We start from the raw sequence: 57,671 nt of genomic DNA, 5'->3' as shown, positions 1-57,671 counted from the left end.
CAAGACTGGGATCCACGTGATAACGATAAAAACAGCGGTAGCGCACAGTAGTCATTTGCCATACAGATAGCCACTACACAATAACAATCCGTCGATACAAAAAAGCCCTGACAACGCATCGCAGGGCTTATCGCGTATTACAAAGCATCGTGCTCTGGTTTCATCCACACCGATTTGAAGTCAAACCACCCCATCGAGTTAGATTGCATTCCCTGCACCACACCAGAATCATCCACCCCCAGCCAGTTATGAAACAAGGGTAAGATTTGACCAAACTCTACCAGTTTGGCGCCCAATTGCTGGCACGGTGATGGCACGTTTTTATTCCGTCGCCAATGTGCCACTTCGGCTTCCAAAGCGGCAAACTCTTCCTCTGGCATGGCACGAACGATATGGTCAAAATTGAAAAACCATGCCAACAACGCATCATCGCGATAATTCATCAGGCTCATTCCCCCCAACCAGAGGTCAATTTTACCTGCGTGTTTACCCAATGCGATTTCCGTGGTCGACAATTCAAGGATTTTTAGCTTAATGCCATCATCCGCTAAAATATCTTCTATCGCTTTTGCTACATGGGGATAAACCGGATGCTGACACGCAAAGGCAATCGTCAAGGTGCGTTTTGCCGGCGGCGCAACCACCGCGCGACTCACCAATGGCACATGCGCCCAACCGGGTAAAATACCGTAGGCATTGGTTAAACGAAAATCACCAATTTGCTCTTTATTTAACCGCTGCAAGATATTCAGCGCGGTTAATCGCCCCTGCAAATACGTCAACCACAGCGGATCAACCGGCAGTCCCGATACGCGATTAAACAAAAGGTAGTTACAGCCTTCATCGAGCTTCAATCGCGTCGATGCGCTCACGCCCCCCAACTGAGTCGCATCGGATGCTGGCTGCAAGTAGCACGAGGCCACTTCAGACAGCATCCAAATATCCACGACGTCAATCAATGCACGAAAACCAAAATACTGTTCAAACGCCTCAAGCTTAAAGCGTTTATTGTCATTTTGAATCACCTTATACGGGCCGGTTCCGATTGGAAACAGCACGGTACGATCTGTGCTATCCACATCGGCGGGCTGTATCACCGCCACCAAATTGGTCAATAAGTCAGGAAAACGGTGATCATCCATTGAAAGGTGGATATCAATGGTATTCGCAAATGGCGCAGTCACACCGTCAATGTGACTGAACAAACGATGCGTTTTCACTTTATCAAACGTCGCAATGATATCGCGGCTTTCAAGCAATCGGCCATCATGAAAACGTACGGAAGGGCGCAAATAGAAACGCCAATGCCGTGGGGTGATCTCTTCCCAATGGTGGGCTAAGTCCCCTTCTACTTCCTCTTTTTCATCATTAATGCGCGTAAGACCATTAAATATCTGTCGAACAAGGTGTTGTTCCGACCGCCGCAAAGGCTGGAGAGGGTTCAAATTACTGAAAGCGCGGTAGTACGGCAGGCGGACAATTTGTTTACCGTGCGCAGTCGTGTGACCAAGCTGTTCTTGAATGATTTGCGCGAGCTTATCGGCATTATTGCCTAATGCCTCCAAGGCTGGCTCTAACTTGCCTTCTGCGACTAAATTACGCGCATGATTGAGTTGTAACTCACTGTCCGTGCTGTGAAATATCAAACGGGACTGTTTACCCCGCCCGACGGCTGGCTCCCACGCAATCCAGCCTGTATCGACCATTTTATTGATCACCATACGCACATTACGTCGCGTACAAAAAAGCACTTCCGCAATATCTTGCAGATTTGTATCGCTGTCTTGACCAGAAAAATGATGATAGAGGCGTTGAAACTGAGACTTGAGCCGTTGACCACTCATAAAAGAGGAACCTACATGAATTAGACATACCTAAGTAGACTTCCTATTTTAACGTAAATCCTTGAATGTACCAGTGCAGATCCAATTTCGTTCACTCACGGTTAAGGTCTTATGCCTTAATGGAGCGCGATTAAAGCATGCCAATGGCTCAACAACAGTTAATTAAACATGGAAGCATCCGTATCTGCCACCATCAGTTTATGGCTGTCTTTCAAGCGCACATGCTTGTAACCCCCATTGCCGTAATAATCTCGGCAAGAATTCAACACCCAATCACGGTAATCATGTAACTGCTCTCCATTGAATTGGTGGGTAGAAACCACCCCTTCCGCCCAAGACAGGGCCATGAATGACACTAATTCCCACTGATTACCTGCCAGTGATTTCGCTTGATGCTTAAAGTGTTTTTCTAGGCCAATCAAACTTTGGTACTCTCGATCACTGTAGTCATCTTGATTGAACACAATAGGCGGGACAACAATTTTATAGCAACGCGCCAATTCTTTTGCCCTGCTGAGATCCGCAGCCGCAACGGTATGGCTAAATAAGACCAGCAAAATCAAAACAATTGTGGTTTTCATTCGAATTTCCACCCCTCATCAACATGCCTATATTGCAACACAGCAATCGAGCCTCACTGTTCTAAAACTAATGCAATTACCACGCCCAAATTTACCGACAAATAGGTGGAATTAGTTAAACACTTGTCTCTACGATAACTTCTGCGTTTTCTCTTCTACTCTACTGTATATCTTTCATTCTATTGCAATTTGGTATATCGATTCGGTAATTGCAAATTGCGATCATTTTTCGCATTGATGAAATCGTGTTTTCGGTAGACATGTATCAAATTGCGGCAACAAAAAACGGGCTAAACGCCCGTTTCTTCTTTTTTCTGTGACAAACGTAGACATCAGTCAATCAGATTGTCTTAGCCGCTAAAGAGGCTTCTGTTTGCTGTTTAGCCAACTGTCTTTTCATCGTGAATTCACGCCACACCGAATACAGGTAGGTCACAACAATCGAGAAGAACAGGTAAGAGAGCGAGAACACAAACGGGGAATTAATCACATCGGCTTTCAGCCCCCACATCACCCCTGTAATCGTCACCCCAATTTTGGCCATCAACCCCATGAGTAACATCAAGAATGCGAGTTGCGGATAACGGGTCGAACAACGAAAAGCCAACCAATAAGCCGATCCCACGGCAATAGCGGCAATACCCAGCCCCGCCATAAACGAATGAAAATGCTCACCGGAAAATACGCCTGCTGATGCCGATAAAAGTAAAATTAATGCTAATTTCATACACACCCCCTTAGGAAAAGTAGAAAATGCGTCCTTTCTTCACTCACTCATTAGATGCGACTATTTTCTCACTTTTAATCAAAAATGCACACTGCATATATTTTGACCTATCGCGGTATAGCCTACACAAAATCATCAGTTTACATTTTGTAACACGTTAAGCAACTGACCTATCAGAGTATACACCAGAAATGTAACGCCTGTGTTAAGCGACCTGTTTTATGTAAGAAATTGTATGCTTGCTCTCAGAATCCAGCTTTCCAGCCTTATTGTGTATGAATATCATTCATGGAGCAGCATTAAACACCAAGTAAGGTCAATATGGCGAAATGAAATTACTTTTTATGACCAACTATCAACAAGACAAATTACGTCTAGCCCATATGACAAAATCGTCTACTACTGATCATTTCTATGAGATATTGAAAGACGTTCTGTATGTAATGAATGTCGACATAGAACACCATCATTTCTATCCGATAAACTGAATCTTTTCTGGCTTAGCTGACGACCATGCTATAACTAATTTTTTTTGAGACTTAATTTGTAGTAATACAGAACGATAACCTTCATGTGTTAATTTATCCATCGTCACTATTAATTTATAGCGACCATTTTTAGAAACTTGCTTGCGCATTGCATAAGTGATGGGATCGTTATTTCTTACATAAGCTAACGGTAGAATATAAGGTAAAGGACAATTCACATTCATATAGGCTTGCATAAACTCCCAGAACTCTTCTTCATCTTGATAATGTAACGTTTCAGGCAATCTGATGTATTCACGAGACTTACCCGTTGGATAACGTTGAACGAACGATAATTCATAACATCTAGTGCTGCCAGAACCACCGCCAATACTATTAAGCGTGAGAGTCCGATAGGCATTCAATTGCGTAAAGTGACCACTCCACTTATCCCCTCCCTCGCCTACATAAGTGACATTACCCGTTAGGCGATTAAACCATAAATAAGGAACACACCTCTTACTGCGTTCTTTTTCCAACATCCATAAAACAAACAGGACAACACTCATACAAATTGCAACTATTTGCCCCTTCATACTAATGTCTTCATACAGTGGTGGCGTAAAAAACATGAATGCTATACTCAAAAATGTTACTGGTATATTGATATAGTTAACCCACTTTAAATATTTATTCAACTTTGAGTGTTCTATTCGATAAAACATCAACTCTTTTTCTGACAAAGCATATAATAGTTTATTTTTAGTCTGCTTCATCATTGCCTCTTGTGAAGCTCTCACCGTCAATGATGATAGACCAAGAATATTTTCATATATTAATGAATAGCTGCCTCTGTAATTCATTTGCTTGTCATATACCATCCCATCATTGGTAAATGGCACGGCAGAAGTAAAGTATTCCGAGTGGTATATTTTTACATATTGATTAATTAAAACCCATGGTAATATCACAACAACCAATGAGAATAAGGAAACATACCTCAGTTCATGTATTTCTAACTGCTGAAAGCCAGACGAATACAATAAGAGTAGCGAAAATGAAAAATCCACAGCAATAACTATGGCAGAAATCACTGATAAAAATCCAAGCGCACATTGCAGAAGAAACAGCTTTTTGGGAATCAATGTTTTACTAGGATCTATATCATCCACTAATTCAAGACATTTTGGCGATTCACCACGCCAAGCAGTTTCAAAATAATTATAATTCCTTGTCTCACTCACCACGATAACATTCCATTTTATTGAATCAACTTATATGATGATATGATCATATAAGACGAGAAAATAGTATTAGAATGACTACAAATGCACAATTGCGGCATAGTCTGCATAGTCTGCATAGTCTGCATAGTCATGAAATTGAATTGATTACGCGTACGAACAAAAAAGTACCAACTTCAACCTCTGAGACCACCTAATGGAAGCAGCTTACTGCATACACTAAATAAAGAAATAGGAAGGCGAATACCTTCCTGTTTATTTATCTTGTCGCGCTAAGAAATATCGATATGCAAAACTTCAGAAAGGACGATTTAGCTGTTCGCCTTATTCTTTATCGACGGCCGTTATTCCGGCATATTTCACGCCAGAAAGCAGTGCCATCTCACGATGCCATGTCGCCAAATCGTTCGCATTGAACTGGCTTAAATCATTGTGTCCACACGCTCTCGCCATCACTTTCATTAACTCGGTAGAGGCTTCAAAAAAGTTATGCAGTTGCTTCGAGGCTTTTTCCACATTCAATCGCTAACGTAAATCTGCTTTTTGTGTCGCAATCCCCGCAGGGCAATTGTTGGTATTACACATGCGAGCCGCAACACACCCGATAGACTGCATGGCACTATTGGCAATCGCCACACCATCCGCCCCTAACGCCAGTGCTTTCACAAAATCAATCGGTACCCGTATGCCACCAGTGATAATCAAGGTGACGCGGCCACTGGCTCCCACCTTATCAAGATATGCTCTGGCGCGAGCTAACGCAGGAATAGTCGGGACGCTGATATGATCACGAAACATCTCTGGCGCTGCCCCTGTGCCACCACCGCGTCCATCCAGAATGATGTAATCAGCACTGGCATCCAACGCAAATTGGATATCCTCTTCAATATGATTGGCGCTGAGCTTAAAGCCAATGGGGATCCCGCCCGTTACATCACGTACGTGATCGGCAAAACGCTTAAAATCTTCTGTTGTGTGTAAGTCTGTAAATGTTGGCGGCGAAATCGCGGGTGTGCCGGCTTCAATACCCCGCACTTGCGCAATTTTACCGATATTTTTCGCTCCCGGCAGATGGCCACCCGTGCCGGTTTTTGCGCCTTGCCCGCCCTTAAAATGAAACGCTTGTACCTGTTTGAGTTTTTCCTCGTCATAACCAAATTGCGCACTGGCTAATTCGTAAAAATAGCGACTATTGGCGGCCTGCTCTTCCGGCAGCATGCCACCTTCTCCGGAACAAATACCCGTGCCTGCCAGCTCTGCCCCTTTGGCTAAGGCCACTTTCGCTTCTTCCGACAAGGCACCGAAACTCATGTCTGACACCAACAATGGGATCGCTAATTTCAACGGTTTTTTCGCCTGCGGGCCAATCACTAACTCTGTCGCCACTGGCACATCTTCCTGCAACGGTTGTGTCGCCATTTGTGCCACCATGATTTGCAAGTCATCCCAGTGTGGTAATAAATGACGCGGCACACCCATGGAGGTCATTGGCCCATGGTGACCCATGTTTGCCAATCCCTCTCGCGCTAACTGGTGAATAAAGGCCACGGTTGGCTCGTCAGTCGTGGCTTTGGCGACGGGCATGTCATTCCCACCAGAGTGTTTTTCTTCTGTTTCGGGTTCAGACTCCTGATCTGGCGTTTCTTTACCCACAAGTTCAGCAGAAAACTGTTGATGGGTTCCATCGCAAAAAGGCGTGTCTTTTGTGTATTTACAGCGACAAAGAAAGGCATCACCACTGTCTTTGGCGGTAAAAGCATGAGGGGTAAAATCGGTGCCTGCGTGGGAGCCATCACAATAGGGTTGGTTGTTAGAGCGGCCACAGGTACAGAAGTAATATTCCTGCCCTGCCTGAAGCGCCACTTTGATCGGTTTATTGTCTGCAATAATGGGCTTGCTCATACGCTACGTTTCCTATGATTTTTTATTTTGATAAATCACTTTATAGCGTAGAAGAAAGCTGCGATTTACTGGCTTATGCTAAGCAAAGAAAGCCGGCTCACTGTGCATTCGCACAGCAGATGGCAAACGACATGTCGCTCGGGGAGCAAATAAAAACGGCGCCCGCTCAATGAGCACGCGCCGCATAAGTTCATATGAAGAAACGGAATTAATCCGCTAATGCCCATTGCACACCTTGATTGGCATGAATGGCGGTTGTGTCATACAACGGTACCGCAGTGTCAGTCTGCTGCACTAACAACGCAATTTCCGTACAACCAAGAATCACGGCCTGTGCCCCTTGTTCGTGCAAGCTCTGAATGATTTCCAAATAGGCCGCTTTAGAATCGGGATTGATCGTGCCTTTGCACAACTCGTTATAAATCACATCATGCACTACGGTTCTGCCAGCATCATCCGGCACAATCACCTCAATACCGAAGTTATCGCTCAATCGGCCTTTATAGAAATCCTGCTCCATGGTGAATCGTGTGCCTAACAAACCCACTTTGGTCACTTGATTGTCGACCAAGACCTGTGCCGTCGCGTCAGCGATGTGCAAAATAGGGATAGAAATTTTCGCTTGAATTTGAGGTACTACTTTATGCATGGTGTTGGTACAAATCATCAGGAAATCTGCACCGCCCTTCTCGACCGATTTTGCCGCCTCAGCCAGAATGTCTGCGGTATCATCCCATCGACCTTCATGCTGTAATTTTTCAATTTCACTGAAATCGACACTATACAAACAGATTTTCGCTGAATGCAGTCCACCCAACTGGGCTTTCACGCCTTCGTTCAGCGCTTTGTAATAACTGGCGGTGGATTCCCAACTCATTCCGCCTAACATTCCGATCGTTTTCACTGTAAATCCCTATTTTTCATTATCTTTAATGACTATTCAGTATCCACATCAGTGATTAATAGGCAATCGCTTTTGCACAAAAAAAGCCCACACTGGCGAACCAAGTGTGGGCTTATGTCATTTAACGCATTAAAGCGATATTAAACAGGATTAAGCAGGCAGTATTTCTACTTCGGCTTCCGTCTCAGCAACGTGTGCTTTTTCGATCTTCACCGCAGCCACCTTGAACTCAGGGATCTTGGCGTGCGGGTCTGTCGCGGTCACTGTCAATTTGTTCGCCGCTGACTCCACAAAGTGGAACGGCACAAAGACCACACCTTCTTGCATACGCTTGGTCACAAACGCTGGCGTTTCGATGCTGCCACGGCGCGTTGACACTTTCAGCATCTCACCGTTGCTGATACCCAAACGCTCGGCATCTTGCACCGAAATCATCGCACGTGGGCCAGCCAGGTTATCCAACCCTTTGGTCTTACGTGTCATGGTGCCGGTGTGGAATTGTTCCAACAAACGGCCTGTGGTCAGTACCATTGGGAATTCCGGATCCGGCAGTTCAGCCGCGTAACGGAACGGTACCGCTGCCATCTCACCCTTACCACGCATCATACTGTCTTTGTGCATGATGCGTGTACCCGCATGATCCGTGCTTGGACATGGCCACTGAATGCCTTCTGCCCCAACACGATCCCATGTGATACCCGCATACTGCGGCGTCAGCACGTTGATCTCGTCAGTAATGTCACGTACCGATTCATACGCCCAGTCACTGCCCATTGCGTTAGCAATAGTCTGGATAATGCGCCAGTCTTCCATCGCTTCGCCTGGTGCGCGCAATGCTGGCGACACACGCTGAACACGACGTTCGGTGTTAGTAAAGTGACCAGATTTTTCAGCAAACGAGAACGATGGCAATACCACGTCCGCCAGCTGTGCAGTTTCGGTCAGGAAGATATCCTGCACCACCAAGAAATCCAATGCCGCGAGCGCTTCCAATACGTGCTTCTGATCAGGATCACTCAGCACAGGGTTTTCACCCATGACATACAGACCACGTACCTGCTGATGACACGCCGCATCGACGATTTCAGTCAGTGTCAGGCCATCTTCTGCTGGTAGTTCCGGACAATCCCACGCTTTGGCAAACTTCTGGTGTGCCTCTGGGTTACGGATTTTCTGGTAACCCGGGAAGTCTTTCGGCAACGCACCCATGTCACACGCACCCTGTACGTTTGACTGACCACGTAGCGGGTTAATACCGCCGCCTTCAATACCGATGTTGCCACACAGCATTTGCAGGTTGGCAATCGAACGGACGTTGTCGTGACCCGTGGTGTGCTGGGTGATACCCATCGAGTAGTACACGGCTGTACGCTCTGCGGTACCGATCAACTCTGCCATGTGCAGCAGATCCGCCTGCTTCACGCCGGTGATCAGTTCTACATTCGCTGGCGAGTAATCGTCGCGCATCACTTCGTCTTTCAGCACATCAAAGCCAGCGACACGTTCAGCGATGTACACTTCATCTTGCCAGCCGTTTTTGATGATTTGCTGCATGATACCGTTCAACAGCATCACGTCAGTACCCGGGCGATGCGCCACGTACAGTGACGCATGATCCGCGATTTCAACGTGTTTTGGATCCGCGACCACCAAACGCGCTTTGCCTGAACGCAACGCTTGTTTGATGTGTGACGCAATGATTGGATGCGCCGCTGTCGTATCCGAACCAATGATGAAAATCAGATCAGAATGCTGAATACTCGGAATATCGTTAGTCATCGCCCCGCTGCCCAGTGACGCTTCCAAACCTGTTACGGTGGTGGAGTGACACAGACGCGCACAGTGGTCGATGTTGTTGGTTAACAATTCACGGCGGAAGAACTTCTGGAATGCAAAGTTATCTTCATTGGTGGTTTTTGCTGATGAAAAGCCCGCTAGCGCATTACCGCCATGAGTGGCTTTGATCTCACCCAGTTTGTCAGCCACCAAAGCAATGGCTTCAGACCATGTCGCTTTTTCCAGCTTACCGTTGCGGCCACCGCGACGAATAAGCGGGTGCGTCAGACGTTCTTCACTTTGAATAAAGTCAAAGCCAAAGCGGCCTTTCACACACAGCATCCCTTGGTTAACCGGTGACGATTTCGCACCCTGTACGTAGCGGATTTTGTTTGTCGCTTCATCCACAAACATGGTGACCTTACAGCCCACGCCACAGTAGGTACAAATGGTGTCAACCGGTGTCAGCATTTCAATGCGGCCTTGTGAACGGTCACGACCATCCACCAGCGCACCGGTTGGACATGCTTGCACACACGCACCACACTGCACACAGTTTGAATCACCCATTGACTGACGATTATCAAAGCCCGGACGACACTCTGGACGGTTAGCACTGGTGCCGTCTTCATTTTTCATGAAACTCAACACGCCGTGTACGGTTTTCTCGTTACACGTCTGCACACACTGGCCACAGCTGATACAGCGGTTCGCATCAAACACGATGAATTCGGCGCTGTTATCCACGGCAAACTTCTGGCAATCTGCCATCGCTTCTGCGGTTTGCTCGGCTTGGTATTCGGTAGAGTAATCACGCAGTTTACAATCAGTATTGGCCTGACAACCACATTCCAGACAACGTGCGGCTTCGCGCATCGCATCTGCGTTATCAAAGCCCGTTTCCACTTCCGCAAAGCTCAATTCACGCTCAGCCGCCGTCAGCTCAGGCATAATCACACGCATCGCTTTTTGCAAACCCGCAAATTGTGCTGGGTCAACCTGCTTCACACTCGGTGCTTTTTGCGCATTAAACGGCTTCACCGGTACGGCTTCCATATCGCCGTGTAGGAAACGGTCAATCGCATGGGCAGCCACTCGACCATCCGCCACCGCTTCAATCGCAGTTGCTGGGCCACGGCGTAAGTCACCAATACTGAAGATGTTTTCTATACCCACGTGCATGGTGTGTTCACAAGATTCCACAGTCTGCCAACGGGTGATCGGCAATTCCAACGCATCATCATTCAGGAACGACAGATCCGGCTTTTGCGATACCGCAGAAATCACCGTATCAAAATGCTCAAGGACATATTCGCCCGTCGGCACAGGACTACGACGACCAGACGCATCCGGCTCGCCCAACGCCATTTTTTCCAGCTTCACTTCTGTCACACGGCCGTTTTCATCCGCCATGTTTTCAACAGGATTGGTCAGGAAGTGGAATTTCACCCCTTCGTGCTCCGCTTCGGCGATTTCGTAATCTTCCGCAGGCATTTCATCACGGGTACGACGGTAGATCAGTGTCGTGTCTGCACCATCACGCACGGCAGTACGGGCACAGTCGATAGCGGTATTCCCCCCACCGATCACGGCGACTTTCTTGCCCGTGGTGTACTGCTTGTCAGTGACGTAATCTTTCAGGTAATCCACACCCAAATAGCAACCGTCAAGATCGCTACCTGTGTAGTGCATTTCAACCGCTTGTGAGGCACCCACGGCCAAACAGACAGCGTCATAATCCGCCATTAGCTCAGACAGTTTCATGTCTTTACCCAAGGATTGGTTCGTTTTCACTTCCATCCCGTTACGGCAAATCAGTTCAATTTCTTTATCCAAAATCGCTTTTGGCAAACGGTACTCAGGAATACCGTAGCGTAGCCAACCGCCCGCTTTCGGCATCGACTCAAATACCGTGACAGCGTAACCTTCATTGCTCAGGTAATAACCACAGCTCAAACCGCCCGGGCCACTACCAATAATGGCCACACGCTTACCTTTGTCGGCTTTACGTGGTGGCACGTATTGTTCTTGGGCTTCTAAATCGATATCGGCCGCGTGGCGTTTTAGCTGACGGATCGCCAACGGTTCATCCACGATGCCACGACGACATTCCGCTTCACAGAATGCCGGACATACACGACCAATAGATAGGGGCATTGGCAATGTACGCTTGATCACTTCTACCGCTTTTTGATGATCATTCTGGGCGATGTGATACAGGTAAGATTGAATGTCTACGCCAGCAGGACACGCGGTTTGGCACGGTGCTTCACAATCTGCGTAATGATCCGCCATGATACGGTTCAACGCCTGACGGCGGTGTGCGCTCAACGCGTCACTTTGTGTAGTGACTGACATGCCGGCTTGTGCGTTAACGTCACAGGCGCGCTGCATGCCTTGCCCGTCAATCTCTACCACACAGAGATCACACGGCACTTTCTCACCGCTTTTATTCAGGCCACACAGCGAAGGAATTTCAATCTGATGTGCTGTTGCGACATCAAGGAGTGACTGTTGACCGTCGACAGTAATCGACTGCCCGTCAATGATGACATTGTTCATAGTTGTCTCTTCTGTTGCTGGCACTGGATGATATAGATCATTGTTAAAATTGACCTTTTTATTATTTATTGACGTATCGAGAGCAACGATACACCGCACAGTGCGCAGAATGCTAACCAGCGAAAACGTTAGATTTACGCTGATAAAGCGGAACCATTTACATTATTTTGTGAACAGGGTAACACTTGGTGGATAAAAATCCTTGATTTGGGACAGTGCGGGAGTTTATTTCAATACAGCCTTATTTCGCAATGAGACTTGCTTTTTAAGTGTGTATTTTCAGATTTATATACGCATTGGGCGTGACTTTACCGTGCGAATCCCAGTATAATTTACTGATAACCCGAACAATTACCAAGCTCGAAACATCGTATGGCGACAATATTAGATTCAGTGGATCAACGCACGAAACTGGTCGGTGAAAACCGATTAGAATTGTTGATCTTCCAAATGCACACCGCGCAAATGTTCGCAATCAATGTATTTAAAGTCAAAGAGGTAGTAAAACTGCCTAAACTGAATCGTCTGCCAGGTTCACACCCGCACATCACGGGTGTTGCCAATATTCGTGGTGTTTCGATCCCTGTTATCGATTTGCGCCGTGCGATTGGTATGCGCTGCGACACACATGAGGGTGAATACAATATCATCATCACAGAATACAACCGTTCTGTGCAGGCCTTTATGGTCGGCCAAGTGATGAATATTGTGAACCTGACGTGGCGTGATATTCAGCCGCCACCCAAGCAAGTGGGTAAACACAATTACCTGACTGCCATTACCAAAATACCGCGTGATGGGTTTGATCGCTTAGTCAGCATTATTGATGTGGAAAAAGTGCTGGCAGAGATTGTCGATTACGACATTCAAATCTCCAATGGCGTGCTGGATAACACCATCGTTAATCATTTTGCGGGCAAGAAAGTGTTGATCGTGGATGATTCATCGACAGCACGTGCGCAGATCCGCGATACCCTGTCACAACTTGGTGTCGAGGTGATTGAAGCCAGCGATGGCCTGAAAGCCCTTACCCTACTGAAAAGTTGGTGTGACAGTGGCAAGTCGGTGCACGATGAAATCATGATGATGTTTACCGATGCTGAAATGCCAGAGATGGACGGTTATAAGCTAACCCATGAAATCCGTAACGACCCTCGCATGAGCGATCTGTTTATCGCCCTGAACACCTCACTGAGTGGCAGCTTCAATGAAGCCATGGTGGAAAAAGTGGGCTGTGACCGCTTCATTTCCAAATTCCAGCCGGATTTGCTGGTCGAAGTGGTACAAGATCGTTTGCGCGATATGCTCACGGCTACTGTGTCGTAGCCCTATGCATTGCGAAATGCAAAGCACGAGAAAACTCGCCCTATTGGCGAGTTTTTCATTAGGTCCTTACCTGCAGTCTGAATTAGGCTTTCACTAATTCCGCTTGTGCTTTACGACGACGGGTATAACCCAAGCCCATCAAACCCAAACCGAACAGCGCCATTGATGTTGGCTCTGGCACTTTGAAGGCATCAATCGTAAAGTCAATTGACGTTTGGCCGGCAAGCCCTTCTGTATTGATAACAAATTCAATCGCACTGACATCGGTGAAATCAACACCTGTGAAATCACTGAACGCAAATGAACGTGTTACCGGTACATTCGTTCCCGCTGCGACATATTCATTTTTAAACGATGAACCACCAGCACCTGACCATACTTCGATAGAAAAGGTAAAGCCAAAATCAGCATCCAAGACATCTAGTAAGAAAGCATTACCATTTGCAGCTAAATCTTCTGAACCCAAACCATCTGCGTCAAGAACATCTGCATCATTATCATCACCATCATACTGAATCTTACCTGTGGCAATTGCACCAGAACCCGCTTCATAGGTTAATGAACCGCCAGACACCGCTAGCACCGCCCCCGATAATGGGTTAAAGCCCGGAGATAACAGCTCAATAAAGATGTCACGTTCACCACCCAGTACAGTACCCGAATCAAACGTACTGCCGACACCACCACCACCTGCCGTTGTATCATTTACTGAGTTACCCAGTAGGACCGGATCTGAAAAGTCATCAATCACCATAGTGGCTTGCGCCTGTGATGCAAATGCCATTGAAGCTGCTACCGCTGTGTACAGTCCGTATTTAGTCATTTTCATGGTGTATCTCCCTGCCATTAAGTTGTGTTTGTTACGTTATGTAAATATCTCCGTGATACACATATAACAAAGCAGCATTTGTGCCACTTTTTGCACATCAATAAAATCAATAGGTTATGATGATTTGATTTTCATTGACTTGACGACATGTAAAATATCCTGACATTTTAACGGTCATTTCGCCCCTTCAACGATGAGGCACTAACAATAAATAAGACTTAAATGCAGCACTGACAGTTTCAATAGCATTTCAAACCACAATGATTCATCCATGACTGTGACTCCCTACCTTTATTTTGCTCGGACCTCTGGGATGTGTTGTTCAAAATACATATCATCCAACACCCCCTCTGAAGACCACGTTGATTGATCCTCCCACACATACAAGGTTTGCCCATCAGGCGTATCAATGCGTAATGCCGTCACATCATCGCCTTTTACGCCAATTTGCAAGGTTAAGATAAGCGTGAGAAGGAAAGAGAGCATCCAGCATGATGCTCCTGTCATATTGTCTGTTTCTGTATTCAATGCGATACCTGCTCTCTCAGCTTAATTCAGACTCTTGGCAGTGCTGACGGTGCCATTACCACTGCGCAACGTCACTCGACGGTCAAAGAAGTCCCCTTCAAAGTTTTGTTCGGCTTTTAAGGGTTCTTGATCACCGTATGCCGATGCAAAAATCTGGCTACCATCGACACCGTGACGCTCTAAGTAAGTACGCACAGCCTCGACACGCTGTTCTGATAAAACAAGATTCTTCTCTCCATCACCACGACGGTCTGCATAGCCAGACAGTTCCCACTTAATGTCTGGCGCTTGCTTCATGACTTCCGCAATTTCATCGAGTTGGGTTTTGAAATGCGGCTCAATGTCGGCAGACCCCGTGCGAAAGTGCACATTCATTTCAAGGGCTAAATCAATGTCTCGATCCTGAACATTCATTAAGTCATAACGTTCTTGCTCTAGGCGGGCTATGTCAATTTGCGCTTGATTATAACGTTGACTGATTTCTTCAAGCGCCCCATTCCGTGCAGCCAGTTCGTCCATTTCTTCTGTTTGCGCCTGAATGTAACCGTCTTGTCCGACTGCCGTCCCCACAATGCCGCCTACAATGCCACCGATTGCTGCACCGACAGGGCCACCAATCACCGCACCCAATGCGGCGCCGCTGCCAAAGCCGATTAACGTTTCTTGCTCGCCGACTTGATACTGATCATTGGCATCGTTAGAAGCCGGTGTCGCCATCGCTGACGGTGCCGCTAGGCTGGTAACGAATAGCGTGGCGATTACGGTAGAAATTAGCTGCTTTTTCATGATGTCATCCTTATTGATTGTCTGGTGCCAGTTGACGTTGTTGTTTGATTTTTTAGTGTTGCTTCAGTGCGTCTGCACCGTTTCGATGAGGTTATTAAAGCAAGCAGATGTGGCATCAGAAGGGACAAAAAAAGGCAATGTCGTGATCAATTGTGGCAAAAAAATGGCAATCGCCTTATTTCGCTGAATCGCCCTTTTCAGGCGAACAATTTATTGTATAGTCACTGCATTACGAGACAGCGAGCGGCAGTATTCAGGCCCGCCAAGGTAGAAAAGATGAAGAAAATTGTCATTGTGGAAGATGAACAAGCGATCCGCGAAAACTATATCGATGTGCTGAGAAAGCACGGCTACGATGTACAAGGTTTTGACAACCGTCCCGATGCCCAGCAAGCGTTCACTGAGCAACTGCCCGATTTGGCCATTATCGATATTGGCTTACAAAATGAAATCGACGGCGGCTTTGCCCTGTGCCAATCCCTGCGTGCGCTCTCACCGACAGTGCCGATTATTTTCCTGACCGCGCGTGACAGTGATTTTGATACCGTGTGCGGCCTGCGCATGGGCGCCGATGATTACCTGACCAAAGACATTAGCCTGCCCCATTTAATTGCCCGTATTGCCGCTCTGTTTCGTCGCAGTGACTTAATGGCCACCCCGACAGAACAAGACACCCTGATGGAACGCGGTGCGCTGACCATTGATAAGAATAAAATGCAGGTCTTCTGGAATCAGCAACTCATTGAGCTGACCGTCACAGAGTTTTGGATGGTGTACGCGCTGGCCAAACGCCCTGGCCATGTCAAAAGCCGTCACGATTTGATGGACGAAGCGCAGGTCGTGGTGGATGACAGCACCATCACGTCGCACATTAAACGCATCCGTAAAAAATTCATGCAATTTGACAGTGCGTTTGATCGCATCAATACCGTGTATGGCATGGGCTACCGTTGGGGTTCATGATGATGCTGGAACACTTACAACGCCTTGAGCATCGCCTGAAAGACTGGCTGCAATCAAAACGTGAAAAACCGTCTCATCTGCGTGCGCCTGTACGGTTTGGCTTCGGCTTACGTACCAAAGTGATTTTGATTGCCAGCTTGTTGTTAGCCCTGCCGTGGGTCGGCTACAACTACGTGCTGGAAATGGAAAAAATCCTGCGCCAAGGCCAAGAGCAAACCTTGATCGGCACCACCCGCGCCTTGGCAACCGCGCTGAATGAGCGCCCAAACCTGTTCAATGATCAAGCCAGTTTCTTGCAATCAGTAGAAAAAGGCCGGGACTTGTATGCGTATGATCTGAATGCCCCGGTCACGCTAAATGGTGAGATGGACGATTGGGCGGATCTGGACGACAAATTGGTCGATTACGGCCGCGATTACGTGCAATTCAGTCGCCAACCCTATCGCGCATCCAGCCTGCATTTTCGCCATGTGGTCGGCAAACATGATGGCAACCTATACGCCGCGTTTGAGGTCAACGACACTAAGCCGGTGATGCGCCGACAAGGGGCTGCGCGGGTCGATCGCAATGATCACCTGATCATCGCCATGACGTCACCCACCGGTGAATTTCACCGCTATGTGATTGCCGCGTATCAAGATGGCAAGGTTGACGCGTGGCAAGTGAATGGCGACATCAGCGATCCTAACAACTTGCAATCTGTTGAGACGATTCAAGGCTATTGGCGCACCACCGACACCGGTTACAACATTGAACTGCGTATGCCACTCACCTTGCTTGGCAGCAAGTTAGGGTTTGCCTTATACGATGTGAACAGCACCCGTAGCCGCGATATCGACACCATTCTGGGCACCTCGAATACCAACCACCAGCACAAACTGGGCACGGTGTTAGTGCCTTCGCCAGAAATTGAACAAATTCTGAAAGGGATGGGACACACCAGTTCACGCATTTGGGTGGTTGACCGTCATCAGCGTGTATTGGCGCAGACCGGTGATATTCAACAATCCAATGGGCTGTGGTCGTCTTCCATCGATAAAAGTGAAGAGAAAACGTGGTGGTCACGGTTAACAAAAACCTACTTGCATCCGTTGTACTATCGCTATCTGCTAACGGAACCCACGTCGTTCACCGATTCATTGCCAGACGCGGCGGCGGTACAAGGCGTACCGTTATTCCAAGCATTACAAGGACGAGGCTATTCCCAATGGCGTCAGTCAGAAGATGGCAACACAATGCTCCTCTCTGCCGCCTACCCGATTTGGCTGGATAACAATGTCATGGGGGCCGTCATCGCCGAAGAGTCCACCATTGGTATTCAAACGCTCACCAACCGCGCATTGGAAGAGTTGCTGAATGCGCTGGTGGCCATCATTACCATCGGCACCCTCACGCTGTTCTTGTTCGCGTCGAAAATTTCCAACCGGATCCGCCGCCTGCGTGATGAAGCCGAACACGCTATCGACAGCCAAGGCCGCATTCAGCAACCCATTACGGCCATGAAAGAAAGCGACGAAATTGGCGATTTGAGCCGTAGCTTGGCCGCTATGGTGTCCCGTTTAGGGCAATACAACCATTATCTGGAAAACCTGTCTTCTCGCTTGTCGCATGAGCTGCGTACCCCCGTGGCCGTGGTACGATCTTCCATTGAAAACTTAGCGATGCAGCAACCAGATGAAGAATCACAACGTTACATCGACCGTGCACAAGAAGGGGTACAACGTTTAAGCACCATTTTATCCAGCATGACAGAAGCCACACGCATTGAGCAGAGCTTACAGGGGGCTGAAAAAGAACACTTCCCCTTCAATGAGCTGGTATCCGGCTGTTTGCAGGGGCATGAAATGGCCTACGCCAGCCATCGCTTTGCCGTGCAGGTTGAAGACAAGGTGTGGATAGAGGGGGCGCCGGATTATTTAGCGCAGCTTCTGGATAAGTTAATCGCGAACGCGGTGGATTTTAGTCCATCGGACGAACCCATTTCAGTCACCCTAACCTCACACCAAAGCCATACACAACAGGGTTATGCACAATTGGTCGTGAGTAATAAAGGCCCACTGCTGCCGGCTAATATGGAAAACCAATTACTGAATTCCATGGTTTCGGTACGTAGCCAAGATAAACAAGGCAAACCGCACTTGGGGCTGGGGCTGTTTATTGCGCGGCTAATTACGGAATATCACAACGGTAACATCTCACTGCGGAATCGACAGGACTTACAAGGGGTCGACGTTATCGTGCAGTTACCGTTACACCCCTGACATGACGCTTAAAAGCACCGCAAGGTGCTTTTAAGCGAATAATGAGGCAGAAAATAACCCTATCGCTACGGCAATCGCCACCACCACCAATAGCACGTCAAACAACATATTGCGCATAATGGCTTACTCATCAAAACGGATAAGAATTAAGTCAACGTGGTTGGCCTAATTGAAATACACCCCCTGTCAACAACAGGGAGCCATAGATTAAGCACATCAACCAGTGAAGGCGTTACATCGTGCACTCGTTGATGACTATTATGATATTACGCCCTTTGTCTAAATAAGAGCTGAACAGTCATCACAGAGAAAATGAATTTTTCGCCTAGTGTGGCGGAACACAAAACACCACTGTAAGCGCATGTAATTATTTGACTTTATTTGGGCTTAACTCGACTATTTTTACTTTACTCATTGCCATGAGAGGTGTTTTAGCAGGATAAAGACCCCTTTGTAGGGTGTCGAATCAGGAGGAGAGACCAGAATGAAAGCCGTTACCTTTTTATTTGTCACGTCCTCCCTGCTTTTGTCCGCGCACGCTTTAAGCAACCCCGTCCCGATCAACCAATTTCACGCCTTACAAGTGTTAGCCAATTTCAAAATCAGCTCCAGCCAACTGCCTATCGGCATCGACAACAACCACCGCAGTCTGTTGGGTGAAGATGCTAACGAAAACGATATACGGGATGATTTTGAAGCCTCACTGTTGGCGAACTACCAACAACCGGAATATGTCGCCATGGGCGCATTAGCCGCTCACCACTGGCAAACCATGCTACAAGTGATGAGTAAGAATGACTGGCGCCCGAATGAACGTGACGCACACCTTATGTTGAACACCCATAAAGCGATTGATCGGTGTTATGCGTCGTTACTTAAAGAAAATCCAGACATGTTTCAGCCTTCAGCGGTGTATTTCAATACGCCTCAACGCCTGGCGGCACAAATCAGCGTGAAAAAAATCCTTCGCTTTTCCATCGACAGCACGCCGCACGAACACATCATCAGCGTTAACTATGACAAGCCTTGTGATGTCTTCATGTATCTCGCCGATAAGCAAACCCCCGTAGAAAACGCCTACTGATCGGTATTGTTACTATTTCCTTCAGGCCGACCCTCTGCTGACAATGGCGCCTCGGATTGCCACAAGGATTCCGTCAACGCATCCGTTTGTGCGGTTAACGCCTGCTCTTTTTCTTCAATCGCGCGGTATTGGGATTCACACACTTTTTCCGTCACGGAATCATCCCCGTATGTCTGCATACAGCGTTGCATATACTCGTCAAAAACCATCAATAATGGCTCTGCGGATAACGGCGTAGATAGTCCTAAGCTGCTTATGGCAATAGCGCAGAGTAACGGTAAGGTAGGTGGTATTGGCCGCATAGTGTTGCCTCTTTCATCTGGTCGGCGAAAACAGCGTTCATCGCCCGTCAACATCCTGATCTGCCTACATCCCTCTACCTAAAGAAAGATGACATCATGCATTTACGCCAACCTGATTATGAGACAGCATGATTAACCGCAAGGATAACCGCCCAGATATCTCTTCTTGGAAAAAACCTCACGGAAAAGCCAGCACAATAAAAAACACCCAGCGACACAGGCGTGTCACTGGGTGTTGACCATTCACGGTATTATTTACCGAAAGCTATTTTGCACAGCTACGCGCCACGGAAATAACGTTGCGGCACAAACGGCATTTTCTCTACGACCATAGGTAGCTTCTTACCGCGTACTTCAGCAAAAATCTCGGTGCCTAACACCGCGAAATCCGTTTGGACATACGCCATCGCAACCGGTACGCCTTTGGTTGGGCCAAACGTACCACTGGTGACAATACCGATTTCATTATCTGCCGCATCAAACAGTTTGCTGCCTTCACGCACCGGCGCTTTTGACTGCCCCACTAATCCGACTCGCTTGCGTGCGACATCTTTGGTTTCAATTTGTGACAGGATCACATCGGCCCCAGGGAAGCCTCCTCCACGCACGCCATTGGCACGACGCGCGGGGCTGATCCCCCATAGCAAACTGGCCTCGACTGGCGTGGTAGTGGTATCAATGTCATGGCCATATAAACACAAGCCACACTCTAGACGTAATGAATCACGTGCGCCTAAGCCAATCCATTCCACCTCGCTCTCTGCCAGTAACGCTTTAGCGAGTTCCGTGGCATCTGCTGCGGGTACGGAAATCTCAAAGCCGTCTTCACCGGTGTAACCGGAACGGCTGACCAAACATTCCACGCCGTTTAATACTAGGGCTTGGGCATCCATGAACACCATGTCATTCACGGCAGGGTTCACACGCGCTAACACCTCGGCGGCTTTCGGGCCCTGCAGCGCCAGCAATGCACGATCTTCAATCACTTCCAACGTCACATCGGCAGGCAGGTGTGCTTGAATATGCGCGATGTCTTCCGTTTTACAGGCCGCATTCACCACCACAAACAGATGATCACCGAAGTTAGTCACCATCAGATCATCCAAAATCCCACCTTGCGCGTTGGTGAAAAACGCGTAACGCTGTTTACCTTCCGGTAAATCGATAATGTCGACGGGCACCAAAGCTTCCAGTGCGCTTGCCGCATTGTCGCCGTGTAAACGCAGCTGCCCCATGTGCGATACATCAAATAATCCCGCCGCGTCACGGCAGTGTAGATGTTCTTTACGTACACCCAGCGCATACTGAACAGGCATATCATACCCAGCAAAAGGCACCATCTTTGCGCCCATCTCGATATGCAATGCGTGTAATGGTGTGACCTGTAGTTCTTGAGACATACGTTTCTTCTCCATCCACCGCGCTATGCGGCACTCTTCCATAAAACCGTTACACCGATGTTAATCCGTGTTTTGTATATTGTTTCGTATAATAAACAAGGTTGACGACAACACCAACCGCCTGCCGTCACAGAATGCCATGATCATCACGTTGAATGCGTGCTGCGACGTGACAGTGTGACCACGCGCTATCCGCTATGATGCGGTGACCCATAAAATCAAGGCATCCGCCTCGCTAACAGAGGTCAGCATGTGCCCCATGTTCGCATCGTAATACACCGAATCCCCCTCGCAGAGCGACACGGGCTCGTAGAATTCGGTATAAAACATCACCTCGCCGGCTAACACCAATAAGAACTCTTCGCCGTCGTGACGGATCCAGTCGGGATAATCCGAAAAATGGCGCGCTCGTACCCGCGACTTAAACGGCATCATCTTTTTATTGGTCAGTTGCGTGGCTAATAGTTCGTGTTCATAGGTCGTTGTTGGGTGTGGTTTACCGGCCTCGTGACGGGTGATATCACGCCGACCTGTCGCACGGATCTGTTTTGGCGGAGAAAAAAGCTGTGGGATATCAACATCTAAACCAGATGCCAGCTTTTGCATGGCTTGAAACGTCGGAGATATTTGCTCATTTTCGATTTTTGATAATGTCGAGCGCGCCAAGCCTGTCCGCTTACTCGCCTCTTCCAGTGTCAGCCCCAGCGTGACGCGAATTTCTTTTAAACGTTTCCCTAACTGCAGCGGTTCAATCTTGTCCGACCGTTCACCATCCTGCGCATTCACCACCGTCATAGACGGATAAACATCAACCGGTTGCTCATCGTTCATACACCCATCCTTGGTTTCGCGTCGTGGCTTTAGGTCATGGTTCTACACGCCATAGGGTGTATCAGGCTAACACCCTGTGCCACACCGTAAACGTACCGTTAAATTTACATCTTTCCCGATCGATTCTAGGAATTGGGATGACAAAAAGCAAACGATTGCGTAGGATTGATGGCATTAAAGTGTGCAATGTTCCACTATTGGAAACTTTTGTTTGATCGCTTATCCGTCGACAGGTATGTTATTGAGTTGTTAGTCGCTTGTTTTTCTACGACCTTTTGCCTCTTGTCTCAGAACGCGATAAGCCAAAGGCCAAATACCGACTTTTTACGTACAAAGAAAGCGTTGGTCACAGACAGAAGACAGCGCGCCACGTATAAATAAAACAAAAATCAATCATTGCATACGCACTGAATACGCCGAAAACGGCACACCTAGAAGGTATACATTCATGATGGGTTGAGCACCTGCATCAGCCCGACATAACCAACATCATCTGCAGAATGATTGCGCAAGGAGTTTTACATGGAAAACACACTGAAGTTCACGGAAAGCCACGAGTGGGTACGCGATAACGGCGATGGCACCATCACAATGGGGATCTCGAATCACGCTCAGGGCTTACTCGGTGATGTGGTATTTGTTGACCTTCCCGATGTCGGCGATAAAACCGAAGCGGGCGAATCGTTCTCGCTGGTGGAGTCGGTGAAAGCGGCCTCTGACATTTATGCCCCAGTGACCGGTGAAATCATTGAAATCAACGAAGAGCTGGAAGACAGCCCTGAACTGGTCAATGAACAACCGTATGACGGCGGTTGGATCGCCAAAATTAAAATCACTGACGTTGAAGAACTCAGTAACTTGATCGACAGCGTCTCGTACCTCGATAGCATCGACGAATAACCGTGCAAAGGCTTTCAGGCGATCCCTGAAAGCCTTTCTTCTTTTACCTCAATCGCTTCACCGCGTTTGACGGTAGCCTCGATTATTCTCCTTCGCCCTGCATCATGCTCACGTGCAGCGGCAGTAACTGTTCAGGACAGAAACCATTCAGGATAAGACCATGACCGAGATGACGCTTCTACACGCACTCAGTGACGACACAGAATTCGCAGGTCGTCACAACGGCCCGGATGCCGCACAACAACACACCATGCTCGATACAATTGGTGTCGCCAGTGTGGACCAACTGATTGAAGAAACCGTGCCCGCAGCGATTCGCCTGCCCGCCCCAATGGCGTTAGCGCAACCACAAAGCGAAGCCGACATGCTCGCGGCACTCAAAGCCATTGCGCAGAAAAACACCATCAATCGCAGCTTTATCGGTCAGGGTTACTACAACACCCACACCCCGAACGTCATCCTTCGTAACGTATTAGAAAATCCCGGCTGGTACACGGCGTATACCCCGTATCAACCTGAAATTTCTCAAGGCCGCCTTGAGTCCCTGTTGAACTATCAACAGATGATCATGGACTTAACCGGCATGGAACTGGCGAACGCCTCCCTATTAGATGAAGCGACCGCAGCAGCTGAAGCCATGACGCTGTGCCAACGCGCCAGCAAGAACAAAAGCAAAGCGTTTTTCCTTTCTAACGATTTGCACCCACAAACCATCGACGTCGTACGCACTCGCGCCCAATACATCGGCATTGAAGTTATCGCTGGTACGGTTGACGAACTCGACAAGCACGATGTGTTCGGCGCCCTGCTGCAATACCCGGGTACCACGGGCAACATCACGGATTTAACCGACATCATCACACAAGCCCACAGCAAGAAAACCTTGGTCGCTGTCGCGTCTGATCTGCTGGCATTAACCGTATTGAACGCCCCCGGTGAAATGGGTGCAGACGTTGTCGTGGGCTCGGCCCAACGCTTTGGTGTGCCGATGGGCTTTGGTGGCCCACACGCAGGCTTCATGGCAACCAAAGACAAACACAAGCGCACCATGCCAGGCCGTGTGATTGGTGTATCGAAAGATGCCCGCGGCAACCAAGCCCTGCGCATGGCAATGCAGACCCGCGAACAACACATTCGTCGTGAAAAAGCGACCTCGAACATTTGTACCGCACAGGCACTGCTGGCGAACATGGCCGCTTTCTATGCCCTGTACCACGGTCCGGAAGGCTTGCGTAAAATCGGCCGTCGCGTTCATCACCTCACTGCGATTTTGGCCGCAGGGTTACGCAATGCCGGTATTGAGCTGGCGAACGACACTTTCTTCGATACCTTGACCCTGAATACAGGCAAGAAAACCGGCGAGTTTTATCAAAAAGCGCTGGATGCAGGCATGAACCTGCGCCGTTTCCCGTGTGGCACCGCGCTGGGTATCAGCATTGATGAAACCACCACGGTCGATGACATTGAAGCCCTGCTCGCTGTATTTGCCGGTAACGCACTGAAAGCCTCCATGTTCAGTGATGACATTGCCAGCGACGAGTTTGCAGCCATTCCGGCAACTTGCCGCCGTACCAGCGCATACTTAACCCATCCGGTATTTAGCCAGCATCACAGCGAAACGCAGATGATGCGTTACATGAAAAAGCTGGAAAACAAAGACTACTCACTCACCCACGGCATGATCCCACTGGGCAGCTGCACCATGAAGCTCAATGCCGCCGCAGAGATGATCCCGGTGACATGGCCAGAATTTGGTGCCCTGCACCCATTCGCCCCTGCCGATCAAGCCAAAGGCTATGCAGAACTGGCAGACAAACTCTCTGCCATGCTGTGTGAAATCACCGGTTACGATGCTTTCTCGCTCCAGCCGAACTCCGGCGCACAAGGGGAATACGCAGGCTTGGTGGCGATTCAGCGTTACCACGAAGCCAACGGCGATGCGCACCGCAATGTATGTTTGATCCCAAGCTCTGCCCACGGCACGAATCCAGCCTCTGCGGCCATGGTGTCGATGAAAGTCGTGGTTGTGGGTTGTGATGAGCTCGGTAATATCGATGTAGAAGACTTGAAAGCCAAGATCGCCCTGCACCGCGATAACCTCTCTTGCATCATGATCACCTACCCGTCGACCCACGGCGTATATGAAGAAGCAGTACAGGAAGTGTGTGAACTGGTGCATGAAGCCGGCGGCCAAGTGTACTTAGACGGCGCCAATATGAACGCACAAGTTGGCCTGACCAATCCGGGCTTTATTGGCTCTGACGTGTCGCACCTTAACTTGCACAAAACCTTCTGCATTCCGCACGGCGGCGGCGGCCCGGGCATGGGCCCAATTGGTGTGAAAGCGCACCTTGCCCCGTTCTTGCCTGGGCATGTGGAAAAAGAGGCCACTCAACCGCAGCATGAGCAATTGCAATACGCTGTCTCTGCAGCCGATTTAGGCTCTGCGTCTATCTTGCCTATCTCATATGCTTACATTGCCATGATGGGTGAAGCGGGCTTGACCGAAGCCACGAAGCTGGCGATTTTGAATGCCAACTACGTGATGGAGCGTCTGCGCCCGCACTACTCGGTGCTTTACCGTGGCACGCATGGCCGCATTGCGCATGAATGTATCATCGACATTCGTCCGCTGAAAGAAGCATCCGGCATTACGGAAGAAGATGTGGCGAAACGCCTGATGGACTACGGTTTCCACGCGCCCACCATGTCGTTCCCGGTCGCAGGTACGCTGATGATTGAGCCGACAGAATCGGAAGATTTGGCTGAGTTGGATCGCTTCTGTGAGGCGATGATCGCCATCCGCCATGAAATCACCCGTGTACAAGACGGCGAATGGGATGTGAAAGACAACCCATTGGTGAATGCCCCACACACCCAAGCTGACCTGATGGATGCCGAGTGGAACCGCAGCTACAGCCGCGAAATCGCCTGTTACCCGTCTGTGCATGCGAAAGCCGCCAAATACTGGCCAACCGTCAACCGCGTCGACAACGTGTTCGGTGACCGTAACTTGGTGTGCTCATGCCCGGGTATTGAGAACTATATGGAAGAGTAAGGGGCAAATCAAAATATTATTATCACATCTATCATAAGGGCGCATTTTATGCGCCCCTCTTTCATTAAAACAATAATTCACATGTCGCTTTATCATTCTGTTACAAAAGACATTGAAATATATCCAATAATAATAATTATTTGCTCTCCTTTGTTGAATAGCGATCATATCTAGTAAAGAATCAGATAATTGCCTCATATTTAAATCATGTGCTTCGGAGGAACAATTGAAATTTACAGAATATGCGATGGARAAACTTCTTGACCTATACAATAATCATGATCATGAAGTTGGGATTGAATTGAAAAGAAGTAATCCTGAAAAATACAAAGACTATACCACTACCGATTGCATAACATACGCCTTAAACGTATTGAGTTACGCGTTTGAAAAATCAAATAATCAAGTTGCAGCTAAGCACGTATGGTCTTTGGGAGAAAAAGGTACTGAATTAGCAAAATACCTTGTTCGACAACATGGTTGGAAAGGTGTTTATGTAAACCCAGATGAAAATCACCCTTTAGATGAAAGTAATGAACATCCCTATACTAGTCATATCGCTATAACAGAATGTCAATATTATAATATCCCCGTTCATTTTGCAGTACAAAACTATTCTCCTACACATCCATTATTCCCTGGATTTCAAAAAGTAAAAAAACACGCACCCAAAACTAAAGTCAACAACATTGATATAAAATCACTCTCAAGAGTAAAATTCGGAGTTGGGATATCACGAGGTGGAAAACATGTCTGGCTTTTTTCTAAAGGTAAAGTTTATGAAGTACACTGGGATACCATTGGCAAAGATCTATATGAAGCAACGAATCTAAAAGATTACCACTGGTTAAGTAGCATTATTGTTATTCCACATGATCAAGGGATATATCTTTCCGCAACATCAAAAGTGAAATGCTGAGTTAAATATGAGAATCCTATTTATTACTTTTATTCTACTTTTCTCTTCTGGGTGTATCACAGCACCTGCTGAGAAAAAATCAGATTATCTCGTGTTAAAATATGAGGAATTTGGTCCTCAAGCAATGGTGCACGAAATTATTGGAATGGAATGGTGGCAATGGGATGACTACGCCCCAGACCAAAACAAAAAATACGATATTAATGTCGTAGTCTATAGAAACATGAGCGAATCAAATATCGCATCATTATTCCCTATAGATCAAACCAAGAATATAGACTACAGATATCTAACATACCATAGTGCAAAACAGTTCTTGGATAAACACATAGACAAAAATATCATTCCTTCACTAACAGAAAAACTTATTCAAACAAATAATAAAATCGAGAGACATTTTGAAGGATAAATATCCATTTAAATTAAAGTACATCCTCATCACAAGCGTGATGGGGTGTACTTATATTGACCGATTATTTTCTTCCTGCTCTAGATCCCCCTAACAAATTCATGCTTTCTTCCTTGCTCGTCGGAACCGTACATGGATACTAGCTTCAATACGCATTCACAAGGAAGTCTTATGCAATATCGACGTGCCACCACAGACGACATAGACTGCTTGATTGCACTGCTGCAAGAAACGGCAACGTGACGATATAGCACTCACCGTGAAACGTATGACGGTGTAATATCATTGCTTAACAATAGGTTGCCAGCTATGCTCTCCCCCATTCTGGCTAACAAGCCATATTTTTCAAGCCGTACTTTTAGAAATAGCACCTTCAGTTGAGCAAAAATGGATTCTCATAATAAAACGCTACTCATCAGATTTATCTTCTTAATTGGGCTAACCAGTTTTCTGGCGTTCGTAGGTTATAACTTCGCGACAGAAGGGATACATGATGCGGTCATTTTTACCCCAGTGATTGATGATTTTATGTGGGGAATCATCTGTTCATTGGTGGGTGCTGTGAGCTTCTTGATTGCGAAAAATGCCACCTCACTGTTCACGAAATCTCGGTATGTTCTGCAAGGCGCGCTTTTCTTACTGGGCGGACTCAGCATACTGTTTGATGGCATAAACGCTGTTTTCTAATTGAAACGCTCGAATAAATAGAACGCTAATCGATTGCACCATATTGATTCTTAGCCCCGTCATTGGCGGGGCTATTTGATTACCTGTAACCGAACTTAGCAACTCACTACACGTACACTTTCTCTCCGTATTTTACGATGTGAACGGGTTTATCGAGCTGTTCTTGAATGACGTCTTTGAACACTGCCTGTTTCTCCGCCTCGCCGTGTATCAAATACACCTTCCCTAACTGTTCAAACTCACCCATCCATGCGAGCAGATCGGTTTGATCTGCATGGGCTGAGAATCCGTTAAGTGTGTGTATTTGGGCATTCACATTAATGGTTTCATTAAAAATCCGAATGGACTCTGCCCCCTCTATCAGCTGTCGCCCCAACGAGCCTTGCACCTGAAAGCCAACAAAGATGACACTGTTGCGCTCATCCCATAAACGGTGTTTGAAGTGATGCAAAATACGGCCACCGGTACACATACCGCTGCCTGCAATAATAATGCAGCCCTCTTCCTGTTTATTAATGCGCATGGAGTCTTTGCTTTTGAGTGAATAGTGCAGATAAGGGAACTCAAAAATCGCACCATCACGTAACAGTATCTGTTGCGCAGAGTCATTCAGTTCTGCGTGGTAGTGGTTATAGATCTGTGTGGCGCGTATCGCCATGGGCGAATCTAAGTAGACTTTACAGGGGGGCAACGCTTTGTCGTAATACATCTCTTTTAGGAGTAGCAATACCTCCTGCGTCCGCTCAACCGCAAAGGATGGGATCAACACATTACCCCGGTTATTCAAGGTATTGATGATGATGTCTTTAAACTCGGTGATGGTTTCATCTAAAGGACTATGATCACGGTCGCCATAGGTCGATTCAATATACAGCGTATCCGCTGTTTTAACGGCATCCGGCGGCGTCATGATCAGATCCCGACGGCTACCAAGATCCCCACTGAAGGCCAGCGTTTTTTTATGGCCATCTTCGTTGATGTCGATCTGAAGGGTGGCCGAGCCAAGAATATGCCCGGCATTTCTGAAGGTCACGGTAACGTCAGGCGTTAACTTAATGGCTCTATTGTAATTGGCGTATTGAATGATTAAATCAAACACCGCCTTCACATCATCACTGGTATAGATAGGGAGAGGGATCTGTTTTTCACCCCCGACTCTTCGCGCCTTTTTCATTGCCGTTTTATAATCCTCTTCGGCAATTTTGGCGCTGTCCTTTAAAATGACCTCAGCCAAATCCATGGTCGCGCGCAAGGCGATGAGTCGCCCATCAAACCCTTCTTTCACCAATTTCGGCACACGTCCGACATGATCTAAGTGCCCGTGGGTGAGTAAAACGATGTCGACATCGTTAGGATCAAAATCAAAGGGCGCATACGTCTGTTCTTCATTTTCACCTTGAAAATAACCACAGTCGATCAGAATGTTAGGCCCGTTGTCGAGTTGTAGAAAGTGGCAGGAACCGGTAACCGTCTCTGCGGCACCAAATGACTGGATAAAAGACATAAACCCCTCCCTAGCGACGATGCGTTAACAATAGTTGCGTTAACAATAGTATTGCTCGCATTGCTAAGTCTTTGACAGATTAAAGATGTGTTCAGGCTTTCATAAAGATAATTATCACTATTCATTGAAACGTTCCGTGACAACGCACTGATATTCAGGGTTTGAATCGAACATTGCCATTACACGCAGCTTTCGATCCCCCTATCAATTCCCGCCCCTACTACTTGCCGCATCCGTCCTTACATGGATACTGACTAAACGTGCATTCACAAGGAAAGCTGAATGTATCTCCATCACATTGCGTTCACAGTGCCAAGTAAAGGATAAGCAAGAAAAGGAAGTCACATGCATATTCGACGCGCCACCACCGATGATATCGACAGTTTGATTGCCTTACAGACAAGCTGCCACATTGCCCATGTCAGTTGCAGTGAGAAGTCCGATGGCTTCCTCAATACGGTATTGCCCGTTGAGCTATTACGCACGGTGATTGACACGGAAGACGCCATCTTTGTGGTTGAAGAAACCCAAGATCCGCAACACCCACCCACCATCGTGGCAATGGCGATCTGCGCATCTTGGGGATTTTGGTCCTTCTCTGACAACCTCGTTCGCATTGCTGAGCAACTGGTGAATGTGCCATACCGCAAAGGGCCGCTGACGCAATCAAACAGCTATTTCTGGGGGCCAGTGTGCGTCAGTAAAACCTATCGTGGACAAGGGGTGTTTGAAGCCCTCTTTGCCTATAGCCTGAATGCGATGCAAAGCCGCTACCCGTTTGTTTACACCTACGTGCATACCGACAATGTGCGCTCTTATGTGGCGCACACAACAAAAGCTGGCTTTATTTTCACGCAACACATTGCCATTAATGGACAGATGTTCTGTGAAATGGTGCGTGAAACTTGCACCGTAAAAGAAAGCCATATAGAAAAAGAAAGCTATACCGAAATAGAAAAAGCAGAAGAAAACGAAATACAAAACCCACCCGTTATTTAGGAACAAGGCATGCAACCAGCAGCTTCGTGCTTTATTGATTATTGAGGATGCGTTCAGGCTTCGACAACAATAAATCTCACTATTCATCGAATCGTTCCGTGACAGAACACTTGTATTTACTGTTTGTATCGAGTTGTTCTATTAAAATTTTTCGAGTCTATTGTCAGTTCATCTCTCTGCATATTGAATCCAGCACGATTCTCAAGATACTGACGCCTCAAATCATACACAAGGAAGTGATACTTTGAATTGGGGTAGTTCAACAACAGAAATGGTATCTTTATCAAAATATTTTCAATTATTTTGCAAATACTACGGTGCTATATTTTTCACATCTGTTCTGGTTATCGATCTATTAGACTGGAATGTGTGGCACATCGTTTACATGAGTCTGTTAATCCCGCCTGGCATCTTAACCGTAAAACATTTTTACTCCGATCAAAGACGCCCGCCCAACCATGCTGAAACCATTCAACTTGTCGGCGTTACGACAGTTCTATCAATGGTCATTGCGTTACTTACTGAGGCCTGTATTTTAGCGATAATGTCTGACGGAGAGTTCAGCTTTGTTTTCTCCTACATCATTAGAAATTGCATTGTTCACTTAATGATACTTGCGGTCATTTTTGGTTGGACTCGGCACGCCTATGTTCAGCAGTATAAGAAAAATGTTGTTCATCGCTCATAATCAAGCTTCATTTATCCTCCCGGCAATACGACATTTTGTCAGGGAGGTATTTCTGCTCATTGCCCACTTTTCAAGAACGTGAATGTCAACCATTGATATATTAAGCACGTTATAAATATTGCTGAGTTTAGAACGTCTTAATATTTTTACCTTAGAGCGATTGCCACCGTGTTTATTCCATAGATAATGATAGCAACGTGAAAACAAGGAAGTCATATTATGGATAGCAATACACATTCTGCTGGTACGGTACCGGTCAAAAAGTACGTCATCATGTTCACCGTACTATATACCGCGTTAATGATCGTCTTTGACGTTATTGTCACCTTTTTTGAACTCGATTTAGGCACCAGCGCGTCCATCGGTATTCTTGTCGGTGCCAGTATGGGGATCGCGTTCAAGTTTGTTTCTGACCAAAATAGGCCCCCGAATAAAACGGAAAAGCGCCGCTTAGTCGGTTACTGTTTATTGTACTCTATCGTGATTTCCTTGGTCGCAACGCTGCTTATGACATGGTTCTATGCAGGCGACCAATTCAGTGATGAACTCTCTACGCTGTGGAACGCTATTCCTGTATGGGGATGGGTCATCGCGCTTTCCATTGCCGTCCTCATGCAATATGTCGTGCTTACGATCAGTTTTGGCTGGAGTGCCAATTTATACATGAAGCAATTGGAAAAACAGWAGCAAAAGGCGCAATAGTTTTAATCCCTTTCTCGCGCACAAGCACAAACCAGCCCCTTATAAACATCACAATCTTTAGGTGTTTTCAGGGGCTTCATTCGCCCTCTTTGCGAGTGAGTTTGCAGATCCAAGACTGAATCCACGTGCCACTTCGACATTCATCTAAGGTGAGATCACAATATCGGCTTGGTGACTTTAAAGGGGAATGTATCCATGAGCGCAACAAAGGTACGCACGCCAACACAAGATGCCGACCGTTCCCCGTCACACACCTCATCCCATCCTGCTATTACCGCAACACAATATCGAGGCTGTTTTCTCGGTTTAGCCATTGGCGATACTTTCTGCGCCCCCTATGAAGGCGGCACGATGGAACGGTTACTTTGGCGTTTACTGGGCAGAAATCGTTATGGTTTATTGCGCTATACCGACGACACACAAATGGCGATGGACATTGCCCATTCTATTTTAACTGCCAAGCAACTTGATCAATCTCATTTGGCTCATACCCTTGCCAACAGTTATCGCTGGTCACGAGGTTATGGACCCAGCGCCGCAAAACTTCTCAAAAGCATTCGAGCAGGTAAAAACTGGCGGTCGGTCAATTGTGCACAGTTTAAAGAAGGTTCCTTCGGTAATGGGGCTGCCATGCGAGCCCCCATTGTGGCACTGTGCTTCCCCTATGATATTGAACAAATCAAAACAACCGTCGCACAGAGCGCAGAAATCACACACGCCCACACTCTCGGTATTGAAGGCGCGACATTGATTGCGATTGCAACCGCTTTGTCGTTAACGCACACGCCGCCCTTGGCGTTGCTTGACCGCTTAATCACAGAAACGCAGCATGCCGAATTCAAGAAAAAACTCACTGTTTGTCGAAGCTTAATTGCTATCGATTTTCCGGTGCCTGTCACCATGCTCAAACAACGCTTGGGCAATGGCATGACTGCCACGGATTCTTGCATCACAGCCATTTATTTTGCGCTGCAATATCGCGCACAATCCTTTGATGCCATGTTAACGCACATTATTCAATTAGGTGGGGATACCGACACCATCGCCGCCATGGCTGGGGCGATTTGGGGTGCATCGCACGGTGACAGTCCGTTGTCAGACAAGCGAGATCAAATTGAAGATGCCAGCTACATTTTACAACTGGCAGATGCTTTGTACGCGTTTGCGCACCATGATTAAGCTCTGCGCTTAATCCGTGCTCATAGCTGAGCGAGCGAGTATACTACTGTCACAACAAACATTGATGAGCGATGGCTCGCCACTGTTTACCGTGTCTTTTGTTTGCAGCATATTGTACCGTTATGAGCTATACCGATATCCAAGAAAAAATTGCCCGCTTTACCTGTATCGAAGAGGCACTGACCTATTTCGATATTGGCTTTGACAGCACCTTCATCAATGAATACCGCACACCCTTAATGAAAGCCTGCTATGGCTATGTGCTGCTCGCCAAACCAGACGATTGGTTTTCTGCCCGCCGTGCATTTAAAAATGGTTACTGCAAGATTCAACGCGGCCGTTTAGATCGCCATACCCGTTCTGCCTGCCGAGGCTGTACCACCTGCCAACGACGGTGAGCCCCTGTCACCTCAGTCTTACTGTAAACCCTGCCCCTTTCTTGCAGTGATCTTCGCGCGTTGCCTCGCTATTTTCGTCCTCCGTCCCAACGTGTGGTTTATCCAACGTTTCTGTCCGTTATGATTATTCAAATGACAGGGATAAATGCCCTGCCTATCCCTAAACGTCCCAATGCTTATTGGGCCGTCAACGTAAAAACCATCACTACCTCTGCGGGAACCACTCCCTACGTGCGCAGTGTCAGCACCGATGTAGGAACAGATCACTGCCCGTATCATCCGCAGTGAATATCCCACCAAATTCATCATTCATATGCACACAAAGGACAATATTTCTTTATGGATAAAAACGCAGAAAACTGGCGACAATTTTACAATAAAGCATTGCGTCGTCCTCATACGCCACGCACTGAACGTGCGATTACATTAAACCAATCAGGATCGCGCATTGCCGTTGACTGTGGTTGTGGCACCGGCAGCGATATTCAATTTTTAGCCTCGCAAGACTACACCGTGCATGCTTTTGATATTAATTCTGATGCCATCACCATTTGCCGTGAGCGGTTCGAAGCTCATGCCCCCATTTTTCTGACACAAGCAAGTTTCGAGACATTTACCTACCCCCAATGCGGTGTGCTTATCGCCAATTCCAGCCTCTTCTTTGCCGATCCCGACACGTTCACATCAACATGGCAACGGCTTGTCGCCAGTTTAGCCTCTGGCGGTGTGTTTGCTGGCGATTTCATGGGAGTGAAAGACAGTTGGGCCGAAAATTACCGATCACCCACCGCCCCAGTGACACGTACGCAATTGGCGTCCCTCTTGGCGGATTTTGACATCATTGAATGGAATGAACGCGATGCACAAGGTACGACCATGCTAGGATTTGAGAAGCATTGGCATACCTACTCTGTGCTCGCGATAAAGCGGTGATAGTCGTTATGCCTTATTCGCAGGCATCAGCGAATCAGTTCAACATTACGCAAATTTGCCGTCCAATGTTTCAATCACTTGCTGATAACGCGCTGGCAAATCACGATTACGTTTAGTGACCAGATACAAGGTTTCGACCACTGGGGAGCCTGGGGTATGCAACACTAGATCAGCTTTACGGGGAAAGGCTTGAATCGCACTTTGCGGTAAAACGGTAAAGCCAATCCCTTCGGCCACAGGTAGCAAGATCTGACTCAGTTGATTGATATAACTGACGGCTGGTACAGCATCCACATTCAAGCTGGCAAATTCCGCATTCCCGCATTGCTCAAAATACAGTGACAGATAATGTGCGGCATCTGGGTGCATGACGGCACCGCATTGCTGCAACGCTTCGGGCGTGATGGCGGTATCAGCATAAGCCGATGGCAGCACCAAACACAGTGGCTCCTGTCCTAATACACGGCTGTGATACAAACTGGGGTTAGGAATATGGGTAACAATGCCCAAATCAACCGTTCCCGCTTGTAAACCATCGAGAATTTTATAATTCGGCGCCACTTCTAAGGAAATCGTTAATTTGGGATGGGCTTTTTGCAGCGTCAGCAGTTGTGGATACAACCACAATGCCAACGAGCCGGAACAGGATATCCGACACGCGCCTTCAAACGGATCATCAAAGCTTAAGCTATCCAGCAACTGCTGCTCTTCTGCGGCAACCCGTAAGGCATAGTCATACACCAAGCGCCCCTGCTCGGTCAGTTCAAACTGCTTGTTAATACGCTTGATCAAATCATGTCCGCAGGCCACTTCCAGCTTTTTGATGTGCTGGCTAACGCCCGGTTGCGTCATGAAGAGTTTTTCGGCGGTTTGGGTGAAGTGACCGATCTCAATCAGGGTTTTGAACGTATTAAGCCAGACGGGATTCAGCATGCTGTCGTACTCAAGCAGTTAATAAATTTCCATTATTATAATGACTGCTCGCCATAACAGCTATTTCTGATTAGTGCTGCCGTCCCTTCCTCATCGTCAATCTACCATCAGCAAGTAAGAGGTGAAGTATGTCATCGCACACACCCGAAAGACCCTATCCGCGCACCTTCTCTCATATTGGTATTTCAGTGCCCGATCTCGACGCTGCCGTAAAATTCTACACAGAGGTGCTGGGATGGTATCTGATCATGCCACCGACTGACGTCGTCGAAGATGACTCCGCCATTGGCGAAATGTGTACCGATGTGTTTGGTGCAGGCTGGGATCGATTCCGGATCGCACATATGTCAACCGGTGATCGCATTGGGGTGGAGTTGTTCCAATTTAAAAACCAGACCAACCCTGAAGATAACTTTGAATACTGGAAAACCGGCATCTTCCATTTCTGTGTACAAGATCCAGATGTGGAAGGATTAGCGAAAAAAATTGTGGCCGCAGGCGGGAAACGACGGATGAAAGCGCCACGCTATTATTACCCAGGCGAAAAACCTTATCACATGATTTATATGGAAGACCCATTTGGCAACATTCTGGAAATTTACTCTCACAGTTATGAGCTGCACTACTCGGCAGGCGCCTATAAATAAATCGAGCTAACACTCTCAAATGAAAAAGCCCCAGCACACAGGCTGAGGCTTTCATTTATCGGTATGAATCAAGAGCGATTACTGTTGGCGACCTGTACTGGTGGCCATAGCGCCTTTGCCGACACCTTCGTAGGCCACCACCTCAATGGTTTTACCCATCGCAACGTCGTCACGCACTTGCTCAGCAATAAACTGTGCCAGCAATTCAACCGTGGTGTCAGTTTCTAGTATGTCCGTTTCAGCATGGGCAATCGCCAGCTCAAACTCGCCTTGTGGCGCGGTGTAACGGAAACCGTAATGAGTGTCATTCGATACGCTCGCCCACTGACTCAGATTCAATGCGCTCACCGAACATGCGTCTTCTTGACTGCCGAGGTAGATATCTTGCCAGCGGTTTGCCCACTGCTGTTCTAACGCGGCATCTCGCAAACCCTCAATGTACAACTCAACCGGCGAGCGATGACCGTGCGCAATACGCTGACAGTTGCCATCATGCTTTTTAAGGCCGTGCGTGTAATGATAAAAGGCACCGTCAATGTGTTCATGGCGAAGCGTTAACGCTAGCCCTTGTACATTGTCGGGAAGCTTACCTGCCAACACCTGATATAAGTGACGGGTTACAGACTCAACCGTTACTGTGGTTTCATCGATGAAACAGTAGGCTTCGTCTGGGCAGTGAAGGTGCATGCTGTTATCACCGCGCAACAAATCAACCGTTGAATAACCCGGCTTCGTCGACGCAATGCGAATGGCTTCGCTTTGGCTCGGCACGATCAAACGGTGATCAACATATTCATCGACAATCTGTTTGATTTGCTTTTTCACGCGACTGAAATCGAGCACCATGCTCATTTCATTCAGCTCACCCGACATCACGACATCGAGAATCCAACTTTCTCCTACCATGCCACGCGCTTCGCATAAGTACGATGCATCGATAACCGTAAGATCTCTTACAAATAGCTTCAAATTGAAGTCCTTATTGATTCAGGTTGCGGCATCGCATTATACGCAGCTAAATTTCTGAGTAAACAGGTAGGTTAATACCGATCAGAAGCGATAATTCGCCCCCAAATACGCCGAACTGACGCCCTTCAATTGCGATTCCACCGTCACGGCATCTCCGGTATCGGTTTCTGCTTGCCAGGCTTGGCGTTTAGAGGGCAACACAGTATGGCGAATGCCTATCTCAAGCGCCAGACGTTGCGTGACTTCCCAACCCAACCCAGCCTGAACCCCAAAAACGATACCACTGTCTTCATAGTTGTCAGGAAAGTCCGAATCGGTTTCCGCAAACGCGTAACCCACATGCAACCCCACAAACGGGCGTATATTCAAATCCGGCTGGAAAAAGTGATCCGCGCTGATCAGGTGAAGCATCGCCTGTGTGTCGTAAGCGTCTTTCCCTTCAAACTGGGTGGTTGCCGTGTGGTATTCAAAACTGTAATACACCCGTCCACGCTCATCGGGCATGTAAGTACCAATATCAAACGCACCGAAGTGACCAATACCACTGTTTTCCGAGTCCACGGTGCCACCTTGGGCAAAAATGGCGCTGTCATCGTTACCGATCAAACTGGCGCCACCGCGCACACCGGCAAAATAGCGTAAACGTTTCTTCACCGATTCCGGCGTGACGAAAGATTCAGACGCACTTTGCGCTTCTTTCTCTGCTTTTTTTTCTACCGCGTCAGCCCAGCAAGATACGGGAAAGAGAGCCAGTACAAGTGCGCTACTTAATACTGTGTGTTTCAAAATTAATCGACTCATTGTGCAGTTATACCCAATACCGAGGTATACACAGTCTCGATTCGGCTGTGTACATCATCCCTAAAATACAAAAGCCATCATAGGCAGCGATGATAAGCAGCCCGTTGCCTAAGGCTGCTTTTATAGTAATTCAAGTGATACTTCAAAGCCATGTAGCGGGTCGCAGATAATGCATCGCATGCGTATGTCATACACTCTTGTACCGTGACCATCGAAGCCCGCTACACGCGCAACCAGTTGATCGCATCCATCGAGTCATCAAAATACCGCACTTCCCCACTGATGAACCAAGCACCGACTTTGCTCATGATTTCTTGCCAGCGTTGATTACCGTATATCGCGACTTTGTGGAATTTTCGGCCATGTTTCAGCCCCAGTTTTAAATCATCCCACGCAGCCTGCAACTGCCAGCCTTCAAATTCCGTGCCGTCGATATAGACGTTAATGATGGGATCCTCGATCCCTTCCATCGCATCTTCAATCAATGGCGTGATTTTTTCATAGTCACTGTGCGTCAGTGTACCAATCGCTTTAAACTCCATGAAAATTTGATTGCCCACTTGTTCAACATCAATATGAATACCGTGAATATTGCTCATACCGAGTCCTCTTATCGTTAGTGCCGCAAATGGCAAAAATTGCGACTGCCTCAAGTGTATACCGTTTCTCAAAAGGTAGACCAACCACAGGGCGCTATTCACGCAGAGATCAAAAAGAGCGCCAAAAATTGGCGCTCTCTAGCAGAAAATAATTCATTAACAAAAAAGCTCTCTGTTCACTGTAAGGCGGTGATCAACACGCTCTGCGAGATTCAACATAAAAGCAAGCTATCACTCACACGATTACCTTAATAAATTCACCTTACTTCAATGAATCAGCATCGCCTCTATGGCAATCAATTGTGTGCTGGCTAACGGCACATCACTGGCAAACAGACCTTTTTCTTCATAATGCACCTCCACTTCACCCGGTAAGGTATCCAGTAATTCGCATAATTCTCCCAATTGAAATTCATCAACATCTGACGACAATGTAACTTCCGCACGGACAATTTCACTCACGTGATAGCCGGCTTGTTTAATCGCCAATTTCAATGCCACGATTTCTTGTTGTGCTTGGGTCAGTAAATGAAGGTGTTTATTGGCACCACAAGGTTGGTCATGCCGATAAGCCGGACGAATAAAGGTAACATCATCACCTTTGGCAAATAAACATGCCAAAGGTAAACGCAGAATAGGCAGCACATTTTGTTGCCATGTACATTTCAATCCCATACCTGACTCCTTGTGGTGATAATGTAATGGTAAAGGTGATATACCTCGCATCTTTATTAATCATAGTCAGGATTTTTCTACTGCGGTGGTATGTAAAATACATTAACTTGCGTTATTCGTCTTTTCCCCTCATTTTTATTGCGAATTAACAGTCATTAAAACCAACGTCTTACTTCTTGGCAGTATTTCGTGTATCTCTCACCAAACATCGCCTCTAAAACCGCCTCTTCCGCTGCGATCTGGAAATGATTCATATAAAGCACAAAAAATAACAACATGATCACATTCGATAGCGCAGAAAAATACACGAATGCGGCTATCAGGAAGCACAGCAGGGCGAGATACATCGGGTTGCGCGTGTACTGATAAATGCCAGTTGTGACTAACTTAGACGTTTTATTCGGGTATCGGGGATCAATGGTCGTTTGTGCCACGGCAAAAGCGCGTACACCGGCTAACCCGAGTATGACCCCCATCAGGCACAGCCCGCCGCTCACCCACCACTGGCCATGGAAGCCGAAGGTGAATAACGGCCAGTACTGCGTTAACGCGTACATACCTACGAGGGTAAGTAATAAAATCAGTGGTGGCGGTAAGCGTAATTCCATCTTACTTTCTTCTCTCTTCTCATAAAAAACGGTATAACGCGCGTTTAGCGAAGTGGCGCTTTTGCCTGACGCGACAACGTGAAAATCGCTTGCTTGCGCCGCTGTCGCAAGGCCGTTAAAATTCAACCTTTCTGTGTTTCTTAAAAGCGAACAAACATGCAAGAACTCAAATATCTTCAAGGTTATCCGGCTACACTGACAGATCAAGTCCAGACCTTGATCAAAGAAGATAAACTCAAGCGGTTCTTGCTAAAAAAATACCCGCAGTCTCACGATATTCAATCCGAAAAAGCCTTGTATGATTTCGTGATGGAGATTAAGAACCAGTACCTGCGAAAGTCCGCGCCGATCAGTAAAGTCGCGTACGACAGCAAAATTCACGTGGTGAATCATGCGCTCGGGTTGCATACTTTCATTTCTCGCGTGCATGGCAATAAGCTTAAAGCAAAAAATGAAATCCGCGTGGCTACTGTGTTTAAACACGCACCGCTGCCTTTACTACGCATGATTGTGGTACATGAACTGGCCCACGTCCGCGAAAAAGAACACAATAAGGCGTTTTACCAATTGTGTTCGCACATGGAGCCGGACTACCACCAGCTAGAATTTGATATGCGCCTGCTGCTGACTCAGATGGATCGAGACGGTTCAATCTATAACGCGGAATAACGCAACACACCCGAACGCAGCTGTGATGAATTATATTTGAGCTTGTGTCATGAAAAATCTGACATTTGCCACACTTTTGCCTACAATACCCCGCTAACAATATATTTAGGTGTTTACATGAAAATTTGTGCTGTTGAGCTACGTAGCAACGAAGCAGTGATCTGTCTTCTGACAAAAAGTAACGGTATGTTTGATATTCCTGAGTGCCGTTCACAAAAGTTCATCATGCAGGATTCTCTGGATAATGAGCAAATGCGCAAATTCCAGCAGACATTCCACAAGCTACTTGAAGACTACCAGATCGATCGCGTTGTGATCCGTGAGCGTGAAACGCGCGGCAAATTCGCAGGTAGCTCTGTAGGCTTCAAAATGGAAGCCGCTATCCAGCTAATTGAAGGCGTTGAAGTTGATTTCATGTCAAACAACGACATCAAGCAAAGCATGAAGCGTAACCCTCTGGGCATCGACTTCCGCGCAACAGGTCTTCGTCAGTTCCAAGAAGCGGCGTTCACGACCGGTTATGCATACCTAAGCACAAAGTAATCGACCATGTGCTAACGTCTTCAACGGCGTAAACCGCTTAAAAAGCCAGCCTTCGCGCTGGCTTTTTTGTTTCTGAATCTGGCCTAAATCGCACCTCGCTCACGCTGAGTTCGCATCCAGATCCGCCCCCTGTTTTTCGGCCACTTTGTCACAAATGTAATTCCCGATAGGAATAGCTGACGTCGCCGCTGGTGACGGCGCATTACACACGTGCAAACTGTGCGCGCTTTCTGCAAATAAGAAATCATGGACTAACGTGCCATCTTGCATCACCGCTTGAGCGCGAATGCCCGCAGGATAAGGTAATAAATCCTGCACGGTAATTTGCGGACAATATTTATTGACCAACGCCAAATAGCCCGGTTTCCACCACGCGTTCTTCAGCTCTTTCAAGCCGACTTTCAGATTTTTCGCCGTCACTCTCCAGAAGCCTTGAAAACATACCATGTCGCGAATATCACGCCAGTCGACGTTCCAACGGCCGTACCCTTCTCGCTTCCAGCCTTGCACTGCATTGGGCCCAACTGTGACGGAACCATCAATCATACGGGTTAAATGCACGCCCAAAAACGGCAAATCTGGATCGGGGATCGGGTAAATCAGGTGATTGACGATCTGGTTGTGTTTTTCAGGCAGGCGGTAATATTCACCGCGATAGGGAATGATTTGAAAGTCGGTAGGCAGCCCCATCATCTGGGTCATGCGATCTGCCATCAGACCTGCACACACCACCAAGAAACCGCCGTGATAAACCTGTGGCGATGCTTGTTCTAAACGCACCGTCTCTGAACACACGGTCACGCGCACACCGCGCTGCGTGTCTTCCAGCCCTGTCACCGCCGTATTGAGCATCACGCGCCCACCCAACGCTTCAAACGCCGCCGCCATTTTCTCGGTGACTTCACAGTAATTCACAATACTGGTCGTGGAGACTTTGATTGCGCCTAATCCCACGATATTGGGTTCGGCCTCTTTCAACTGCGCGGCATCCAGCAACCGTACATCAATACCGTTTTCTAAACAGCGATCGTACAGTGCCAACATGCGGGTATATTCAACAGCATTGGTCGCCACCAGCAATTTGCCACAGTTCTCGACGGCAATATCATGCGCCGCGCAAAACTGTTTCGTAGCTTCCACGCCCGCTTTACAAAACGCGGCTTTCAAACTGCCCGGCGCGTAATACACACCGGCATGGATCACGCCGCTGTTATGACCCGTTTGATGGCGGGATAACGCGGCCTCTTTTTCAATCAACAACACCGATTTAGCCGGATACCGCTGCTGCAATTGCCAAGCGGTAGACACACCGACAATCCCACCGCCAATGACAATGTAGTCACAATCGGTCGCCTGGACCTTATCCATAGTTCAGCTCCGTACGCAGTAATGCAGCGAATAACTTCTCCATCGATACTTGAACGGCTTCGCCTTGCGTGTCAATACGAACGACATCACCGCTTGCAACCGAGTTCGCATCCCACGGCTCATAATGCCGCTGCTGAACTGCTTCCCACGTAGGTAAAACCAAATTGGCCACCGTGTTCATACGGTGTTCAACGCGAAAGCGGTGCTCGCTTTCATCGCTGCAATAGACTTCGATGTTGATATAACGCGCCCCCACACTCAAGGCGACTTGTTGCCATTCTTCACGGGTTAAGGCGATAGGATTACAACAGTCTGCAATCACACTGTTCCCTTGCAGCAGGTTATCCTTTGCCACACGGTAACTCAGGCGGTACCCCTCGCCTTCCACCTTAAACTGGCACAAGTCTCGCAATGCTTGTTCGATGGTATCAATACGAAGAAACACCGCGCCGGTTTCTCTGGCGAGTCCTTGTGCCAAGGTGGTTTTCCCGGCTCCGGGTAGCCCTGAGAATATAAACAAAATAGGTGTGTTCATTCACGCTCCTTGTGTCATGTCGCTGACGTGTTTAAGCAGGCTTCTGACACGCGATAAAGATGAAATTCGGCTTGGTCGACAAGAACGCGTAGTGATCGGCCGACATGGCTTTCACCGCTTCACTCACCATGCCTTCATTCATGCCGGTCACGACCATACCGCTGCCAGAAATAGCTTGCATGATCTCGGTCAGTGAACGACGGAAGAATTGCACATCCACCGGTACCCCCACGGTATCCCACACATCGTGCACGATTTCACGCTTGAAATAGTTACCCGAGGTAGAACATTCAATATCTGCAAACGGGTGATGGGTGGAGAACACAAAGCGGCCGCTTTTTCTCAGCACACGCGCAATATCAGAAAATAACGGCGTGAGGTCTTCCAAGTAATGGATCATCAAGGGTGAAATCACCAAATCCATGCTTTCATCGGCTTCGTCAGGCAGACCCGTTGACAAATCTTGCGCGTAACACGTGACCCTGTCACCAAAGCTACCACCGAATTTACGATTCACTATCTCGACCATCTCAGGTGAATAGTCGATACAAGTCAGTGTCTCTGCCCCATTGTCCAGCATGTATTGTGCATACACGCCGGTGCCACAGCCCAAGTCCAGCACATCACATCCAGCAACTTCACCAATTAAAGCTTGGAGTGACGGACGCTCAAAATGGGCGTTGTAGATATTATCTTGTACTGCCGCATCGTATTCTTCTGCGTATTGGGTATAAAGCGTAGACATCATCCATCTCTCAGTTCATCAACATCGGCGCTATGATAAATCGCTTTAAGCTTTCGTCATAACCTTTGGCTGCGCCTCACATAAAAAGGTGACCATGCTCTCATTCGGGGCGTCGCTTACCCGTTCCTTTATACGCTGCCACCGCGTACATTCCCCCTACAGCCAGCGTCGTACTTGCTGACAATATTCCACGTAAACAACACCGAATCTTTCCTGCAAGAACGCTTCTTCCGGTTTAATTTGAAACTGGGTGATATAAATAATAAAGCCTGCCACATAAAACAGTGATAGCGATGCACCCTGCAACACGGCAATGCCCAGTAAGCTCATTGCCATGGCGACATACATCGGGTTGCGGGAATAGCGAAAAATGCCGGAATCCACCAGCGTAGAAACCCCCTCCAAAGCATAGGGGTTGACTGTGGTTTGATGGCGTTTAAAGCTGATAACGGCCAGTAAAATAACCGTCACCGCCGCAGCCCATATCCAGCAGGCTAACCAGAGTTGGGTGCCTGCATCTAGTGCATGACTATTGGGGCTCTCAACGGATGCCCCGCTTCCTGTCACAATCATCAAACCGGCGACTATCGCAGTCACTAAGAGTGGCGGTACTTTTAAAGCTAACGTCATGTTATTTTCTCCCTGTCATCACGTCTGTCTTTCCCGCTTCAAACGGGTGACAGGGACAGGTTACAAGGCGTCGCACATGAAAAATTGAATAAACAAGCTACGTGATAGGATTATTGGCGGTGATGATAAGCAAAAAAATCGCAGCATGCTGAAAACAACACACTACGATCTTTATGGTTTTGTCACTGTAAAACTGGCGCTGTGAGACTGTCGCAGGGTCTTACCAGATTACGCTGGCGTGTAAGCCGGGTAATCCGTCAAACCTTGCTCTGCACCACCAAACAATGTGTTTGGATCGTGCATCGCCAATGGGTAGCCATGCTGAATGCGGCTTGGTAAATCTGGATTCGCAATGAACGGACGACCAAAACCAATCATGTCAGCCCAGCCTTCCAGCAATGCCGACTCTGCTTTTTCTGCATCGTAACGGCCCGCATAAATCAGCACACCGTTGTAGGCTTCACACACAGCGTGTTTAAATGCCATCGGTGTATCCGGTGCATCATCCCAATCCACTTCGGCAATGTGTACATATACCACATTCAGTGAATCAAGCAGTGCCGCTGCGGCAGTGTAGGTTTCAACAGGTGTGGCATCCACTGTGCCGTTCAGTGACGTAAACGGTGCCAAGCGTACGCCCACACGATCTGCGCCAATGGCATCTGTCATCGCAGCCACCACTTCACCCAAGAAACGCAGACGGTTTTCAATCGAGCCGCCGTATTCATCGGTACGATTGTTGGCTTCTGAATCAATAAACTGATTGATCAAATAACCGTTTGCAGCATGTAACTCAATGCCATCAAAGCCCGCTTCCATCGCATTCACTGCCGCTTGGCGGTACTGTTCAATCACGATTTGGATATCCGCTTTGGTCATGGCACGTGGTTCAACCACATCCACAAAGCCCGGCGCATCGGTACCGTTGTCGATGAACACTTTCACGTTTTCCGCTTTCAGTGCAGAAGATGAAATAGGCTGCTCACCGCCAATGTTGTCTGGATGAGTCACTCGGCCTACATGCCAAAGCTGCGCAAAAATTGCCCCGCCTTGTTCATGCACGGCGTCAGTCACTTTTTTCCAGCCCATGATTTGCTCTGGCGTATAAAGGCCCGGCGTCCAGGCATAGCCCTGACCCATTGGCGAAATCTGTGTACCTTCTGCAACAATCAAACCGGCAGAAGCGCGTTGTGCGTAGTACGCCGCCATCATGTCATTGGCGACATTACCCGGCTGACTGGCACGAGAACGCGTCATTGGCGGCATCACAATACGGTTATTCAGCGTAAGTTGACCCAGTTGAACGGGTTGAAACAAGGCTTCAGTATTCATAACGGTCATGATTCACTCTCTCAATTAGGCGTCAGTTTGGATCAGTTCGATTGGGTAACCATCTGGGTCTTTCACAAAGGCAATATGCGTTGTACCGCCTTTCACCGGCCCCGGCTCACGGGTCACGTTACCACCCAGTGTTTTGATCTTGTCGCACGCCGCATAGATATCATCCACACCCAGTGCGATATGACCGAATGCTGTCCCCATGTCGTACTGGTCGGTGTCCCAGTTGTAAGTCAGTTCAATGGCGGTGCCGCTTGGATCGTTTTCATAACCGACAAATACCAAGGTGTAACGGTATTCCGGATTTTCTACACGCTCTAACAGGCTCATGCCAAAAACATCAGTGTAAAACGCGATAGAGGCGTCCAGATCCGTCACGCGGATCATCGTATGTAAAAACTTCATGCTGCATCCTATTAAGACATGGGAATGTATGTGCAATGTGTCATCGCTTTCTTGATGAGCATCCTAATGCGTCAACACACTCAAATGAAATTATCATTATTTCTTATCTTGATAATCTTTTGTTATGAACCGAGTGTTTGTCGCTTATTTCTCGAGCGTTTGTCGCATAGAGAAATACCTGATGTCAGAAAGGTTACTCGCGGTCTTTCATCATCCTCACTATTATCGCTGCACTGATTTTGTGAGGTTGTCATGTTTCGATATTTGCTTTGTAGCTTTGCCTTTGTCTTGCTTTACCCAACGGCGATTGATTTGTATTTAGTGGGATTACCGCAAATCGCCCAAGATCTTGGCGCGAGTGAATCCCAGCTCCATATTGCATTTTCTGTCTATTTAGCCGGAATGGCCGCCACCATGCTGTTTGCCGGCAAACTGGCCGACCGTATTGGCCGTAAACCCGTCGCGATGGTGGGTGCCGCCATTTTTGCTGTCGCGTCGTTGTTAGGCGGCCAAGCAGACAGCAGCACGCTTTTTTTAAAAGCTCAACGTTACCCCCTCGACGGTCAGCAAATCCCTCAATAAATTGCGTGACTGGTTTGATGACCCTTTGTTTGTCAAAACCCCACAAGGATTAAGGCCGACACCGCTGGCGATGAGCATGGCGCAAGATCTGTCTGACTGGATGCAGATGGGTAGCCAACTGTTAACCAAGCGGGGTGATGAAATTCCCGATGGGGTGCAGTTCCACTTAGCGATGGAATCGCCCATGCTACTTATCCACCTGCATGCCCTGTCGCAGCAAATCTACCAACGCTACCCGAATGCGAAGGTCAAAGTCAGCAGTTGGGATTACGATTCGTTAGAAGCGATCATTCAGGGCGATGCGGATATCGGTTTTACCGGGCGAGAGAGCCACCCGCGCTCGCGCGAGTCGTTAGATCTGCTGCCTTATTTCGTGAACTTTGAAGTGCTGTTTTACGATTCACCCATGGTGTATCTGCACAAAGATCACCCCGCCTTACAGGCCCAGTGGGATCTGGATGCTTTCTTGCAATACGGGCAAATCAATACACTGTGGGAAAAGAGTGAAAGCTGGGCGCTGGATGAAATTTTGAAGGAAACGGGACAGTCGCGTACTATCGCACTCACGCTGGAAACCTTTGAGCAATCGCTGTTTATGGCGGCGCAGCCGGGGCAAACCTTGGTCACCACTGCACCGCAATATTATCAACACTACTGCCGTCAAATGCATCCGGATCTGGTGTGTCTGCCGATCCCGTTAGATGCGGTCGCACAAGAGAAGTTGAAAATCCCATTTACGTTAATCTGGCACAAGCGCAATAACCAGAACCCGAAAATCCAATGGTTGCGGGACGCGATTAAAGCGCTTTATCAACCCATAAATACATAAGCCATTTTAAATAGAAACACTCAAACGGGATTCAGAGCAGTATGAATCTGAATACCCGTTAGTGATCATCCCCGGCATAAATCCACATAGATGCGGTTTGCCCGGCTCGCTCAAACCCAAGGGATTCATAAAAGGCGATGGCTTTACCGTCAGCGGTCAGCATTTGTTGATGAAAGCCGGCATATCGGGTTTGCATGAGTTGCATCATCTGGCGACCAATGCCCTGCCCCTGTACATCCGGATGCACCAACATGTGCGGGTAATACACCACCAAGTGTCCATCTGAAATGGCATTACCGATCCCCACTAACCGCCCGTTCAGGCGAGCGGTCACCAAACTGTCGGAATTAAGTAAAGCGGGAATAAGCTTTTCAGGAACCTGCGCTGATGACCATTCATTGGCTTGATAAAGTGCAATTACTTCAACCTGCTCTATGTCACGACTGAACGTCACTTCCAGCGTTTGATTCTGAGTATGGTTTTGAACCGTATTTGGGTTGTCTGTCTGTTGCATGGCATTCCTTGCCCTGTTGAAAAATTTAACTCACCATGATGCCAAATACCCTGATAAATTCAATGGCAGTTTGGGTACAGGCATTAATCCCGTCGCAGTGGACGAATCACCGATTCCAGCCCTTCAATTTTGAACTCCAAGGCCAATGCCATCAGCATGCCTAGTTCACCTTCCGGGAAGCCTTTCTTCTGGAACCATAGCAAGTACTCATCCGGTAAATCAATGATCACGCGACCGGCATATTTGCCGTACGGCATTTTTACATTGGCCAATTTAATCAGATGTTCTTTATCAAACACGTCGTTCTCTTCTTCTTGTTTGCTTGTTTGCATTAGCGCAGTAATGGTATGGCGGGCATGTTAGCGTTATTAAGGGACTTCGGGTAGCAATATGGACTAACTACAATCGCGATGGCCTAAAACAAACACAGCCGACAATCGCCGGCTGTGTTTTTCATATTCGTACTACAACATCGCTTATGACGCAGGCTTAAACACCAGGTTGGCGTTAACAGGCACCGTCAGCAAGATAGATTTGAGTTTGGCGATCTCTTTCAGCTTGCCAATCCCACCATCCAGATCAAACTGACTGGCTGTTACCATCACTGGCGCCAAAGTGTTGACCAGCAATCCGCCGCCCTCTAGCCCGGTGATCTGCACTTTGGCCGGAATATCTTGCGTTTTACCATGCAGATTGAGCGAGAACGTAATGTCGTCCACGCGAGTCTTACCCGGTGCAAGGCTGGTTAAAATCGCACTATCAACCTTGGCCTTGATTGTCGCTTGTGGGTATTCCTTGGTTTGGAACAACAACTCTTTCATGCGGGTATCACGGATTTCAATCTTGGTGTTGACACTGGCAAGATCAATCGCCACCGTCACCGCGCCTTTATCGTCTATCGTGCCGCTGAGTTGCTTAAAACCATGGTTTTCGACCACGGCATCGTTTTTCACGGATGAAAAATCAATCACCGATTGTGTGTTATCTAACGCCCATCCCGCATACGCAGAGGCCGACAATGCCCAAATGCCTAAGCCCATCCCTAGTACACTGCCTGCTTTTTTCATTGTTAACGCCATGACCCACTCCTTTCTCTTTGGCTAATTGTTATCGTTTCTTATTCGCTTTCAATTGTAACCGAAGATGAGCGATTGAAAAAATCTTGTGATCACCAAGGGTAAATAACGGCGAATGACAAACAGCAACCTAAAGAGACGCGATAACGTAAAACCCAACAAACATCGTCGGTTAATCCCGATCCTCAATCGGCGGGAACGCAATACGCTCGCCTTCTGCCGTCAGGATGGCAATATCAATCGGTTTACCTTGCCCATCCAAGCGCACTTCACCGATGGCACTGCGGTTAATCAAGCGACGGTTACCCGGTAAGTCAGGATCACGCTTAAACACTTTTAAGCGCTTACGCTTGGTCAGCCAGTTCAACGGAGAACGTGGGCTATACAAAATGCGGTCCATAAAGTCACACACCCGCAACAAGCCATTCGGAAACTCATTTTTGATCCCGCTGCTGGTGATTTGATAGATATTCGGGCTGCATTTACGAAAACGCAGCTTCACGTCATACGCAAAGGAATAATGCACATCCCCCGACAAAATGACGAAGTTGGTTGGCGTTTTAGTATGGGTAAAAATACTGATCAAGGTATTGGCAGAACCTGGGTGCGTCATCCAGTTTTCCGCATCCACCAGCAGCGGTTGCCCTAACCAAGTCATGCCTCGTTGCAGCATTTCAATGAACTTCACCCCGAACATAGGCGCGGCAGACACGATGATCACCGCAGGTTCATGGATCAATGATTGGTGCATTTCAATTAAGGCTTCCCAATCCATTAAGCCCGATGGTTTGTTCATTTTCGATTCTGAACGCCAACGGCGGGTACGGGTGTCCAACACCAACATTTTCGGCGACGTTTCCACCGTGTAGTGCCACTGTTCAAATCGATAGAGGTAATCAATGACACTGTCTTGGCGATCCCGATTCGGCTGGCTGAAAAAGTCCTGCATACGCGCCATAAAGGTCGTATCGAAGTTTTCAGGCGCATTCCCCCACCCTTGGAACAGCCAGTAACTGAGCAAACCATTACCGATAATACGGCGCGAAAACGGGTTATTGTATGCCGCTTGCTCCCAGCCAACGGTCAAATTCCAATCATCGGTTACGTCATGATCGTCGAAAATCATATACGTGGGCAAATGTGCCAATAAGCGTTGAACTTGCGTTAAGCCCGCCTCAAAATCGTCAATAATCGGCTTTTCGTTTTGCCATACTTGTTGCCACTGTGGCGCCAATGTATGACCGTGCCAAGTAAACTTATCTTTTTGCAATTTACCGCTATCGACAAACCGCCACAGCACCGGCGACCACACCAATAAGTACATGGCGACAAACTCGCTCAATGTAATGAGGTGATTATTAGACTCCCGGGAACTGAATACCGGCACTTTACGGCGCAACCAATTGGCCACACTCGGAATGCGTTCAAACACTTCCTCCCCGCCTTCGAGATAATGCGGCAAAATTTTATCGCGACGGTAAAAATTGTCGGGGTGTGCAAACAACGCTGCGCTGTTATCGATCTGCGATTTTTCGAAGCTTTCACCGTGCAACCCTAACAGCGCAATCACTTGTTGGATCGCATCCAACATGGGGCCTGCGACGTGATCCGCGTAAATTTGATCGCCGCTCATCATCAATAGACTCGGGCGCTCATTCACCGCTTGCGTGGCGACTTTATTGTCTGCGGCAACCAAGCTGTCTTTGCTTGGGTAATGCGGGTTACGGCACGAGCCATGCATCACGTAATCTGCCTGCGTTTTAATGGTAAAACGGATGCGTGATTCGCCGTCATACAACAGGTGCGGTAATTCTGCGGTCAGATCGCCCTGCTGGGTAATGATCTGATAACTCAGTGGGGTATTAACCGGAAAATCGCTGGCAAACGTCACTTGATAGATCCACGCACGCTGGCCAATCTGAATGTGTTGGCCTGTCGCTAAATCGCCAGTGAAAAAAGGGGATGCAGCATCGGATGACACCGTGTGTTCCTGATCTGCAGGCTCTTTATAAACACGCACAGCACCTTCCAACGGCTGTGACACTGCCAGCCACAGCGTGATCTGTTTCGCGGTGACTTGGCGCAAAATCGGCCCCGCCAAAATCAGTGGCAATGGCTGAACAAAGTTAGGGGTAATGCAAGACTCTGGCATAGCACAAAAGATCTCTTCGTTGTTCTTGTTATAGGACAAATTTGTTCGACGTTTATAGGACAGTAACAGGCTGATTTGGTTTTATCACTATTCTCAAAAAGAATACCTTTTCGTGTGATCTAGAATATTTTTTCCAGCTCGCTGTACATCCATTCCATCACGGGCCCAATGCCTTTATCTCGGCGTTTGACGATGCCGATTTCAACCATCAATGGATCAGGGATCGCCTCGCTGGACAATTCGACTAAATCATTCGCGTACCATTGTTCTTTCGCCACGTGCTCGGGCACCAATGCCCAGCCTAAACCACGGATCACCAAAGCGGAAATCATGTAGTAACTGTCGATATGCCAATAGTTAGCCGCTAACGGCTTGGCCTGCCCGATGCCCAAGCGATCACGGATCACCAATTGGCGATATTGGGTGAGATCCTTAATCTGCGGTACGGCAATGGCCGAGAGCGGATGGTCACGCGAGACAATCAATGAATGTTTAAACTGACCCACCGAGGTGAATTCAAGGTTCTCTGGCAAACTGTGCTGATGAAACAACACACCAATATCTGCTTTACCACTGGCCGCATACTGCGCAATGTCCTGCTGTGAGCCATTAATGATGGTCAGTTTCAACAACGGAAATTCCTGTGCGACCGCTTCAAACATGATCTCAAAGGCAGTGACGGGCACAGCTTCATCAATGGCAACGGTGAACATCGTTTCTTCACCGGTCGAGACCGTCATCGCCCGCGAACACATGCGTTGGCACTGCGCCAATACCGCCTGTGCCTCAATGTACATGTCTTCCCCAGCAGGGGTTAGCACCGGTAATCGCGCGCTGCGATCAAACAAGTCGAAACCTAAATCCACTTCTAAATTGGTGATTGCCGTACTGACACGTGACTGTGCCTTGCCTAATTTTCTAGCGGCAGCAGAAAACGACCCTTGTTGCACGGCGGTGACAAAAGCGTCTAATTGATCAATGGTCCAATTCATTGTGATTTCACTTTTCCTGCTGTGGCAGTAGACACTGGCAATACATCCATCCGAAAAGCGGATGGATACTAACTTCAATCAATCTTGATTATAGCGATAATACCCACATATCTCACAAAGTAGAATAATAACAATGCAAGAAATTTCATCCAGCAGCATAGATACCAGCAGCACCAGCAAAACGTTCTGGCGCTTTGCGATCCCATCTATCGCGGCCATGCTCGTGAACGGCCTCTACCAAGTTATTGATGGTATTTTCGTGGGTCACTACATCGGCTACGAAGGCCTAGCGGGGATCAACCTTGCCTGGCCAGTGATTGGTGTTTTAGCTGGCTTGGGTCTGTTGGTTGGCATGGGTGCCGGTAGCTTAATCTCCATTTTCCGTGGCGAARACAACACCAGTAAAGCACAACAAACGCTGTACACCGCATTGGGTTTAATCGGCCTTGCCGGCTTACTGATGATGGCGTTGCTCAACATGCTTGCCCCTACCCTATTGATTGCGCAAGGAGCCACTGGTGATGCCTTGGCAATGGGTAGCGCGTATATCGAAGTATTCAGTTGGGGCGCTATTTTCACCATTGCATCCGGTGCCCTGCCGATGCTTATCCGTAATGATGAAAGCCCAAACTTTTCAACGGGGTTAATGATGGGCGGTGCGGTGATCAACATTGTGCTGGATTACCTGTTCATCGGACATTTCGGGTGGGCACTACAAGGTGCAGCCATTGCCACCATTATTGCGCAAATCAGTATTACGGTGGTCGCTATCCTGTATTTCTTTTCGCGCTACTCCCAACTACGATTAACACTGCGTAACCTGTGTTTTAATATGGACATGGCCATCAAAACCGTAGGATTGGGCGCATCAAGTTTATTTATGTATGCCTACTTCAGTTTTATGGTTGCCCTGCATAATAAACTGTTCATGAGCTACGGTAGTTCAGTCCATGTCGGGGCATATGCCATTGTCGGTTATTTGGTCACCATGTATTACCTACTGGCTGAAGGCTTAGCAAGCGGTATGCAACCGCCAGTCAGTTATTATTACGGGGCAAAACAAGGTGAGAAAATTCGAGCCACATTAGTGATTGCTGCCAAAGCGGTACTTCTAACGGGTATGGGTGCGATTGCGCTGCTGAATATTTTCCCGAACACCCTTGTGGGCATGTTCAGCCAGAATGAGCCGGTACTGGCATTAGAAACGATAAACGGTATTCGCTTGCACCTGTTTGCCATGTTCCTAGATGGTTTCTTTGCGCTGGCTTCCGTGTACTTTATGGCCATTGATAAAGGTGGCAAAGCACTGATGATATCGCTAGGTAACATGCTGATCCAACTACCGTTCTTGTACATCATGCCAAAACTGATGGGGATTGATGGTATCTGGCTTGCCGTTCCGCTGTCTAACCTCGCATTAGCGGTTATCGTTATTCCTATGGTGTGGGCAGACGTGAACCGCCGCGCCAACATGAAGCCTGACAACGACATGGTGCTGGCTAGCTAATTAGCGTGCGGTATCACCCCGTTCTATACACAAAAGCGCCTATAGGGCGCTTTTTATTTATTGGCCGCGTCTATTTATATGACCTACACGCTTATGCGTTAAATTACGTGAAGCAATATCACAAATATATATTTACGTATTCGCTAAGCGCAGCATAATCTACATTTTAAATTGCACAAAATAAGCATTCTGCTATTTATATCCTCAATACTTGTGACAACGGCAAACTGCATGAAAATGCAGGACGCAAAGTTTCCGGTCTAAGGGGAATGCTTGGTAATGACCGCATTCCCGATGACAGCGGGACTGCCTCAAGTGGAGCACGCCTCCTCCTTCGTTGACCTCGTATTATACAAACCGCGTCTCACCTTGGTCTGTTTTTTGACTGAAACCCTGTTACACGCCAACGGGTGAGCATGCCTTTTTCTTCTGTATAAACGGAGCCTAATTTGAAAAAGTCTCACATTGCTATGCTTGTCGGCAGCCTGTTGGCCACCGCTGGCGCACACGCTGCCGCCCCCGGTACACCTAACCTTGATTGGGGCACACACACTTACGCACTGGTTGAATTAAACCGTGATGCACAAAGCTATAAAGACATCGTCGTTGCGCGCCACAAAGACATCCCTGTGACTGTTTCATGGCAGACATGGAGCGGCGACGCTGCACAAACGGCAAACGTATTGCTTGACGGCGAAACCGTCTGGACGGGCAAAGGCAGCAGCAAAAGCGCGACATTCAATGTCAGCAAAGGCGGCGTGTATGACATGACGGTTGAGTTATGTAATGCCGATGGCTGCAGCGAAAGCAAATCTGTCACATTGACGATTGCCGATACAGACGGTAGCCACTTGGCACCGCTGGCTCCTGCTCTACAAGAAAATAACAAGCCTTACACCAATACCTCTGGAAAAGTGGTCGGCACTTACTTTGTTGAATGGAGTGTTTACGGCCGTGAATTCCCATTAAATAAAGTCCCAGCACAAAACCTGACTCACATGCTGTACGGCTTCACCCCTATCTGTGGGGGAGATGGCATTAACGATAGCCTAAAACAAATTCCTGGCAGCTTTGCGGCTCTGCAAAAAGCCTGTGCGGGCACACCTGATTTTGCGGTCGCCATCCATGACCCATGGGCCGCGATTCAGATGGGCCAAGAAGGCGTGAACAACTGGCAAGACCCCTACCGTGGTAACTTTGGTCAGATGATGGCGCTGAAACAAGCCTACCCTGATCTGAAAATCCTGCCGTCTATCGGTGGCTGGACGCTGTCTGATCCGTTTTACTTCATGCACGACGAAAGCAAACGCCGCGTCTTCGTGAACTCGGTAAAAGAATTCCTTCAGACATGGAAGTTCTTCGACGGTGTGGATATTGACTGGGAATACCCAGGCGGTGGCGCAGCTAACCCTGAGCTGGGCGATAAAGACAAAGATGGCGAATTGTACGTGACACTGATGAAAGAGTTGCGTGCCATGTTAGATGAGCTATCGGCAGAAACCGGCCGTACTTACGAGCTCACCTCTGCAATCGGCGTCGATGTAAAGAAAATTGACGTAGTAGATTACAACCGCGCGCAAGCATACATGGATTACATCTTCCTGATGAACTATGACATGTTCGGCGCGTTTGATTTGAACACCTTAGGCCACCAATCTGGCATTTACGATGCAAGCCATAACCCAATGGTAAAACACACGGTAGAACGCGGTGTTAACGACCTGCTGGCACAAGGCTTAGATCCGAAGAAATTGGTTGTCGGTGTGCCTAAATACGGCCGTGGCTGGAAAGGCGTACACAACATTACGGGTGATAACCCAATGACGGGCCAGGCAACCGGTGCGATTAAAGGCACATGGGAAGACGGTGTTCTAGACTACCGTGACATTGCCGATAACCATTCTGGCAATGGCTGGGAAAGCCGTTACGATGAGCAAGCAGAAGCATCGTATAAGTGGAATCCTACCACCAAAGAACTGATCACCTACGATGACGAACGTGCCGTTAAAGCAAAAGGCCAGTTCGTGCAAGAGCGTGGCTTAGCCGGTCTGTTCTCGTGGGAAATTGATGCGGACAATGGCGACCTGTTGAACGCGATGCATGAAGGTTTAGGCCATGGTGACGGTGGTATCACCCCACCGCCAGCACAAAACAAACCACCGGTCGCGAATGCAGGGGCTGACCATGCAGTGATGGGCCCTATTGATGTCACACTGGATGGATCTAAATCTTACGATCCAGAACAAGAAGTCATGACTTACCAGTGGACGCAAACAACGGGTGAAGCCGTGGTCATTACCGGTGCCGATCAAGCGAAAGCCACCATTCGCGTACCCGTAACAGCGGAAGACACACAGTACACGTTTGCACTCGTTGTCACGGATACTGAAGGCCAGACGGCACGTGACGCGGTAACGGTCAACAACAATGCGGAACAAGCCAACCAAGCGCCAGTGGTTACCCTACCGGCCTCGCTGACGGTTGAAGCAGAAGCAACGTTCTCGATCAACGCGAAAGCCAGCGATCCAGACGGCGAACCTCTGACGTACACCTGGATGGTGTCACCACTGTTCGACATTTTGTCTGGTCAAGGTACAGCAACACTGCGCCTGAAAGCGCCTGCAGTATCGGAAATCACGCAAGAAAACGTTTCGGTATTGGTGTCTGACGGTGCATTAGATGCCACCGCAGCGATGCGCATCACGGTTGAACCTAAAGAAGAAACGGGCGGTGGCGACTGTGACATTACCGATCCAAACGCGGGTAACTACCCAGCATGGACTGGCGGTGCGGTATACAACACGGGCGATCAAGTCAGTCACGATAACTTGGTTTGGCAAGCAAAATACTGGACACAGAACAATGTACCCAGTGCGACAGCCGACCAATGGACATTAATCAGTGATGCTGAGTTTGGCTGGAACAAGGGTATCGCTTACCAAGGTGGCGAGCAAGTCAATCATGATAACCAGCGTTGGGAAGCCAAATGGTGGACCAAAGGCGAAGAACCGGGTAAGGCTTCTGTCTGGGAAAGTGTTGGCGAGTCATCTTGCCAGTAAGCTAAACCGTTAAAACGTATTTCCACTTCACGCCCCTACCGCTCTGCGGTGGGGCGTTTTTTCAACCTACTTCCCCTCACCATTAAACAAATCGCTCGTTGCATAAAAGCCACACACATTATAGTGAATTAACTCGCATCCCCCTTTTGATGTCGTACTCTAATTACCCGTTTTAGCTTACATTTCTCAATGACTCGCAGCCAGCATCATCGGCTCAACAACTATTTATTACTTAGAGTTCTGCCATAAATGGGATACTTTGGAGTGCGTTTTAAAAAACCAATGATAGGCATTTGGAGTGCGGCTTTATTGTCGTCATCATTCTGTAACGCCGATGGCATTCAACAAACGGCAATTAGCGGCCTCCAACACGGCAAAATCTTATCTGAATTTTCAGCTTATTTATCTTCTACTTCCGTCCAGAGTAGGATCATTTTTGCCAAAAACGTTGAGGTTACCGATCCAAACATATCAATATCTAACCCATGGAAAAACGCGTACAACTGCGATGAAGATGGGTCTGACGGCAGCGCCATCATCATTATTGCTGATACGGTGCATGTACTCACTGCTTGTGGTGAGTTAAATAGCGATGAATATGATGAGATGTTCATCGAGAAACAGCCTTCAACGGTTATTCCACAGGGTTCTGCACGAAGCGGATTGTTAAATAACGTTATCCAAGATCTGGATGTGATCATGGTGCCTACGCCTGCTACCATTGATACGTACATTGTCTGGGATGGCAAAAAGTTTGTATTTTCCGCACCTTTAGAGCCTGAATATCGATAATCCCTTTGTC

The 57,671-nt window shown here is 47.9% G+C and carries 51 protein-coding genes, 3 pseudogenes and 1 riboswitch (1 of these 55 running past the window's edge); of the genes and pseudogenes, 23 read left to right on the top strand and 31 right to left on the bottom strand.

Annotated features, from left to right (window positions below; genetic code table 11):
* A protein-coding gene (locus tag L4C36_RS13115; RefSeq protein WP_428478254.1) for a D-alanyl-D-alanine carboxypeptidase family protein crosses the window boundary here: on the top strand, nt 1–51 show its end. Its footprint begins 1,185 nt before the window's first position; the window shows 51 of its 1,236 coding nt (coding positions 1,186–1,236); its start codon lies off the left edge, out of view; it ends in the stop codon at nt 49–51.
* Between the two features lie 86 nt (nt 52–137).
* On the opposite strand, the gene sgrR is transcribed toward L4C36_RS13115, so the two are convergent.
* The 7 genes and pseudogenes from sgrR to fdhF form a co-directional block, all read right to left on the bottom strand.
* Nucleotides 138–1,844, bottom strand: a complete 1,707-nt coding sequence (sgrR, locus tag L4C36_RS13110) for an HTH-type transcriptional regulator SgrR (RefSeq protein WP_428478253.1) — start codon at nt 1,842–1,844, stop codon at nt 138–140.
* A 158-nt stretch (nt 1,845–2,002) separates the two neighbouring features.
* Nucleotides 2,003–2,425: a hypothetical protein gene (locus L4C36_RS13105; protein WP_428478252.1), complete on the bottom strand. Its 423-nt coding sequence runs from the start codon at nt 2,423–2,425 to the stop codon at nt 2,003–2,005.
* Nucleotides 2,426–2,765: 340 nt separating this feature from the next.
* Nucleotides 2,766–3,152, bottom strand: coding sequence for an NADH:ubiquinone oxidoreductase (locus tag L4C36_RS13100; RefSeq protein ID WP_428478251.1), 387 nt, complete (start codon nt 3,150–3,152; stop codon nt 2,766–2,768).
* A gap of 472 nt (nt 3,153–3,624) precedes the next feature.
* Entirely contained in the window at nt 3,625–4,866 is a 1,242-nt protein-coding gene (locus tag L4C36_RS13095) for a hypothetical protein (protein ID WP_428478250.1), read from the bottom strand.
* Between the two features lie 321 nt (nt 4,867–5,187).
* Nucleotides 5,188–6,765 (bottom strand): annotated as a pseudogene (locus tag L4C36_RS13090) (glutamate synthase-related protein).
* Between the two features lie 208 nt (nt 6,766–6,973).
* Entirely contained in the window at nt 6,974–7,669 is a 696-nt protein-coding gene (locus L4C36_RS13085; protein WP_428478249.1) for an aspartate/glutamate racemase family protein, read from the bottom strand.
* A gap of 150 nt (nt 7,670–7,819) precedes the next feature.
* Nucleotides 7,820–12,007 carry a formate dehydrogenase subunit alpha gene (gene fdhF / locus L4C36_RS13080; RefSeq protein WP_428478248.1) on the bottom strand — a complete coding sequence of 1,396 codons (4,188 nt, stop codon included), beginning with the start codon at nt 12,005–12,007 and terminating at the stop codon, nt 7,820–7,822.
* A gap of 372 nt (nt 12,008–12,379) precedes the next feature.
* Between fdhF and L4C36_RS13075 the strand changes: the two genes are divergently transcribed.
* Nucleotides 12,380–13,333, top strand: coding sequence for a chemotaxis protein CheV (locus L4C36_RS13075; protein WP_428478247.1), 954 nt, complete (start codon nt 12,380–12,382; stop codon nt 13,331–13,333).
* Nucleotides 13,334–13,415: 82 nt separating this feature from the next.
* On the opposite strand, the gene L4C36_RS13070 is transcribed toward L4C36_RS13075, so the two are convergent.
* From L4C36_RS13070 to pdsO, 3 genes are all read right to left on the bottom strand, one after another.
* A complete protein-coding gene (locus L4C36_RS13070) occupies nt 13,416–14,162 on the bottom strand; it encodes a PEP-CTERM sorting domain-containing protein (RefSeq protein ID WP_428478246.1) in 747 nt (248 codons plus the stop codon).
* Nucleotides 14,163–14,453: 291 nt separating this feature from the next.
* The gene (locus L4C36_RS13065; protein ID WP_428478245.1) at nt 14,454–14,648 is read right to left on the bottom strand and encodes a hypothetical protein; all 195 of its coding nucleotides are present in this window, start codon (nt 14,646–14,648) and stop codon (nt 14,454–14,456) included.
* 63 nt (nt 14,649–14,711) lie between these two features.
* Nucleotides 14,712–15,476, bottom strand: a complete 765-nt coding sequence (gene pdsO, locus L4C36_RS13060; protein WP_428478244.1) for a sortase-associated OmpA-like protein PdsO — start codon at nt 15,474–15,476, stop codon at nt 14,712–14,714.
* 276 nt (nt 15,477–15,752) lie between these two features.
* Here pdsO and pdsR point away from each other — a divergent pair, with 276 nt between their 5' ends.
* From pdsR to L4C36_RS13045, 3 genes are all read left to right on the top strand, one after another.
* Nucleotides 15,753–16,439, top strand: a complete 687-nt coding sequence (gene pdsR / locus L4C36_RS13055; protein ID WP_428478243.1) for a proteobacterial dedicated sortase system response regulator — start codon at nt 15,753–15,755, stop codon at nt 16,437–16,439.
* Nucleotides 16,436–18,700: a proteobacterial dedicated sortase system histidine kinase gene (gene pdsS / locus L4C36_RS13050; protein ID WP_428478242.1), complete on the top strand. Its 2,265-nt coding sequence runs from the start codon at nt 16,436–16,438 to the stop codon at nt 18,698–18,700. The genes pdsR and pdsS overlap by 4 nt, the downstream gene beginning before the upstream one ends.
* Before the next feature lie 484 nt (nt 18,701–19,184).
* A complete protein-coding gene (locus L4C36_RS13045; RefSeq protein ID WP_428478241.1) occupies nt 19,185–19,784 on the top strand; it encodes a hypothetical protein in 600 nt (199 codons plus the stop codon).
* Here the strand turns inward: L4C36_RS13045 and L4C36_RS13040 are convergent.
* The 3 genes from L4C36_RS13040 to L4C36_RS13030 all read right to left on the bottom strand — a co-directional run bounded on the left by L4C36_RS13040 (nt 19,778) and on the right by L4C36_RS13030 (nt 22,317).
* Nucleotides 19,778–20,086 carry a hypothetical protein gene (locus L4C36_RS13040; protein ID WP_428478240.1) on the bottom strand — a complete coding sequence of 103 codons (309 nt, stop codon included), beginning with the start codon at nt 20,084–20,086 and terminating at the stop codon, nt 19,778–19,780. The genes L4C36_RS13045 and L4C36_RS13040 overlap by 7 nt on opposite strands.
* 278 nt (nt 20,087–20,364) lie before the next feature.
* Nucleotides 20,365–21,486: a glycine cleavage system aminomethyltransferase GcvT gene (gcvT, locus tag L4C36_RS13035; RefSeq protein ID WP_428478239.1), complete on the bottom strand. Its 1,122-nt coding sequence runs from the start codon at nt 21,484–21,486 to the stop codon at nt 20,365–20,367.
* A gap of 195 nt (nt 21,487–21,681) precedes the next feature.
* Nucleotides 21,682–22,317 (bottom strand): helix-turn-helix domain-containing protein, encoded by a 636-nt coding sequence (locus L4C36_RS13030; protein ID WP_428478238.1) that lies wholly within the window; start codon nt 22,315–22,317, stop codon nt 21,682–21,684.
* A 522-nt stretch (nt 22,318–22,839) separates the two neighbouring features.
* Between L4C36_RS13030 and gcvH the strand changes: the two genes are divergently transcribed.
* The 5 genes from gcvH to L4C36_RS13005 all read left to right on the top strand — a co-directional run bounded on the left by gcvH (nt 22,840) and on the right by L4C36_RS13005 (nt 28,290).
* Nucleotides 22,840–23,217: a glycine cleavage system protein GcvH gene (gene gcvH / locus L4C36_RS13025; protein ID WP_428478237.1), complete on the top strand. Its 378-nt coding sequence runs from the start codon at nt 22,840–22,842 to the stop codon at nt 23,215–23,217.
* 160 nt (nt 23,218–23,377) lie between these two features.
* Complete coding sequence (gcvP, locus tag L4C36_RS13020) at nt 23,378–26,275, top strand: aminomethyl-transferring glycine dehydrogenase (RefSeq protein WP_428478236.1); 2,898 nt, start codon at nt 23,378–23,380, stop codon at nt 26,273–26,275.
* Between the two features lie 226 nt (nt 26,276–26,501).
* Nucleotides 26,502–27,194, top strand: coding sequence for a hypothetical protein (locus tag L4C36_RS13015; RefSeq protein ID WP_428478235.1), 693 nt, complete (start codon nt 26,502–26,504; stop codon nt 27,192–27,194).
* Between the two features lie 7 nt (nt 27,195–27,201).
* Nucleotides 27,202–27,603, top strand: coding sequence for a hypothetical protein (locus tag L4C36_RS13010; RefSeq protein WP_428478234.1), 402 nt, complete (start codon nt 27,202–27,204; stop codon nt 27,601–27,603).
* Nucleotides 27,604–27,990: 387 nt separating this feature from the next.
* The gene (locus L4C36_RS13005; RefSeq protein WP_428478233.1) at nt 27,991–28,290 is read left to right on the top strand and encodes a hypothetical protein; all 300 of its coding nucleotides are present in this window, start codon (nt 27,991–27,993) and stop codon (nt 28,288–28,290) included.
* Between the two features lie 106 nt (nt 28,291–28,396).
* Here the strand turns inward: L4C36_RS13005 and L4C36_RS13000 are convergent, their stop codons facing one another.
* The gene (locus L4C36_RS13000) at nt 28,397–29,794 is read right to left on the bottom strand and encodes an MBL fold metallo-hydrolase RNA specificity domain-containing protein (protein ID WP_428478232.1); all 1,398 of its coding nucleotides are present in this window, start codon (nt 29,792–29,794) and stop codon (nt 28,397–28,399) included.
* A 345-nt stretch (nt 29,795–30,139) separates the two neighbouring features.
* On the opposite strand from L4C36_RS13000, the gene L4C36_RS12995 reads away from it, so the two are divergent.
* From L4C36_RS12995 to L4C36_RS12975, 5 genes are all read left to right on the top strand, one after another.
* The gene (locus L4C36_RS12995; protein ID WP_428478231.1) at nt 30,140–30,793 is read left to right on the top strand and encodes a GNAT family acetyltransferase; all 654 of its coding nucleotides are present in this window, start codon (nt 30,140–30,142) and stop codon (nt 30,791–30,793) included.
* Between the two features lie 907 nt (nt 30,794–31,700).
* On the top strand, nt 31,701–32,183 hold the full coding sequence (locus tag L4C36_RS12990) for an ABZJ_00895 family protein (RefSeq protein WP_428478230.1): 483 nt from the start codon (nt 31,701–31,703) through the stop codon (nt 32,181–32,183).
* 195 nt (nt 32,184–32,378) lie between these two features.
* Nucleotides 32,379–33,362, top strand: a complete 984-nt coding sequence (locus tag L4C36_RS12985) for an ADP-ribosylglycohydrolase family protein (RefSeq protein ID WP_428478229.1) — start codon at nt 32,379–32,381, stop codon at nt 33,360–33,362.
* 122 nt (nt 33,363–33,484) lie between these two features.
* Complete coding sequence (locus L4C36_RS12980) at nt 33,485–33,760, top strand: nitrogenase-stabilizing/protective protein NifW (RefSeq protein WP_428478228.1); 276 nt, start codon at nt 33,485–33,487, stop codon at nt 33,758–33,760.
* Between the two features lie 339 nt (nt 33,761–34,099).
* Nucleotides 34,100–34,693: a class I SAM-dependent methyltransferase gene (locus L4C36_RS12975; RefSeq protein ID WP_428478227.1), complete on the top strand. Its 594-nt coding sequence runs from the start codon at nt 34,100–34,102 to the stop codon at nt 34,691–34,693.
* Between the two features lie 45 nt (nt 34,694–34,738).
* Here the strand turns inward: L4C36_RS12975 and L4C36_RS12970 are convergent, their stop codons facing one another.
* Nucleotides 34,739–35,626: a LysR family transcriptional regulator gene (locus tag L4C36_RS12970; protein WP_428478226.1), complete on the bottom strand. Its 888-nt coding sequence runs from the start codon at nt 35,624–35,626 to the stop codon at nt 34,739–34,741.
* A 128-nt stretch (nt 35,627–35,754) separates the two neighbouring features.
* Between L4C36_RS12970 and L4C36_RS12965 the strand changes: the two genes are divergently transcribed.
* Nucleotides 35,755–36,273, top strand: coding sequence for a lactoylglutathione lyase family protein (locus tag L4C36_RS12965; RefSeq protein ID WP_428478225.1), 519 nt, complete (start codon nt 35,755–35,757; stop codon nt 36,271–36,273).
* Nucleotides 36,274–36,351: 78 nt separating this feature from the next.
* Here the strand turns inward: L4C36_RS12965 and L4C36_RS12960 are convergent, their stop codons facing one another.
* The 5 genes from L4C36_RS12960 to L4C36_RS12940 all read right to left on the bottom strand — a co-directional run bounded on the left by L4C36_RS12960 (nt 36,352) and on the right by L4C36_RS12940 (nt 39,925).
* Complete coding sequence (locus L4C36_RS12960; RefSeq protein WP_428478224.1) at nt 36,352–37,242, bottom strand: 6-pyruvoyl trahydropterin synthase family protein; 891 nt, start codon at nt 37,240–37,242, stop codon at nt 36,352–36,354.
* An 81-nt stretch (nt 37,243–37,323) separates the two neighbouring features.
* Nucleotides 37,324–38,043: an outer membrane protein gene (locus L4C36_RS12955; protein WP_428478223.1), complete on the bottom strand. Its 720-nt coding sequence runs from the start codon at nt 38,041–38,043 to the stop codon at nt 37,324–37,326.
* A gap of 221 nt (nt 38,044–38,264) precedes the next feature.
* Nucleotides 38,265–38,642 (bottom strand): SpoIIAA family protein, encoded by a 378-nt coding sequence (locus tag L4C36_RS12950; RefSeq protein ID WP_428478222.1) that lies wholly within the window; start codon nt 38,640–38,642, stop codon nt 38,265–38,267.
* A 267-nt stretch (nt 38,643–38,909) separates the two neighbouring features.
* The gene (locus L4C36_RS12945; protein WP_428478221.1) at nt 38,910–39,317 is read right to left on the bottom strand and encodes a hypothetical protein; all 408 of its coding nucleotides are present in this window, start codon (nt 39,315–39,317) and stop codon (nt 38,910–38,912) included.
* 155 nt (nt 39,318–39,472) lie between these two features.
* Complete coding sequence (locus L4C36_RS12940; RefSeq protein WP_428478220.1) at nt 39,473–39,925, bottom strand: methyltransferase family protein; 453 nt, start codon at nt 39,923–39,925, stop codon at nt 39,473–39,475.
* Nucleotides 39,926–40,081: 156 nt separating this feature from the next.
* Here L4C36_RS12940 and L4C36_RS12935 point away from each other — a divergent pair, with 156 nt between their 5' ends.
* Together L4C36_RS12935 and L4C36_RS12930 are read left to right on the top strand one after the other, a co-directional pair.
* Entirely contained in the window at nt 40,082–40,594 is a 513-nt protein-coding gene (locus L4C36_RS12935) for a M48 metallopeptidase family protein (protein ID WP_428478219.1), read from the top strand.
* Between the two features lie 117 nt (nt 40,595–40,711).
* Nucleotides 40,712–41,137, top strand: coding sequence for a DUF3010 family protein (locus L4C36_RS12930; RefSeq protein WP_428478218.1), 426 nt, complete (start codon nt 40,712–40,714; stop codon nt 41,135–41,137).
* A gap of 99 nt (nt 41,138–41,236) precedes the next feature.
* On the opposite strand, the gene lhgO is transcribed toward L4C36_RS12930, so the two are convergent.
* From lhgO to gloA, 6 genes are all read right to left on the bottom strand, one after another.
* Nucleotides 41,237–42,505 (bottom strand): L-2-hydroxyglutarate oxidase, encoded by a 1,269-nt coding sequence (lhgO, locus tag L4C36_RS12925; protein ID WP_428478217.1) that lies wholly within the window; start codon nt 42,503–42,505, stop codon nt 41,237–41,239.
* Nucleotides 42,498–43,040 carry a P-loop nucleotide/nucleoside kinase family protein gene (locus L4C36_RS12920; protein WP_428478216.1) on the bottom strand — a complete coding sequence of 181 codons (543 nt, stop codon included), beginning with the start codon at nt 43,038–43,040 and terminating at the stop codon, nt 42,498–42,500. The genes lhgO and L4C36_RS12920 overlap by 8 nt, the downstream gene beginning before the upstream one ends.
* A 31-nt stretch (nt 43,041–43,071) precedes the next feature.
* Complete coding sequence (locus L4C36_RS12915) at nt 43,072–43,788, bottom strand: class I SAM-dependent DNA methyltransferase (RefSeq protein ID WP_428478215.1); 717 nt, start codon at nt 43,786–43,788, stop codon at nt 43,072–43,074.
* Nucleotides 43,789–43,941: 153 nt separating this feature from the next.
* A complete protein-coding gene (locus tag L4C36_RS12910) occupies nt 43,942–44,415 on the bottom strand; it encodes a methyltransferase family protein (protein WP_428478214.1) in 474 nt (157 codons plus the stop codon).
* A 228-nt stretch (nt 44,416–44,643) separates the two neighbouring features.
* Nucleotides 44,644–45,747, bottom strand: a complete 1,104-nt coding sequence (locus L4C36_RS12905; RefSeq protein WP_428478269.1) for an alkene reductase — start codon at nt 45,745–45,747, stop codon at nt 44,644–44,646.
* A gap of 24 nt (nt 45,748–45,771) precedes the next feature.
* Nucleotides 45,772–46,158 (bottom strand): lactoylglutathione lyase, encoded by a 387-nt coding sequence (gene gloA / locus L4C36_RS12900; RefSeq protein WP_428478213.1) that lies wholly within the window; start codon nt 46,156–46,158, stop codon nt 45,772–45,774.
* A gap of 252 nt (nt 46,159–46,410) precedes the next feature.
* On the opposite strand from gloA, the pseudogene L4C36_RS12895 reads away from it, so the two are divergent.
* Nucleotides 46,411–46,704 (top strand): annotated as a pseudogene (locus tag L4C36_RS12895) (MFS transporter); the annotation flags it as partial.
* Nucleotides 46,697–47,569: pseudogene (gene yidZ / locus L4C36_RS12890) on the top strand (HTH-type transcriptional regulator YidZ); the annotation flags it as partial. The pseudogenes L4C36_RS12895 and yidZ, both read left to right, overlap by 8 nt.
* Nucleotides 47,570–47,627: 58 nt before the next feature.
* Here yidZ and L4C36_RS12885 read toward each other — a convergent pair.
* From L4C36_RS12885 to L4C36_RS12865, 5 genes are all read right to left on the bottom strand, one after another.
* Complete coding sequence (locus L4C36_RS12885; RefSeq protein WP_428478212.1) at nt 47,628–48,083, bottom strand: GNAT family N-acetyltransferase; 456 nt, start codon at nt 48,081–48,083, stop codon at nt 47,628–47,630.
* 83 nt (nt 48,084–48,166) lie between these two features.
* The gene (locus tag L4C36_RS12880) at nt 48,167–48,382 is read right to left on the bottom strand and encodes a DUF3820 family protein (protein ID WP_428478268.1); all 216 of its coding nucleotides are present in this window, start codon (nt 48,380–48,382) and stop codon (nt 48,167–48,169) included.
* A gap of 177 nt (nt 48,383–48,559) precedes the next feature.
* On the bottom strand, nt 48,560–49,162 hold the full coding sequence (locus L4C36_RS12875) for a YceI family protein (protein ID WP_428478211.1): 603 nt from the start codon (nt 49,160–49,162) through the stop codon (nt 48,560–48,562).
* A gap of 169 nt (nt 49,163–49,331) precedes the next feature.
* Nucleotides 49,332–51,311 carry an alkaline phosphatase D family protein gene (locus L4C36_RS12870; RefSeq protein ID WP_428478210.1) on the bottom strand — a complete coding sequence of 660 codons (1,980 nt, stop codon included), beginning with the start codon at nt 51,309–51,311 and terminating at the stop codon, nt 49,332–49,334.
* Nucleotides 51,312–51,430: 119 nt separating this feature from the next.
* A complete protein-coding gene (locus tag L4C36_RS12865; RefSeq protein WP_428478209.1) occupies nt 51,431–52,303 on the bottom strand; it encodes a LysR family transcriptional regulator in 873 nt (290 codons plus the stop codon).
* Nucleotides 52,304–52,436: 133 nt separating this feature from the next.
* Between L4C36_RS12865 and L4C36_RS12860 the strand changes: the two genes are divergently transcribed.
* From L4C36_RS12860 to L4C36_RS12850, 3 genes are all read left to right on the top strand, one after another.
* Nucleotides 52,437–53,810 carry an MATE family efflux transporter gene (locus tag L4C36_RS12860; RefSeq protein WP_428478208.1) on the top strand — a complete coding sequence of 458 codons (1,374 nt, stop codon included), beginning with the start codon at nt 52,437–52,439 and terminating at the stop codon, nt 53,808–53,810.
* A 211-nt stretch (nt 53,811–54,021) separates the two neighbouring features.
* Nucleotides 54,022–54,124: riboswitch (cyclic di-GMP riboswitch) on the top strand.
* 135 nt (nt 54,125–54,259) lie between these two features.
* Nucleotides 54,260–56,869, top strand: coding sequence for a glycosyl hydrolase family 18 protein (locus tag L4C36_RS12855; protein WP_428478207.1), 2,610 nt, complete (start codon nt 54,260–54,262; stop codon nt 56,867–56,869).
* Between the two features lie 249 nt (nt 56,870–57,118).
* Entirely contained in the window at nt 57,119–57,661 is a 543-nt protein-coding gene (locus tag L4C36_RS12850) for a hypothetical protein (protein WP_428478206.1), read from the top strand.
* Nucleotides 57,662–57,671 lie beyond the last annotated feature (10 nt).

This window comes from Photobacterium japonica, from assembly GCF_050337005.1.
GTDB lineage: Bacteria > Pseudomonadota > Gammaproteobacteria > Enterobacterales > Vibrionaceae > Photobacterium > Photobacterium japonica.
This window is presented reverse-complemented; position numbering and strand designations above follow the sequence as displayed.

Excerpts from the sequence above, each read along its gene's own strand:
- sgrR (WP_428478253.1), bottom strand. The coding sequence starts at position 1,844 with ATGAGTGGTCAACGGCTCAAGTCTCAGTTTCAACGCCTCTATCATCAT.
- L4C36_RS13105 (WP_428478252.1), bottom strand. The coding sequence starts at position 2,425 with ATGAAAACCACAATTGTTTTGATTTTGCTGGTCTTATTTAGCCATACC.
- L4C36_RS13100 (WP_428478251.1), bottom strand. The coding sequence starts at position 3,152 with ATGAAATTAGCATTAATTTTACTTTTATCGGCATCAGCAGGCGTATTT.
- fdhF (WP_428478248.1), bottom strand. The coding sequence starts at position 12,007 with ATGAACAATGTCATCATTGACGGGCAGTCGATTACTGTCGACGGTCAA.
- L4C36_RS13075 (WP_428478247.1), top strand. The coding sequence starts at position 12,380 with ATGGCGACAATATTAGATTCAGTGGATCAACGCACGAAACTGGTCGGT.
- L4C36_RS13070 (WP_428478246.1), bottom strand. The coding sequence starts at position 14,162 with ATGAAAATGACTAAATACGGACTGTACACAGCGGTAGCAGCTTCAATG.
- L4C36_RS13065 (WP_428478245.1), bottom strand. The coding sequence starts at position 14,648 with ATGCTCTCTTTCCTTCTCACGCTTATCTTAACCTTGCAAATTGGCGTA.
- pdsO (WP_428478244.1), bottom strand. The coding sequence starts at position 15,476 with ATGAAAAAGCAGCTAATTTCTACCGTAATCGCCACGCTATTCGTTACC.
- pdsR (WP_428478243.1), top strand. The coding sequence starts at position 15,753 with ATGAAGAAAATTGTCATTGTGGAAGATGAACAAGCGATCCGCGAAAAC.
- pdsS (WP_428478242.1), top strand. The coding sequence starts at position 16,436 with ATGATGATGCTGGAACACTTACAACGCCTTGAGCATCGCCTGAAAGAC.
- L4C36_RS13045 (WP_428478241.1), top strand. The coding sequence starts at position 19,185 with ATGAAAGCCGTTACCTTTTTATTTGTCACGTCCTCCCTGCTTTTGTCC.
- L4C36_RS13040 (WP_428478240.1), bottom strand. The coding sequence starts at position 20,086 with ATGCGGCCAATACCACCTACCTTACCGTTACTCTGCGCTATTGCCATA.
- gcvT (WP_428478239.1), bottom strand. The coding sequence starts at position 21,486 with ATGTCTCAAGAACTACAGGTCACACCATTACACGCATTGCATATCGAG.
- L4C36_RS13030 (WP_428478238.1), bottom strand. The coding sequence starts at position 22,317 with ATGAACGATGAGCAACCGGTTGATGTTTATCCGTCTATGACGGTGGTG.
- gcvH (WP_428478237.1), top strand. The coding sequence starts at position 22,840 with ATGGAAAACACACTGAAGTTCACGGAAAGCCACGAGTGGGTACGCGAT.
- gcvP (WP_428478236.1), top strand. The coding sequence starts at position 23,378 with ATGACCGAGATGACGCTTCTACACGCACTCAGTGACGACACAGAATTC.
- L4C36_RS13010 (WP_428478234.1), top strand. The coding sequence starts at position 27,202 with ATGAGAATCCTATTTATTACTTTTATTCTACTTTTCTCTTCTGGGTGT.
- L4C36_RS13005 (WP_428478233.1), top strand. The coding sequence starts at position 27,991 with ATGGATTCTCATAATAAAACGCTACTCATCAGATTTATCTTCTTAATT.
- L4C36_RS13000 (WP_428478232.1), bottom strand. The coding sequence starts at position 29,794 with ATGTCTTTTATCCAGTCATTTGGTGCCGCAGAGACGGTTACCGGTTCC.
- L4C36_RS12995 (WP_428478231.1), top strand. The coding sequence starts at position 30,140 with ATGCATATTCGACGCGCCACCACCGATGATATCGACAGTTTGATTGCC.
- L4C36_RS12985 (WP_428478229.1), top strand. The coding sequence starts at position 32,379 with ATGAGCGCAACAAAGGTACGCACGCCAACACAAGATGCCGACCGTTCC.
- L4C36_RS12980 (WP_428478228.1), top strand. The coding sequence starts at position 33,485 with ATGAGCTATACCGATATCCAAGAAAAAATTGCCCGCTTTACCTGTATC.
- L4C36_RS12975 (WP_428478227.1), top strand. The coding sequence starts at position 34,100 with ATGGATAAAAACGCAGAAAACTGGCGACAATTTTACAATAAAGCATTG.
- L4C36_RS12970 (WP_428478226.1), bottom strand. The coding sequence starts at position 35,626 with ATGCTGAATCCCGTCTGGCTTAATACGTTCAAAACCCTGATTGAGATC.
- L4C36_RS12965 (WP_428478225.1), top strand. The coding sequence starts at position 35,755 with ATGTCATCGCACACACCCGAAAGACCCTATCCGCGCACCTTCTCTCAT.
- L4C36_RS12955 (WP_428478223.1), bottom strand. The coding sequence starts at position 38,043 with ATGAGTCGATTAATTTTGAAACACACAGTATTAAGTAGCGCACTTGTA.
- L4C36_RS12950 (WP_428478222.1), bottom strand. The coding sequence starts at position 38,642 with ATGAGCAATATTCACGGTATTCATATTGATGTTGAACAAGTGGGCAAT.
- L4C36_RS12945 (WP_428478221.1), bottom strand. The coding sequence starts at position 39,317 with ATGGGATTGAAATGTACATGGCAACAAAATGTGCTGCCTATTCTGCGT.
- L4C36_RS12940 (WP_428478220.1), bottom strand. The coding sequence starts at position 39,925 with ATGGAATTACGCTTACCGCCACCACTGATTTTATTACTTACCCTCGTA.
- L4C36_RS12935 (WP_428478219.1), top strand. The coding sequence starts at position 40,082 with ATGCAAGAACTCAAATATCTTCAAGGTTATCCGGCTACACTGACAGAT.
- L4C36_RS12930 (WP_428478218.1), top strand. The coding sequence starts at position 40,712 with ATGAAAATTTGTGCTGTTGAGCTACGTAGCAACGAAGCAGTGATCTGT.
- lhgO (WP_428478217.1), bottom strand. The coding sequence starts at position 42,505 with ATGGATAAGGTCCAGGCGACCGATTGTGACTACATTGTCATTGGCGGT.
- L4C36_RS12920 (WP_428478216.1), bottom strand. The coding sequence starts at position 43,040 with ATGAACACACCTATTTTGTTTATATTCTCAGGGCTACCCGGAGCCGGG.
- L4C36_RS12915 (WP_428478215.1), bottom strand. The coding sequence starts at position 43,788 with ATGATGTCTACGCTTTATACCCAATACGCAGAAGAATACGATGCGGCA.
- L4C36_RS12910 (WP_428478214.1), bottom strand. The coding sequence starts at position 44,415 with ATGACGTTAGCTTTAAAAGTACCGCCACTCTTAGTGACTGCGATAGTC.
- L4C36_RS12905 (WP_428478269.1), bottom strand. The coding sequence starts at position 45,747 with ATGAATACTGAAGCCTTGTTTCAACCCGTTCAACTGGGTCAACTTACG.
- gloA (WP_428478213.1), bottom strand. The coding sequence starts at position 46,158 with ATGAAGTTTTTACATACGATGATCCGCGTGACGGATCTGGACGCCTCT.
- L4C36_RS12885 (WP_428478212.1), bottom strand. The coding sequence starts at position 48,083 with ATGCAACAGACAGACAACCCAAATACGGTTCAAAACCATACTCAGAAT.
- L4C36_RS12875 (WP_428478211.1), bottom strand. The coding sequence starts at position 49,162 with ATGGCGTTAACAATGAAAAAAGCAGGCAGTGTACTAGGGATGGGCTTA.
- L4C36_RS12870 (WP_428478210.1), bottom strand. The coding sequence starts at position 51,311 with ATGCCAGAGTCTTGCATTACCCCTAACTTTGTTCAGCCATTGCCACTG.
- L4C36_RS12865 (WP_428478209.1), bottom strand. The coding sequence starts at position 52,303 with ATGAATTGGACCATTGATCAATTAGACGCTTTTGTCACCGCCGTGCAA.
- L4C36_RS12850 (WP_428478206.1), top strand. The coding sequence starts at position 57,119 with ATGGGATACTTTGGAGTGCGTTTTAAAAAACCAATGATAGGCATTTGG.